Source organism: Chitinophagales bacterium (assembly GCA_017303835.1).
Classification (GTDB): Bacteria; Bacteroidota; Bacteroidia; order Chitinophagales; family Chitinophagaceae; genus JAFLBI01.
On sequence record JAFLBI010000001.1, the window covers coordinates 1,555,890 to 1,613,560 of the forward strand.

The 57,671-nt window shown below is 42.8% G+C and carries 55 protein-coding genes and 1 tRNA gene (2 of these 56 cut by a window edge); 18 read left to right on the forward strand and 38 right to left on the reverse strand.

Going from position 1 to position 57,671, the window contains the following annotated elements; all coding sequences use genetic code 11:
• The 6 genes from J0L83_07140 to porU all read right to left on the reverse strand — a co-directional run.
• A protein-coding gene (locus tag J0L83_07140) for a nucleotide sugar dehydrogenase (GenBank protein ID MBN8664327.1) crosses the window boundary here: on the reverse strand, positions 1–323 show its 5' portion. It extends 937 nt beyond the left edge of the window; only the first 323 of its 1,260 coding nucleotides appear in the window; it begins with the start codon at positions 321–323; the stop codon falls past the left edge of the window.
• Between the two features lie 151 nt (positions 324–474).
• Complete coding sequence (locus J0L83_07145) at positions 475–1,563, reverse strand: acyltransferase (GenBank protein MBN8664328.1); 1,089 nt, start codon at positions 1,561–1,563, stop codon at positions 475–477.
• A gap of 1,267 nt (positions 1,564–2,830) precedes the next feature.
• The gene (locus J0L83_07150) at positions 2,831–5,266 is read right to left on the reverse strand and encodes an SLBB domain-containing protein (protein MBN8664329.1); all 2,436 of its coding nucleotides are present in this window, start codon (positions 5,264–5,266) and stop codon (positions 2,831–2,833) included.
• A 716-nt stretch (positions 5,267–5,982) separates the two neighbouring features.
• Complete coding sequence (locus J0L83_07155; protein MBN8664330.1) at positions 5,983–6,462, reverse strand: 2-C-methyl-D-erythritol 2,4-cyclodiphosphate synthase; 480 nt, start codon at positions 6,460–6,462, stop codon at positions 5,983–5,985.
• An 821-nt stretch (positions 6,463–7,283) separates the two neighbouring features.
• Positions 7,284–8,420, reverse strand: coding sequence for a type IX secretion system outer membrane channel protein PorV (gene porV / locus J0L83_07160; GenBank protein ID MBN8664331.1), 1,137 nt, complete (start codon positions 8,418–8,420; stop codon positions 7,284–7,286).
• 83 nt (positions 8,421–8,503) lie between these two features.
• Positions 8,504–11,917, reverse strand: a complete 3,414-nt coding sequence (gene porU / locus J0L83_07165) for a type IX secretion system sortase PorU (protein ID MBN8664332.1) — start codon at positions 11,915–11,917, stop codon at positions 8,504–8,506.
• Between the two features lie 173 nt (positions 11,918–12,090).
• On the opposite strand from porU, the gene J0L83_07170 reads away from it, so the two are divergent.
• The 8 genes from J0L83_07170 to J0L83_07205 all read left to right on the forward strand — a co-directional run bounded on the left by J0L83_07170 (position 12,091) and on the right by J0L83_07205 (position 17,944).
• The gene (locus tag J0L83_07170; GenBank protein MBN8664333.1) at positions 12,091–13,662 is read left to right on the forward strand and encodes an SUMF1/EgtB/PvdO family nonheme iron enzyme; all 1,572 of its coding nucleotides are present in this window, start codon (positions 12,091–12,093) and stop codon (positions 13,660–13,662) included.
• A 215-nt stretch (positions 13,663–13,877) separates the two neighbouring features.
• Positions 13,878–14,459, forward strand: a complete 582-nt coding sequence (locus J0L83_07175) for a hypothetical protein (GenBank protein MBN8664334.1) — start codon at positions 13,878–13,880, stop codon at positions 14,457–14,459.
• 105 nt (positions 14,460–14,564) lie between these two features.
• A complete protein-coding gene (locus tag J0L83_07180) occupies positions 14,565–15,845 on the forward strand; it encodes a UDP-N-acetylmuramoyl-tripeptide--D-alanyl-D-alanine ligase (GenBank protein MBN8664335.1) in 1,281 nt (426 codons plus the stop codon).
• Positions 15,846–15,856: 11 nt separating this feature from the next.
• Positions 15,857–16,486: a Crp/Fnr family transcriptional regulator gene (locus J0L83_07185; GenBank protein MBN8664336.1), complete on the forward strand. Its 630-nt coding sequence runs from the start codon at positions 15,857–15,859 to the stop codon at positions 16,484–16,486.
• Positions 16,487–16,557: 71 nt separating this feature from the next.
• The gene (locus J0L83_07190; GenBank protein MBN8664337.1) at positions 16,558–16,875 is read left to right on the forward strand and encodes a rhodanese-like domain-containing protein; all 318 of its coding nucleotides are present in this window, start codon (positions 16,558–16,560) and stop codon (positions 16,873–16,875) included.
• Between the two features lie 2 nt (positions 16,876–16,877).
• On the forward strand, positions 16,878–17,135 hold the full coding sequence (locus tag J0L83_07195) for a hypothetical protein (GenBank protein MBN8664338.1): 258 nt from the start codon (positions 16,878–16,880) through the stop codon (positions 17,133–17,135).
• Between the two features lie 12 nt (positions 17,136–17,147).
• Positions 17,148–17,453, forward strand: coding sequence for a thioredoxin (trxA, locus tag J0L83_07200; protein MBN8664339.1), 306 nt, complete (start codon positions 17,148–17,150; stop codon positions 17,451–17,453).
• A 32-nt stretch (positions 17,454–17,485) separates the two neighbouring features.
• A complete protein-coding gene (locus J0L83_07205) occupies positions 17,486–17,944 on the forward strand; it encodes a DUF983 domain-containing protein (GenBank protein ID MBN8664340.1) in 459 nt (152 codons plus the stop codon).
• 62 nt (positions 17,945–18,006) lie between these two features.
• Here J0L83_07205 and J0L83_07210 read toward each other — a convergent pair whose 3' ends face one another.
• On the reverse strand, positions 18,007–19,071 hold the full coding sequence (locus J0L83_07210) for a 4-hydroxyproline epimerase (GenBank protein MBN8664341.1): 1,065 nt from the start codon (positions 19,069–19,071) through the stop codon (positions 18,007–18,009).
• A 40-nt stretch (positions 19,072–19,111) separates the two neighbouring features.
• Between J0L83_07210 and J0L83_07215 the strand changes: the two genes are divergently transcribed.
• Positions 19,112–20,386, forward strand: coding sequence for a sterol desaturase family protein (locus J0L83_07215; GenBank protein ID MBN8664342.1), 1,275 nt, complete (start codon positions 19,112–19,114; stop codon positions 20,384–20,386).
• On the opposite strand, the gene J0L83_07220 is transcribed toward J0L83_07215, so the two are convergent.
• The 11 genes from J0L83_07220 to rsmA form a co-directional block, all read right to left on the reverse strand.
• Positions 20,362–21,846, reverse strand: a complete 1,485-nt coding sequence (locus J0L83_07220) for an aldehyde dehydrogenase (NADP(+)) (GenBank protein ID MBN8664343.1) — start codon at positions 21,844–21,846, stop codon at positions 20,362–20,364. The two genes, J0L83_07215 and J0L83_07220, sit on opposite strands and share 25 nt — an antisense overlap.
• A gap of 2 nt (positions 21,847–21,848) precedes the next feature.
• A complete protein-coding gene (locus tag J0L83_07225; protein ID MBN8664344.1) occupies positions 21,849–22,745 on the reverse strand; it encodes a dihydrodipicolinate synthase family protein in 897 nt (298 codons plus the stop codon).
• 17 nt (positions 22,746–22,762) lie between these two features.
• Entirely contained in the window at positions 22,763–24,016 is a 1,254-nt protein-coding gene (locus tag J0L83_07230) for an FAD-dependent oxidoreductase (GenBank protein ID MBN8664345.1), read from the reverse strand.
• A gap of 448 nt (positions 24,017–24,464) precedes the next feature.
• Positions 24,465–24,551: transfer RNA gene (locus J0L83_07235), tRNA-Ser, on the reverse strand.
• 23 nt (positions 24,552–24,574) lie between these two features.
• Positions 24,575–25,348, reverse strand: coding sequence for a TatD family hydrolase (locus J0L83_07240; protein MBN8664346.1), 774 nt, complete (start codon positions 25,346–25,348; stop codon positions 24,575–24,577).
• 272 nt (positions 25,349–25,620) lie between these two features.
• Positions 25,621–26,238 carry a polysaccharide deacetylase family protein gene (locus J0L83_07245; GenBank protein ID MBN8664347.1) on the reverse strand — a complete coding sequence of 206 codons (618 nt, stop codon included), beginning with the start codon at positions 26,236–26,238 and terminating at the stop codon, positions 25,621–25,623.
• Between the two features lie 3 nt (positions 26,239–26,241).
• Entirely contained in the window at positions 26,242–26,634 is a 393-nt protein-coding gene (locus J0L83_07250; GenBank protein MBN8664348.1) for an HIT family protein, read from the reverse strand.
• Between the two features lie 9 nt (positions 26,635–26,643).
• Entirely contained in the window at positions 26,644–27,150 is a 507-nt protein-coding gene (locus J0L83_07255; GenBank protein ID MBN8664349.1) for a hypothetical protein, read from the reverse strand.
• 66 nt (positions 27,151–27,216) lie between these two features.
• Entirely contained in the window at positions 27,217–27,684 is a 468-nt protein-coding gene (greA, locus tag J0L83_07260; protein MBN8664350.1) for a transcription elongation factor GreA, read from the reverse strand.
• Positions 27,685–27,785: 101 nt separating this feature from the next.
• Positions 27,786–28,715: a hydroxyacid dehydrogenase gene (locus J0L83_07265; GenBank protein MBN8664351.1), complete on the reverse strand. Its 930-nt coding sequence runs from the start codon at positions 28,713–28,715 to the stop codon at positions 27,786–27,788.
• Positions 28,715–29,473 (reverse strand): ribosomal RNA small subunit methyltransferase A, encoded by a 759-nt coding sequence (gene rsmA / locus J0L83_07270; GenBank protein ID MBN8664352.1) that lies wholly within the window; start codon positions 29,471–29,473, stop codon positions 28,715–28,717. Before rsmA ends, J0L83_07265 begins: the two co-directional genes overlap by 1 nt.
• A 79-nt stretch (positions 29,474–29,552) precedes the next feature.
• On the opposite strand from rsmA, the gene pdxA reads away from it, so the two are divergent.
• Entirely contained in the window at positions 29,553–30,647 is a 1,095-nt protein-coding gene (gene pdxA, locus J0L83_07275; protein ID MBN8664353.1) for a 4-hydroxythreonine-4-phosphate dehydrogenase PdxA, read from the forward strand.
• 5 nt (positions 30,648–30,652) lie between these two features.
• The gene (locus J0L83_07280; protein MBN8664354.1) at positions 30,653–31,522 is read left to right on the forward strand and encodes an aldose 1-epimerase family protein; all 870 of its coding nucleotides are present in this window, start codon (positions 30,653–30,655) and stop codon (positions 31,520–31,522) included.
• A gap of 1 nt (position 31,523) precedes the next feature.
• On the opposite strand, the gene J0L83_07285 is transcribed toward J0L83_07280, so the two are convergent.
• The 15 genes from J0L83_07285 to J0L83_07355 form a co-directional block, all read right to left on the reverse strand.
• Positions 31,524–32,210: a hypothetical protein gene (locus J0L83_07285; GenBank protein MBN8664355.1), complete on the reverse strand. Its 687-nt coding sequence runs from the start codon at positions 32,208–32,210 to the stop codon at positions 31,524–31,526.
• The gene (locus tag J0L83_07290; protein MBN8664356.1) at positions 32,210–33,085 is read right to left on the reverse strand and encodes an ABC transporter permease subunit; all 876 of its coding nucleotides are present in this window, start codon (positions 33,083–33,085) and stop codon (positions 32,210–32,212) included. The genes J0L83_07285 and J0L83_07290 overlap by 1 nt, the downstream gene beginning before the upstream one ends.
• A complete protein-coding gene (locus J0L83_07295; protein ID MBN8664357.1) occupies positions 33,063–33,995 on the reverse strand; it encodes an ABC transporter ATP-binding protein in 933 nt (310 codons plus the stop codon). The genes J0L83_07290 and J0L83_07295 overlap by 23 nt, the downstream gene beginning before the upstream one ends.
• A 51-nt stretch (positions 33,996–34,046) precedes the next feature.
• The gene (locus tag J0L83_07300; protein MBN8664358.1) at positions 34,047–34,343 is read right to left on the reverse strand and encodes a transcriptional regulator; all 297 of its coding nucleotides are present in this window, start codon (positions 34,341–34,343) and stop codon (positions 34,047–34,049) included.
• Positions 34,336–35,022 (reverse strand): hypothetical protein, encoded by a 687-nt coding sequence (locus tag J0L83_07305; protein MBN8664359.1) that lies wholly within the window; start codon positions 35,020–35,022, stop codon positions 34,336–34,338. The genes J0L83_07300 and J0L83_07305 overlap by 8 nt, the downstream gene beginning before the upstream one ends.
• Positions 35,019–35,609, reverse strand: a complete 591-nt coding sequence (locus J0L83_07310; protein ID MBN8664360.1) for a hypothetical protein — start codon at positions 35,607–35,609, stop codon at positions 35,019–35,021. The genes J0L83_07305 and J0L83_07310 overlap by 4 nt, the downstream gene beginning before the upstream one ends.
• Before the next feature lie 65 nt (positions 35,610–35,674).
• Positions 35,675–36,301, reverse strand: coding sequence for a hypothetical protein (locus J0L83_07315; GenBank protein ID MBN8664361.1), 627 nt, complete (start codon positions 36,299–36,301; stop codon positions 35,675–35,677).
• 35 nt (positions 36,302–36,336) lie between these two features.
• The gene (locus J0L83_07320) at positions 36,337–36,603 is read right to left on the reverse strand and encodes a 2TM domain-containing protein (GenBank protein ID MBN8664362.1); all 267 of its coding nucleotides are present in this window, start codon (positions 36,601–36,603) and stop codon (positions 36,337–36,339) included.
• A 10-nt stretch (positions 36,604–36,613) separates the two neighbouring features.
• Complete coding sequence (locus J0L83_07325) at positions 36,614–38,857, reverse strand: TonB-dependent receptor (protein ID MBN8664363.1); 2,244 nt, start codon at positions 38,855–38,857, stop codon at positions 36,614–36,616.
• A 156-nt stretch (positions 38,858–39,013) separates the two neighbouring features.
• Positions 39,014–40,591 carry a F0F1 ATP synthase subunit alpha gene (locus tag J0L83_07330; protein ID MBN8664364.1) on the reverse strand — a complete coding sequence of 526 codons (1,578 nt, stop codon included), beginning with the start codon at positions 40,589–40,591 and terminating at the stop codon, positions 39,014–39,016.
• 24 nt (positions 40,592–40,615) lie between these two features.
• The gene (gene atpH, locus J0L83_07335) at positions 40,616–41,188 is read right to left on the reverse strand and encodes an ATP synthase F1 subunit delta (protein ID MBN8664365.1); all 573 of its coding nucleotides are present in this window, start codon (positions 41,186–41,188) and stop codon (positions 40,616–40,618) included.
• A gap of 23 nt (positions 41,189–41,211) precedes the next feature.
• Positions 41,212–41,706, reverse strand: a complete 495-nt coding sequence (gene atpF, locus J0L83_07340; protein ID MBN8664366.1) for a F0F1 ATP synthase subunit B — start codon at positions 41,704–41,706, stop codon at positions 41,212–41,214.
• Between the two features lie 77 nt (positions 41,707–41,783).
• The gene (atpE, locus tag J0L83_07345) at positions 41,784–42,032 is read right to left on the reverse strand and encodes an ATP synthase F0 subunit C (protein MBN8664367.1); all 249 of its coding nucleotides are present in this window, start codon (positions 42,030–42,032) and stop codon (positions 41,784–41,786) included.
• Positions 42,033–42,057: 25 nt separating this feature from the next.
• Positions 42,058–43,161 (reverse strand): F0F1 ATP synthase subunit A, encoded by a 1,104-nt coding sequence (atpB, locus tag J0L83_07350; GenBank protein ID MBN8664368.1) that lies wholly within the window; start codon positions 43,159–43,161, stop codon positions 42,058–42,060.
• Positions 43,162–43,277: 116 nt separating this feature from the next.
• The gene (locus J0L83_07355) at positions 43,278–45,107 is read right to left on the reverse strand and encodes an ABC transporter ATP-binding protein (protein MBN8664369.1); all 1,830 of its coding nucleotides are present in this window, start codon (positions 45,105–45,107) and stop codon (positions 43,278–43,280) included.
• Positions 45,108–45,201: 94 nt separating this feature from the next.
• On the opposite strand from J0L83_07355, the gene J0L83_07360 reads away from it, so the two are divergent.
• From J0L83_07360 to J0L83_07385, 6 genes are all read left to right on the forward strand, one after another.
• Positions 45,202–47,454, forward strand: coding sequence for a bifunctional (p)ppGpp synthetase/guanosine-3',5'-bis(diphosphate) 3'-pyrophosphohydrolase (locus J0L83_07360; GenBank protein ID MBN8664370.1), 2,253 nt, complete (start codon positions 45,202–45,204; stop codon positions 47,452–47,454).
• A 144-nt stretch (positions 47,455–47,598) separates the two neighbouring features.
• On the forward strand, positions 47,599–48,861 hold the full coding sequence (locus J0L83_07365) for an adenylosuccinate synthase (GenBank protein ID MBN8664371.1): 1,263 nt from the start codon (positions 47,599–47,601) through the stop codon (positions 48,859–48,861).
• A gap of 88 nt (positions 48,862–48,949) precedes the next feature.
• Complete coding sequence (locus tag J0L83_07370) at positions 48,950–49,348, forward strand: hypothetical protein (protein ID MBN8664372.1); 399 nt, start codon at positions 48,950–48,952, stop codon at positions 49,346–49,348.
• Between the two features lie 63 nt (positions 49,349–49,411).
• Positions 49,412–50,632: an anthranilate synthase component I family protein gene (locus J0L83_07375; GenBank protein ID MBN8664373.1), complete on the forward strand. Its 1,221-nt coding sequence runs from the start codon at positions 49,412–49,414 to the stop codon at positions 50,630–50,632.
• 44 nt (positions 50,633–50,676) lie between these two features.
• Complete coding sequence (locus tag J0L83_07380) at positions 50,677–51,750, forward strand: cobalamin-dependent protein (GenBank protein ID MBN8664374.1); 1,074 nt, start codon at positions 50,677–50,679, stop codon at positions 51,748–51,750.
• On the forward strand, positions 51,747–52,178 hold the full coding sequence (locus J0L83_07385; GenBank protein MBN8664375.1) for a hypothetical protein: 432 nt from the start codon (positions 51,747–51,749) through the stop codon (positions 52,176–52,178). Before J0L83_07380 ends, J0L83_07385 begins: the two co-directional genes overlap by 4 nt.
• Here the strand turns inward: J0L83_07385 and J0L83_07390 are convergent.
• The 5 genes from J0L83_07390 to rny form a co-directional block, all read right to left on the reverse strand.
• Positions 52,168–53,244 carry a lytic transglycosylase domain-containing protein gene (locus tag J0L83_07390; protein ID MBN8664376.1) on the reverse strand — a complete coding sequence of 359 codons (1,077 nt, stop codon included), beginning with the start codon at positions 53,242–53,244 and terminating at the stop codon, positions 52,168–52,170. The genes J0L83_07385 and J0L83_07390 overlap by 11 nt on opposite strands.
• Before the next feature lie 15 nt (positions 53,245–53,259).
• Positions 53,260–54,702, reverse strand: a complete 1,443-nt coding sequence (gatA, locus tag J0L83_07395; protein MBN8664377.1) for an Asp-tRNA(Asn)/Glu-tRNA(Gln) amidotransferase subunit GatA — start codon at positions 54,700–54,702, stop codon at positions 53,260–53,262.
• 28 nt (positions 54,703–54,730) lie between these two features.
• Complete coding sequence (locus J0L83_07400) at positions 54,731–54,913, reverse strand: twin-arginine translocase TatA/TatE family subunit (GenBank protein MBN8664378.1); 183 nt, start codon at positions 54,911–54,913, stop codon at positions 54,731–54,733.
• Positions 54,914–55,035: 122 nt separating this feature from the next.
• Positions 55,036–55,386: a 50S ribosomal protein L19 gene (gene rplS / locus J0L83_07405; protein ID MBN8664379.1), complete on the reverse strand. Its 351-nt coding sequence runs from the start codon at positions 55,384–55,386 to the stop codon at positions 55,036–55,038.
• 83 nt (positions 55,387–55,469) lie between these two features.
• A complete protein-coding gene (gene rny, locus J0L83_07410) occupies positions 55,470–57,035 on the reverse strand; it encodes a ribonuclease Y (protein ID MBN8664380.1) in 1,566 nt (521 codons plus the stop codon).
• 214 nt (positions 57,036–57,249) lie between these two features.
• Here rny and J0L83_07415 point away from each other — a divergent pair, with 214 nt between their 5' ends.
• A protein-coding gene (locus tag J0L83_07415; protein MBN8664381.1) for a hypothetical protein crosses the window boundary here: on the forward strand, positions 57,250–57,671 show its 5' portion. 388 nt of this gene lie beyond the right edge of the window; 422 of the gene's 810 nt are visible here — the first part of the coding sequence; the start codon lies at positions 57,250–57,252; the stop codon falls past the right edge of the window.

Here is a 57,671-nt window from a genome sequence, read left to right on the forward strand (position 1 = left end):
TTCTTTAAAAGCTGTGCTATTTGTTTTGTTGCAGCTTCTAATGCAGACAAATCGGGGGTTTTATCTGGATGTACAGGCGTTGGTACGGTGATTATATAGACAGTACAATCTTTCAGTTTGTTTGCATCACTCACGAAAACAACTGAGCTTGCTAGTAACTCTTCGGCTCTTATTTGTCCTGTATGATCTTTTCCTTGCTGAAGTTCACTCACCCGATTTACATCAATATCATACCCTACAACTCGATAATGCTCTCCAAATGCAAGGGCCAATGGGAGTCCCACATATCCTAAACCAATAACTCCAACACGACAATGTAACATTGAAAAACAATTAATCTAAAAAATAATTATACTAATATAATAATCCCCAATCACACATTACTGACTAAAAAAGAATTACTTAAAAAATTGGTATTGTATTCAGAAGTGGCATTGAAGTAGTAATGATGAAACCTCATAAAATATTACAATATCAAGTATACGTTTTATAAAATATACTTTTAAAATAATCTTTATTCTCACTAAACCTTGCAATTATTTTAGAAAGGACTGGGATTAAAACAAGCAAAACAAAACTCAGAAAAGCAAGCGTAGATATGTTATTCTCAAAATATTTTTTTGAAATAGAATAAAAGAACAGAAGTAAAGGAAAATGAATTATATACAGAGTGTAAGAATACTTTGCGACACTCTTAAAAAAAAACACTCCGGAATGTTTGTACGTAACCTTTAGAAAAAGTATTGAAATTAATATCTGCTGAATACCAAAAAACTTAAAAGTAGATTTATTAATATTAAAAGTATCAACTCCATTTAATAAAAACTGCAAAACCAAAATAGCTGAGGAAAGTATGATTAACGAATTAAAAAGTATCTTTTTATCCCATAAATATAAAGAGTAGACAAATCCAAAGTACCAAATTATGATGTAGATCATTGCCCTAGTACCGTACTCATAAAAAGCGAGAAACAAAACTAAAAGACTAATTAAAAAAAACAACAATCGCTTAATTAATCTATTAGAACTAAAACATAAAACAACAAATATTACACTTATATATAACCACCACTCAATAAATAAACTCCACAAAGCACCATTCAACTTGGAAATACCAGGATGAATCATAAAAAATGCCTTTAGAAAGTCTTTCCAATTAGCCCAAAAAAAATCTCGAGCTATATACTTATCATTACTTAATTTATAAATATAAATACTACCATTATTTAAAATTGGAAATATTAAAACCAGTATTACACTCAAAACTAACATAATAATAAATGTAGGATATATCCGTATGACTCGATTTAATATATACCGTTTCCAATCAAAAACAGAATTAGCATAAGAAAGCAATACACTCTGAGCGATAAGCATACCTGAGAGCGAAAAGAAAAAAGCAACAGATGTATTAGCAATTGTTGCAAAAAAATCCTGCAAAGGACCTCTCTCTCCAATAATTGGGAACCAAACTATTTGAAATAAGTGAACAAAGAAAACAATAAACGAAAGAAAACCACGCCACCAATCTATGTGATCACTTTCATTTTTACCTATAAGCATATTAGTAAATATATGTTATCAAGAGATTTATCTTAAATTAAAAACTTATTTATATGCATTTGAAATATCTCTAAAAAAAATTATTCCAAATAACCCTATTCCCTATCAGCGAAGTCTATTTGCACTATAGCATTGCCTTAATATTAAGTTCATCAAATGTTATGCCTACAATCACATTAATTAGATTCATTCATCTTTGATAAATAAAGATTGATTTAACGTCTTTCCATGTACAAATTAGTATCACAATAACCCATAAGTTAGCCTTCTGGTTGGTGATTTCATTGGTACGCTTCGACAACAACCTACTAAAAATACCTCTTTAAGCTAGATCTTTCTAAGCACATGCGCCAATAGTAACCAAGGCTAATGCTCCTTGTATCACAACATAAAAGGCATACAACAACTCATCGGCAAACTTTGGCCTTTTACACCTTTGACATACAGTACTTATACCCACTTTACTAAATTTATGTTTTTCTACTAAATGATCGAAGCCTTTTTATGAAACTACGCCGATTTTCATAGTATGAAAATAGCTTTAATATAAGGAAAACTAAAAAAGAAATAACAAGAAGTGAAAATGATTATTTGATGAAAGCCGTGGTCGAGGATAGAAAAACGAAAAGGCTTAGAACCGAAGAACAATAGAACAAGGAACAGAAGAACAGGGAACATAGGAAGGCTGAAGTCAAAAGGCAAAATTCAAAAGTAAAAAGAGTAAATACTCATTGCGAGCTACTCAATACCTAGAGCGCTTGGCGTGAAAAAAACCAACACTTAAAGCATAAAGCTGAAAGCAGCAGAAAAATAGAGAAACAAGGAAAGAAAAAAGAAAATGCTTAGAACAGAAGAACAAGGAACAGAGTAAGAGAGAAGTCAAAAGGTAAAATTCAAAAGTAAAAAGGGGACTTTCACTTGCAAGCAAATAAATGCCTCTGCGAAAACTCTTGCATCTCTTAAACTCTGCGGTGAAATTTATAGAACGTGAATCGTGAGTGATGACTCGTGAGGAAGAAGACAGCAATTATAAACTAGTAGATAGCTAATAAAATGCACCTCTGACGTTTGACGAATGACGATTTCAGCCTGACGCACAACTCCCAAGCAACCAAAGACCGTATACCATCAATTCCCCAGGGTCCGTTGCACGAGACCCCGCGGGGACGAGTAGCATGAAAATAGAGTCACGAGGAAAGAAAACGAAAAGACTATTGAATCTTATACTTAAAACCAGCAACCACTAATTACGAAAAAGGCTTTTACCCTATTTCGTAATATTAATAATCGCTAATATCATGGTTGTCATGCCCACTAAGCCAGATGTGATTCCAATGATTTCTCCTGTACTCATGCTTCTGCTTCGTTTCTTTTCAGGCACATAGATTTCTGCACCGGGACTCAATGATGGATAATTTCTAAAAAATAAAAACTGTTTTGTGGCTGCCACTTTTCCGTTTGCATAAACTACATACACTTCTTTCTTTTTTGCAGACTCCGTAAACCCACCTGCTTCTGCAATGGCATCACGCAGACTAAGACCAGAGGTATGGACCATTTTCTTGGACAAATGCACTGCTCCAAATACCTGCACCATTTTATTTCGTGCAGGCACCTCAATGATATCACCATCTTGTAAAGCAATATCTAATGTAGAGCCCGGCTGTGCAACAGCGCCGGCAATATCGGCAGCAACAATCTGCATGGCCGTATCAATAACGCGCATTAAGGTTGATTTGGCCAAGCTATCCCCTACTTCCTTTAACACGAGGCTTTTCCTCAGCGCTTTCAAATTGGGATCCATACTGTTAGCAAAAGTGTTGCGTAAGAGTATGGCAGATTCCATATCGGCAGTGGCCAGACTGCCCCCAGCTCTGGCTATCACTGCACTAATAGGTTCTTGTTGATTGGTTAAAGTGTATTGCCCTGGAAATAATACCTCGCCTTTAATTGTAACTGTACCAGCATAGCGATTTCTCGGCAAACGCTTTACCGTTACTTGATCAAAGGGTTCTAATAAAAAGTCATTATTCGTAGTAACTGAAAGACTATCTGACAAATCAATTCTCTTAATTACTGTCAATACACTTGTATCAGCCAATGTTGCGTCTTTCCTGATTCTTCTCGCTATCTCAATCTGACGGAGACTGCTATTGTCTTTCAATCCGCCTGCCAACAAAATAGCGTCTTTCAAAGCCATTTTATCCGTAAATGCAAATTGGCCCGGATTATTCACTTCACCAGCTACACTTATGGTATAGGCTTCCCTTAGCTCCGCTTTCAGGAAAATATGAATAGAATCATTTTTTTGTAAGGACATATTCCATTGACCTTTCAGCACATCTGCCACGCTGAAGTTTTCCAATATTGCTTCATGGTCTGGCAGTAACCTCCTCAAAAAAGCACGGTCCAGAAAGGCATTTTCTTTTAATTCAACACGTTTTAAAAGATCGCGAAGCGTTGGATATTTATCTACTGAATATTCACCCGGATAAAAAACAGCACCACTAATTTGTACTCTGTTTTGAAAACGCTGAGGTAAGGTTCTAACGTTTAACTCATCTGATGAACGCAGCTTAAAACTGAATAAACTGTCATTAGGCACATCAATAATTTCTCTGCCCTTTCTTCCGATTCTGCGAACAGTTACCGTTTCCAGATCTGCATCATCTGCAAAACCACCCGCAAATTCTCTGATGACGTCCAACATACACTCTCCACCGGAACATTCAAAGATGGCAGGACGTTTTACTGCCCCGCTAATAGACACCCTGGTTTGATAGGTATTCACTTTAATGATATCATCGTCCTGAAGCAGGATATTTTTCCGCAAATCACCTCTTAACAAAAAGTCGTACAAATCAAATTGTACAATCGTTTTTCCGTTTCTAATCAGTTGGATATTTCTAAAAGACCCATTTGCAGATGGACCACCAGATACATACAAAGCATTCGCTATTGTAGATAAAGAGGATAAGGAATAAGTTCCTGGTCTGCTTACTTCACCAATCAGAATTACCCGAATGGTTCTGATTTGTCCTAATGAAACCTGTACAGTAGTAGCCCCTGTCTTAATTGCCGGATAGAGTGTAGTCAATGCCGATCGAATCTTAGCCGTTGCTTCATCAATGGTTAAGCTGGATACTTTAACCGGGCCGATATTCGGAAAGCGAACCTCACCTTCTGCGTTGATTCGCATTTTATATGTACGCTCTGAGTAGCCAAATACATCTATTACTAATTCGTCATCAGGACCAAGAATATAATTGCGCGGCGTAGCCATGCGCATATTGGGTTCGAAGGTTAGATTGGTATTTGAAAAGAGTTCCTGACCAAATATTCGCAATCCCCCAACAGTAGCTGGAGCAGGCGAAGGCGCGACTGCTGATACGGCATCTCTTTTGGCATAGGTTTGGTCTACCGCTTTATTAACCGTTTGTTTATTCAACGTGGCATAACGTTGCCGAATTTTGGCAATCTGTATTGGGGACAATCCTCTTTCCGTTGCTTTCGCTTCCAAAGCTGCTTCTGATAAACCTGATAACTGAGCACGATTGATAAACTGCATGAACTGCTCATCAGAAAGCGCATCTATATCGATACTGGCTATTTCTATACCAGCTGGAATTTGTGCCTTTGTTTCTGGCAAATAAAAGATAAAGGCAAGCATCAGCAAGATGCTTCCAAAGAGCTGCTTTGGCATGTTTTGGTTCAGGTTTAGTCGCAATAAGCCCCCACGGCTTAGAGGACTAAATTAATATAACATTATCGTCACTTTGAAGTTTTTGTATCATTTCACATGAAAATCATACTAAAGTATGAACAGAATTTTCGCATCTAAATGGCCCGGCGAGAATGGAATTAAATCTATTTATTTGATAATCAATTAATTACACTCAATTGGATAATTAGAAAGGTTTAGGGAATAACATTGCTCGAATTGCATCAAATGATACATAGGGCTCTGACACGCGAAAGAAGCTATGAGATAATTTATTAAAAAATGAGTAAGGCTTAAGGCCTAAAGCTTTAAAAAAGAGAATCGAGGAAAGAAAGTCGAAAAGACTTAGAGAAGAAGAAAGAAGTTAGAAGATAGTAGCTAGATTTTTTTGCTGAAGATTAATCAAGCACAAAAATTATCCTAGCGAACCTTTGCGTCAATGTGACTTGGCGGTTAAACCAATCAAACACAAGAGCTATAGAACAGGGAACAGAGGAAGACAGAAGTCAAAAGTTAAAATTCAAAAGCAAAAAGGTGAAGAATTCTTGCGAGCAACTAAAACAACTCTGCGTAAACTCTTTTAGCTCTGCATCTCTGCGGTGAAATTTTAGAAGACAGCAGTTAGAAGTTAGTCGCCAGCTTATGTGCTACATGACACGACAAAACATTAACTATGGAGCATTATCCATAAACCACCATCACACCGCTTCTAACATTACCGTCGCATAAGCCACCAACCCTTCTTCTCTACCGGCGAAGCCCATTTGTTCTGTGGTAGTGGCTTTGATAGAAACTTCATCAGTTGTTACACCAACAATCGCCGCAATGGTTTCCTGCATTTGTGTAACGTAAGGCTTGATTTTGGGTTTTTCTAAACAAAGTGTAGAATCAATATTACCCACTCGCCAGCCTTTCGACTGGATGAGCTCATTCGTGCGCTTCAATAAAATCTTACTATCAATACCCTTATAGGCAGGATCTGTATCCGGAAAATGCTTGCCTATGTCGCCCAAAGCAAGCGCACCCAACATAGCATCACAAATGGCGTGCAATAATACATCGGCATCACTATGTCCTAATGCGCCCTTGGTGTGCGGCACCAATACCCCACCCAACCACAATTCACGACCTTCTACTAAACGATGGAAATCAATTCCTGAACCTATGCGGATTTTCATGGTACGAAATTAGCCCTAATAAAGGCAAAACTGAAAAGGGAAAAGCAAAAAGTATAAAATGACTTGAGATGAAAGCCGAGGGCCGAAAAAAGAAAAACGAAAAGGCTTAGAAGAGAGCAGTTAGAAGCTAGCAGTTAGCTTTTCTCGCAAGGGGCGCAAGGTTATTTAAGTGCGCAAAGCTTCCTTGCGAATCTTAGTGCCTTGGCGCTTGCCTTCCGAAGCTTTAGCGTAGGGAGGTCTTTGCGGTTAAACCAATCAAACAGAAGAACAATAGAACAGGGAACATAGGAATACTGAAGTCAAAAGGCAAAATTCAAAAGCAAAAAAGGTGAAGAATTCTTGCGAGCAAATAAATACTTGGCGCGCTTTGCGTGAAAATTTAACCATAAGTATTGAACCACGGAGACGCGGCGGCACAGCGAAACACTACGCTTGAAAAGAAAATAAAACAGAAGTTAGTAGCTTGTTTTTCTCGGTAAACGAGGAATGCTAAATGCTTAAAGGATAAAAATCTCTGCGTTAACTCTGGCAACTCCTTTTCTCTGCGGTTAAATAAATGAATTGTCCTTCAAGGCGGAGTAGTGCAAATACCCCTCAGTCCCCTGCGGGGCCAGCTCCCCTTGGCAGGTGAGCATATGTTGAAAAAAATTGACTATTTAACTATACGTCTACTAATACTATACTTAATAGTTCGACTCAAATTTCAAATCACAAATTAGAAACTGTCAATCTATATCAGAAAAGCACAGCACAAGCCAAAGATCCGCCTACGTCAAGACTTCGGCGGACAAGCCAGCCCCTAAAGACCAAAGACCTTTCCCTTACTTACTATCCTGCCCGATATCAAACATCACCCCGAAACGAAGGGTGTTGGATAATGGGTTACGCGTAACACCACTACCAGATGGAACGAGGTAAGATAAATTGATGGTCAAGAAACTTGTTTTGAAACCGGCACCCAGCGAGAAAAACTTTCTATTACCACGGGAATCATCTTCATAGAAATAACCACCACGCGCAAAGAATTGCTCATTGTAAGCATATTCCATACCGGCTGAAACTTGTAAAGAATTCAATCCACCACTGGTACCACCGAATGACTTGAACCAACTTGATAACACACTCTGCGAACGATAATCAGATAATGCAGCAGAATCTGCAGAAAAATTACCCGTAGCAACAGGTGGAGCTGGTACTAAGAGTTTATTGATATCTAATCCGAATGTAATCTTGTTGGAAGGATCCATCTCCGTGGTATAACTGAAACCTAAACCCAGATTGGCTGGGATGAAATCCTTATTTCTCGCATCGTTGGTATAACCAATCTTCGTACCCAGATTAGAAATGGTTAAACCAGCTGCAAAACCTCTTCCTCCTTCCGGCGCAGCTTGGTAATACAAGGCAATATCACCAGCTACTGCATTACCCGCTTTATACACCACACCACCTACATCACCTGTCACCAATCTTGAATTGATATAACGCATCGCTACAGAAATACCCAGATTACTATTGATCTGACGCGCATAACCTGCATCCAATGCAAATTCTGCAGGGCGCACGTTATTCAAAATATTACCAGAGAAATCCGTGAGCTGAATATTACCTAAACTGAAGAATCGGATAGAACCAAAAACTGCTTGCTCTACATCCAAATGCTTATAGCCTGATGCACTCATCAGGTACACATCATTCAAGCCAAGATCTTTCAACCATGGCGTATAGGTTAATGCCAATTGTCCTGATTTTTTGGCAAAGGGAATTTTTGCCTGATTCCAGAAAACAGCATTGGCATCGGGTGAGATGGCAATACCCAGATCGCCCATACCTCCCGCACGCGCATCAGGTGAAATACGCAGAAACGGCACTGCAGTAGTGACAATATTGATTGAGTTCTGTGCATAGGTATATGTTACACCTGCCAGTAATCCGGCAAAAGCCAGCATGATTTTTTTCATAACACGATTTAACGTTCAATAAACGTACAAGCAAAGTAACAGCTTGTGTTGGTCAGGTAGAAATTGTATCGATAGCGTGTCGATTAAAATAGGATTAATTGACCGGTTGTACCGGCTTGTTCATCATTCTCTTGTACAATAATACGATAAAAATAAGTTCCACTACCCAGTTTTTTGCCCTGATCATCCGTGCCATTCCACTGAATTTGCACGCTTCTGGTACCTGCCGAACGCACTTGCTGATTGATCTGCTTCACCAATCGGCCCTGCGTATTGTATACCGCTATCTGCACCTGCAAGTCTCTCTCAGGACGATTGTGCTCAAAACTGAACGTGGTGGTATACCTGAATGGATTGGGGAAATTCATCACTTTTGCTAATTGCAACTGTCCCGATTTGCCTACCCAACAAGTAATGGTTATCTCTGATGAATTATTCACCACATCCCAGGCTTTGATGCGCAAACTGTGCTTGCCTTCCGATAAAAGAGGCATAGGAAAGCGCACAAATCCACGCTGAAAACTATTGGGGGCAGCTGTATAAAATCCGTTCAGCACAATACTGTTTTTCTCATCGCCATCAATCACCAAAACCATATCATGGCCAATACCTGTACCGGAAGTATTGATACCCGATTGATCAAATAAATCAAGTAACAATACCGGGCTGTTATTGGTGAGTCCGCCTGATCGGAAGAGTGTATCATTCAGCCAGGCACGAATCATGGGACCAACATTATCCGGATTCACTGCTGCGGCAGTACCGCCGATGAAAAGGTCTGTATTCACGCCAGCTGCATCAGTAAGGTTGTTTTGCGCATACAAACTGATTCGCCCTTTACCAGATTGATAGCTGATGTCTTTGGGCACCACAAAACTGAACTGAAACTTACCATTCGTTACAGTACTATTACCCTTGAACAACACACTAGTTTGCGCTAAAAAACTGGTTACCGGACTGGCAGGATCATTACCTCTTGTTTTTACTTCTTGTGCTTTATCGTACACTACTGGTGCAAGCTGACCATTAAAATCGTTGATGATTTGTCCGGATGCATTCACAATCTCTCCTTCAAATGTATTGCGCTCCAATGCTTTGAGTGTATCATTATTCGTTAGCGAATTGCCATTCAATTTTGTTAATCGAATTTGGTATTGTGGAAAGCCAAGTCGCATAGCAGGATCACCTAATAAAGTAAATTTTCTGTTATTCAACACATCACCAAATCCTTGATAGGTCTGGTTTTTAGCGATGCGCACTGCATCACCTAAGGTTGGATAAACCCCATTTGCATCAGGCTTTAGCGCGATGCGTAAATAGTTTTCATTCATGATGCGATTGCTGTAAGCAAACACCACACGCGTGGTGGTCATCAAGGCAATAGCACCATTTTCGTTGCCCATCAAAACCTGATCGCCCAAAGACGATTTTGTTGGATCATCATGCGGTGCAAAATCACAGGTAGCTGTTAAGAACAAAGGGAGCTTATCTGCATTGCGTAATCTCCTCACTTCATCCTGACTAAACACGGCTTCTTCTGCTAATCGCTGATAGCTTCCATGACCGGTGTAATTGTAATACAAAGCCCCATTGAACAATTGATTCACGATGGCATCATTCACTGCAGGATAACGTGAACCACTGCTACCACTCACTTGCGGAAAAGCATCTAGATAAATTTTCTTTGGCTGGAATAATGGATTCGTATTGTTGCTGATGGTAGTCATTGACTCTGCATCATTCAAATGCAGGTTACCATCCTTATCATCTGCCACAAAAACAAGATTGGTACGCCAATCGCCCAAAGCATTTGCACTATGGTAGCGAATGATTTTATCGACCATCACTTTTGCCTCCGCAACATTGTGCGCTGGAATGCGACCAATACCAATATCTAATAAAGATGGTGGCGAAGTCAATGCCACATCATCTGCATCATCGAGTAAGCCAAAGAAATCATCTGACACATGGCTGATCAATGGATCCAATGCATTTGCACTTTGATAAACCGGCACCAGATTGATATTGTTGGGTATTCGGTTTTTGTAATCAAATGATCCAGAGCCGAAGAGCAGCAAATATTTTGGTCGGTCTGTTGGCAAGCGATCATAATACATTTTCACAAAATCGCGTATCGCGGCAGGATCGGCCATGCCGCCACCAAACTCATGATAAAGCTGATCAGTTTGCACCACATGCACACGATAGCGATATTTCTCCCGATGAAAAGCGGCTAAGCGATTGGCTTCTGCCAGCAAGCTGGGATGGGTGATGATGAGGTAATCTGCTGCAGTGATATTGTGCAGGTTCTGGTTATTGATTCGACCCAATGCAACAGGCGTCAACAAACCGGTTGGTTGAAAAGCGATGTATTCTCTCAACCGAGATGCATCGCGATTGAAACGAAGCTGTGTTCCGTTAACAGTTGAATTCATTCGAACAGGCTGGAATGGATCGGTGATTTCCCAGACCTGCGTAATAGCATTCGCTCCATTTAATGTAAAGCCCGTTATGGCGTTTGCACCAACCGATGACCAGTCGCGGAACGATAATTGAGTGGCACTACCCATCTGTAAACTAGCCGGACCTTGTATTTCAAACCAATTGAGCCAGCCCTGTGCATTGCTATTGCCTGCCTGAAATGCATAGCTCAAACTCAAGTTTGTACCCGGTACAGCGAATGTGTTTGTCTGCGTAGCGCTGGTGGCGAAAGCATCTAAAAATCCTCCAGAAATAGCTGCCAGATTGATCTGCTGTCGGGTTTGTCCGTTTACTTGCACAGTGAAATTAGGCACACTACCCACACTCCTGGCAGCCATGCTGCTAGTGATGAATGCGTTGCTATTGGCGAGCAGGTTAGGCAAGTTCACCGTGAAATTGCGGCTGGTTTGTCCGGCAACCGTGCTGAAACTCTCTCCAAACCATTCCCGACCGCTATTTAGAAAATTGGTTTGATCATTCTCATAGAAGTGGCGTTCCCAGTAAGTGTTCACGTTAACCGTTGGGTTTGCGTTAGCGGCAGTTTCCACTCTCCTGCCTTGTCCGCCCAAAGTCAAATACACAAATGTGGTATCCCCATAAGGGTTTTTCTGGTGATTGAATCGCTGATTCAGACTGTCTTTCAACCACTTATGCGGCGATTGTCCGTAAAAAAGGATATAGTCCTGTCCGTTGAGTACCCCATCGCCTCCGTCTACAATTTCTATAGCCAGCTCGGTTAGGTCATCTGGTCTTGGGGCCTGATTGGCTTCAGGAATCAGGAAGCCTTGCCGACTATACAGTCTGATGGTATTACTGCTGATACTGCTTCCGGATATACCAAGACTGGAGAGTTGAGCCAAGTCAATTTTGTACATCCCTTCCTGTAGAATGCCCAATTTATACCAGTTACCAGTAGCCAAAACCGACTGGCTAGCGTAGCTGCGCTGGGCATTGAGCGGACTAAACCCGCTAATGAGCAAAAAAAAGCACCAAAAAAGACTGAAAATCCGCATCATATCTGGAGATTCAAAAATAAGCCGGGGCGTTGCTACGTTATTAGGCAGCTGCGCGGCTCAAATTAGGATTTTCGTAACATTCGGGCGGCCATTTAACAAAAGACTAAGCATCAATTAGCTATATTCGCATCCACACATTTAAACACACAGGTATCTATTCAATATCTTAATCCATGTACATGCTGAAGCTGAGAAAAATCGGATTATTTGTGTTACTGGCAGCCCTTGCAGGCGCGGGTACATCATGTAAAATGATGAAAAAGAAAAAGCCGCAGTCTGATGTTACTGGCTGGAATTACAACGATAAAAACATGGGTAGCTTTTATGTACCCAAGCCCAAGGATGTAAAAGCTGCACCCGGTCTCGTGTTTGTTCAGGGCGGTACTTTTACCATGGGCGCTAATCAGGAAGACGTGATGGGCGACTGGAACAATGTTCCCCGCCGTATGACAGTGCCTTCTTTCTTTATCGACAGAACAGAAATTGCCAACGTACACTACCGTGAGTATATCTATTGGCTGGAAAACGTATTTGGTGGTGCCGGTATGGACTCCATCGTAGACGAAGCCAAACCGGATACCTTGGTATGGCGTAGTGAATTATCTTATAACGAGCCTTACGTAGAATTTTATTTCCGTCACCCGGCTTTCAACTACTACCCTGTGGTTGGTATTAGCTGGAGACAAGCAGATGATTTCTGTAAATGGCGTACTGACCGTGTGAATGAGCGCACTTTAATGGAAAAGCAGTTCCTCGATCCAAAATCGCAGGTAAAGCAAACCATGCAAGGTGCAGGCCAGAACAACTTCAATACCAAGTCTTATTTGATGGGTGAATATCAGGCAACGCCTGGTAAAGGTGCCCGTTCTAAAAGCAATCCGTTGAAAGATGTACAGGGCAGACCTAGAACCTATGTGAAGATGGAAGATGGTATTCTGTTTGGTGATTATCGTTTGCCAACAGAAGCTGAGTGGGAATATGCTGCTTATGGCTTGTTGATGGAAAACCCACAACGTAAGTTCAACAGAAAATCACGCGGTGAAGAAGTGATTTCTAACAAGCAGATTTATGCATGGAAGAATGAAGGCTTCGACAATATTCGTTATGTGAGAAAGAGCAATGTGCAGGGTGCATTTATGGCGAACTTTAAGCGTGGTGCCGGTGACTACATGGGTGTTGCAGGTGGCTTGAACGATAATGCTCCTTACACTTCTGAAGTATCTTCTTTCGCACCCAATGGATTTGGTTTGTATAATATGAGTGGTAACGTGAGTGAGTGGGTATATGATATTTACAGACCAATGTCTAACTTGGATAATGACGACCTGAATCCTTTCCGCGGTAACGTATTTAAGCAAGTTGATATGAGCGGTGGCCAGGGTAACTTACGTGATGCCAAAGGTCGTATTCAGATGAAAGTAGAAAAAGATTCTGCTCTGCGCGACAGACGTAACTACCAACGTTCCTATGCTGTTAACTACATGGATGGTGATACAGTAAGTAATGCATTCTACAACTATGGTATCACTACCTTGATTTCTGATAAATCACGCGTGTACAAGGGTGGTAGCTGGAATGATATGGCTTATTGGATGAGCCCCGGTACTCGCCGTTTCTTAGAAGAAGATCAGAGCAGCAGTACCATTGGTTTCCGTTGTGCCATGAGTCATTTAGGTGGATCTGAAGGCCTGTCCTCCAAGAACAGGGGTGGATATGATTTCCCTAAGCGCAATCAGAAGCGATAATCTTTGATGCTCAATATTCGAACCCCCGCAGCATTGCGGGGGTTTTTGTTTGTGTTGAGCGGGGTCTCACGAAGTGGACCCTGTTCAATTAATCATCGCACATTATCATAGTCCAGTGTCTCCGCTTCGCGGAAGACCCCCGCGGCGGGTTCTTGATAGAAGATAGTTATATGAGCCATTTTTTCATTCATGTCTAATGAAAGAAATTTAGAATAATGAGTGTAAAAACTACTATCGACGAAAGTAATGGTGTTTACTTTATCACTTTTACCTGTTATAAGTGGATCCCTTTATTCCAAATAACCAATGGATATGCTACTGTCTATAAATGGTTTGATACACTTAAGCAAAAAGGACATCGCATCGTATCTTATGTGATCATGCCCAATCACGTACATGTGATTATTGCATTTATTCAGACAGAAACATCCATCAACAAAATTATTGGAAATGGCAAGCGATTTATCGCATATCAATTGATTCAACTGCTTAAGCAACATCATCATACCGCCTTACTTGACCAATTAGCAAATGCTGTTTCTTCTCAGGATCAAAGAAAGGGACAGCTGCATAGGATATTTATGCGTTCGTTTGATATCAAAGAATGCAAAACACAACATTTTATAAGACAGAAAACCGAGTACATACATAATAATCCCTGCAGAAAAGCAAGCTTACAGTGTCTGTCGCCGGAGGAGTATATGCACAGTTCTGCCAAATATTATTTTACTGGACAGTCCGGCATCTATCCCGTAACCACATATATGGAACTCCAAGATATCTCTTTATCATCCTAAACAGCCCAGGGTCTCCACTGCGCGGAAGACCCTGCGGCGGCTTATTAATCCCCGCAGCATTGCGGGGGTTTTTGTTTACCGTTATCTTTGAATAAACCATCAGCTTTGGATATCTCAAGTTTATACCAAATCTTTCGTCAATACCCTTCTGTACAAACGGATACCAGAAAACTACAGCCCGGCGATTTGTATTTTGCCTTAAAGGGTGCAAATTTCAATGGCAACCAGTTTGCGCTACAGGCCTTGGAAAAAGGCGCTGCTTATGCAATCGTTGATGAGGCATTAGCCCTGCCCCACCCACAGGTTATTGTGGTAGCCGATGTGCTGAGCACTTTACAAGCATTGGCTTTATATCATCGTCAGCAATTGGGCATACCTGTTATTGCCATCACTGGTAGTAATGGCAAAACCACTACCAAAGAATTGGTGCATGCTGTGCTATCGAGCCATTTTAAAACATATACCACCAAAGGCAATCTCAATAATCATATTGGTGTGCCATTAACATTGCTATCGATTCAACCTGATGCTGCAATTGCCGTAGTGGAAATGGGTGCTAATCACCAGAAAGAAATTGAAAGCTATTGCAGTTACACTGCTCCCACACATGGCATTATTACCAATTGTGGCAAAGCGCATCTGGAAGGTTTTGGCGGTATTGAAGGTGTGCGAAAAGGAAAGGGTGAGTTGTATGATTTTCTGCGCAGCAATAACGGTACTGTTTTTCTCTTTGATGATTATGATTATCTGCAACAAATGAGTGCAGGCATTCCGCATGTTGTTCGCTATGGCACAGCCAGCGGATTGGTGCAAGGACAAGTAGCTATCAGCGAGCCTTTCCTGGAAGTCAGCATCACGGAGGGCTTATCAACCAACCTTGTGAAAACGCAATTGGTAGGCAGCTATAACCTACCAAATGTATTGTGTGCATTAACAGTAGGTAAACATCTTGGTGTACCCGAAGAAAAAATAATTGCTGCTATTGAAAGCTATACACCCTCTAACAGCAGATCGCAGCTGGTAGAGCGGGGCAGCAATAAAATCATTTTAGACGCATACAATGCCAACCCCAGTAGCGTGAAGCTGGCGATTGAAAATTTTGCCAAATTACATGCAGACAACAAGATTATCTTGTTAGGCGGCATGATGGAATTGGGTGAAGAAAGTGTGGCAGAGCATCAAGCTATCGCCGATTTGATTGCACAATATTCTTGGGATCATGTGGTTTTGGTTGGAGGTGATTTTAGTAAGGTGTTGCACAACTTTACCTATCTACACAATTCATTGGAAGCAAAAGCATGGCTGAAAGATTTATCGCCCGAGAATAGTTATCTGCTGATCAAAGGATCGCGCAGCATGCAAATGGAAAAAATACTGGAACCCTGAGCAAGAATATCATGAACAAATTACAACAACTCTTTCCGCAGTTTGAGCCTAACCTGATAGATGAATTAAGCGCTGAAGGCACTATTCGAGAAGCCAAGGCCGGTGAAGTTATCATGCGCACCGGACAGTATATGAAAAGCACCATGTTGGTGCTTGATGGAATCATTAAAGTGTTTCGCGAAAATGAAGAAGGGGGCGAATTCCTGATGTATTACATCAAACCCGGTGAAGCTTGTGCGCTCTCAATCATCTGTGCTGCAAAAATGGAAGCGAGTGAGATTACAGCCGTTGCAATGGAAGACACTATCCTATTGAGTATCCCATTGCAATACATGGATGAGTGGATGAGCAAGTACAAAACATGGTATTATTTTGTACTCGAAACCTATCGAAATCGTTTTGAAGAAATGCTTACGCTGGTGGATCAGGTAGCATTCCGCAACATGGATGAGCGTCTGGAGTTTTACCTTAAACGCCATGCAGAAGTAAACCAGGTTCGTATTGTGCAGCTCTCGCATCAGCAGATTGCTGATGAGCTCAATTCTTCGAGAGAAGTGATATCCAGACTACTCAAAAAAATGGAGCAAAGAGGCATGCTAAAGCTGCACAGAAACTTCATTGAACTGTTAACTATCCGCTAATTACTGGGTCTGTAACATTAGTCACCGGATAAGCCTATTTGAGACTGCATTTTTGTATCAAAATCAAACACATGGGCTTACTAGATATTTTATTCGGCGGAGGTGCCAAGGCAGCAGCACAGTTAAAAGCATTGTATGAGAATGGCGCAGTAATCGTAGATGTACGTACTGCTGAAGAATTCAGGTCTGGACATATCAAGGGTTCAATCAATATCCCACTGCAGGTCTTGACACAAAAAACTGCCGAACTCAAGAAGAAAAATAAACCAGTAATTACGGTGTGCCGAAGCGGCAACAGAAGTGGTATGGCCATTGGCGTACTGAAGCAAGCCGGTATTGAAGCTTATAATGGTGGACCATGGAATAGTCTGGAACGTCAAATTGCCTAATCATGGAAAGAATACTGCAAAAGATAGATTTCGTTTTGGTGATCCGATTAATAGCAGGTATCCTATTTGTGTGGACTGGTTGGGAGTTTAAGGACTGGACACCTGCTATCTTCGGTTTTGCCTGGATTGGTGTAGGTATTTATGCCTCCATCACGCAAAGTGGATGCGGCTACAATGGTAGTTGTGGTGTACCGATGACACCAAGACGTCCGGCCCGAAGCACAAGCGCTGCTGATGAAGTAGAATTCACTGAACTCTAAAATCTCCAACCTATGTCAACCCAAAAAGAAACCTTTGCCGATATTATCAAGGGGGATACACCTGTACTGGTAGACTTTTTTGCTACCTGGTGCGGTCCTTGTAAAATGATGCAACCGATTCTGGAAAATCTACGTGACAGAATTGGCGATAAAGCAAGAATCATAAAGATTGATGTGGACAAGAACCCACAAGTAGCTGCGAATTACCAAATCCAGGGTGTTCCTACTTTGATGGTCTTTCATAAAGGAGAAGTTAAGTGGAGGAAATCAGGTGTGGTTCAAGCCAATCAGCTTGAACAAGTGATCAATGGTATTTGATACGACCTTAACTTGCAGGCAACCCTTTGAACATGAGCACAAATAAACGACCATTATACCTTACTAGCGTTTTGCAGAACAAATGTCCGCGCTGCAGACAGGGGCATATTTTCAAATCACAAAATGCCTATGATCTTAAGCACAACACGGAAATGCATGCCAATTGCCCAGTCTGTGAGCAACCTACTGAAATTGAAGTAGGCTTCTACTATGGAACAGGCTATGTGAGTTATGCGCTATCAGTAGCATTTATGGTATCTACATTTGTTGCTTGGAAAGTATTAATCGGCATGACATTCGATATTGATGATAATCGAATTTTTTATTGGCTTGGCGCAAGTATTACCTTGTTGATTCTCATTCAACCCTTACTGATGCGCCTATCCAGAAGCCTTTGGCTGAGCTGGTTTGTTTCTTACGACCCTGAATGGAAAAACCGCAAACCAGAATTTGCTGAACGCGTAGTGCCTGAGCAGATGAATAATTGGTAATTCAACAATATATAAGGTTACTTACTTTCTCCGGGGACTGAAGTCCCCGGTAATGAAGACGCTTAAATTACCTGAAATCCATGCGCATAAGGATCATCCGTTGGATCTATGCTGATGGTATTATAGCCGTAAATCTTTGCCCAACCTTCTATTGCCGGTCTGATCGCAGGCTTACCTGCAATACTGGTTTCTTCCGCAATTGTTCCATTGAACTTACTACCAATAATGCTTTCATGCACAAACACATCGCCTGCTTTTAATTGTCCCTTCGTGTACCATTGTGCCATACGTGCTGATGTGCCTGTTCCGCAGGGACTTCTATCTATTGCTTTATCGCCATAAAACACGGCATTACGTGCAGTTGAGTTCGCATCAATCGTTTTGCCTGTCCACAAAATGTGTGAGCAGCCATTGATCGTAGGATCATCAGGATGCACAAAACTATAATGTGCATTGATATTCTTTCTCAATGCTCTAGCCCAAGCAACCAATTGATCAGCGCTATAATGTTCCAATCCTTTGAAGTGCGGTTGCACATCTACAATGGCATAGAAATTTCCCCCATACGCTACATCTAAGGTTAGCTCACCTAAATCCGGACAATGCGCAATAATCTTTTCTGCAGCCAGATAGGCCGGCACATTGGTTAATTGAACGGATACAACTTTTCCCGCTTCCTGCTTGTATCGAATCATCACCAAACCGGCTGGCGCTTCCATGCGCACAATGCCCGGTGTTTTCGGTTGTATCAATCCTTCTTCAATGGCAATAGTAATCGTACCAATGGTACCATGTCCACACATAGGCAAGCAGCCACTGGTTTCTATAAACAAGACTGCCACATCATTCTGGGGATCATGTGGCGGATAGAGTATACTGCCACTCATCATATCATGCCCGCGTGGTTCAAACATCAACCCTTTTCTGATCCAATCATACTCGCGCAAAAAATGCTGTCTTTTTTCGCTCATGGTATGCCCTTCGAGCGTTGGTCCGCCAGCAGCCACTACCCTCACCGGATTACCGCAAGTATGGGCATCAATGCAATAAAAGACATGACCACTCCTGGCTTTAGAACCAAATCTGCCCTGTGCATCAAAAGGAAGGGTCGCTGCTTGAAAAGGCATAAGCAAAATCCATTTACATTTGAGAAAATTTGCTTGCAGTATGGAAACCTATGGCCGCATACTACTAATTGCCATGCCCGCTTTTCTCGCACTGGTTTTGTTGGAGAAATGGTATGGCTGGTGGAAAGGTAAGGATACCGTTCGGAATATGGATATGATCTCTAGCTTGACTTCCGGCGTCACCAACGTAACCAAAGATGTGCTGGGTTTGAGTGTGGCTATCCTCTCTTATCAGTGGATGGTAGAGCATCTGCGCATTGTAACCATTGAATCCACTTGGCTTACTTACTTGATTGCCTTCATGGCCTTAGATTTTGCTGGTTACTGGACACACCGCATTGCCCATACCTATAATTTTTTCTGGAACAACCACATCATTCACCATAGCAGTGAAGAATTCAATCTTGCCTGTGCGTTGCGGCAGAGTATTTCTGTATTCGTGCGCATTTTTGCATTCCTTTTGCTGCCCGCAGCTTTGTTAGGTGTTGATGCGAAAGTAGTAGCGATTGTAGCACCGCTGCATCTATTTGCACAGTTCTGGTATCATACACAGCATATTGATCGAATGGGCTTTCTGGAACACATCATTGTAACACCTTCTCATCATCGTGTGCACCATGCTATCAATCCGGAGTACATTGATAAAAACTATGCACAGATTTTTATTTTTTGGGATAAGCTCTTTGGCACGTTTCAGGAAGAAAAACCAGATGTACCACCTGTCTATGGTATTACCCGACCAGCAAGAACTTGGAACCCAATCAAGATTAATTTTCAGCATTTATGGTTGCTGATTAGTGATGCATGGAGAACGAAAAGCTGGAAGGACAAGTTCCGCATCTGGTTAATGCCTACCGGCTGGAGACCTGCTGATGTTGCAGAAAAATATCCTGTGTACAAGATTGATGATGTTTATCACTTCGATAAATACGATACCAAAGGCTCTACAGCATTACACGCGTGGCTTTGGATACAACTAGTTGCCCTACTACTTTTCATCAGTTACCTGTTTGGTAATATTGCACAGATTGGTAGTCCGGGTATGTTCTTATATGGCGCTTTTATTTTTCTCAGTGTCTACAGCCTTACAGAACTGATGGATAGAAACCGCAATGCCATTTATTGGGAAATCATTAAAAATGGTTTTGCTGCATACTTGCTCATTGCGCAAGGTGATTGGTTTGGTATAAGCGCTTTTGCAGCATGGGCACTCTATGTTATTGCTGCTTATCTGATTGTTTCCACCATTGCGACTGCGTATTTCAGTTTTCAGAAAGACAGTACACCCAATCAAGCCGGTGCTTTGGTGAGTTGATCGTTCACCGTACGCCAGATGTTTAATGGATTAACTCGCTTCAAAGCATCGGGCAATAAAGCATCCGGCCAATTCTGAAATGCAATTGGACGTGAGAAACGTTTTATCCCATCAGCGCCCACAGAGCCAAAGCGACTATCAGTAGATGCAGGGAATGGTCCGCCATGCTGCATACTCAAACAGACTTCCACGCCTGTTGGTACACCGTTGAAAATGATGCGTCCGCACAATTGTTGTATTTGCTGAATTAGTTCAGTGCTATTTGCAGCTTCAGCTTCTGTTGCCATACAAGTGGCGGTTAATTGTCCGTGTATTTGGTTCGCAACAGCCAGCATTTCATTCATATCAGCACATTGTACTACCAGTGAATAAGGCCCAAAGACTTCTTCTTGCAATTGTGGTTGCGCCAGGAAATTGGTAGCACTTGTGGTGGCGATTGTTGGCATCGGCAATAAACCATCTTCGTTGGATACAGCAGCTGTTGCTACTGTTACACCTGTTACACCTAATGCAGTCAAGCGATTCTTTTCATAGTTGGCCGCAATCCCAGCATGCAACATTGGCGCTGGCGCTACTTGCTCAATAGCTTTACCTAAGGTTTGGATGAATTCATTCAAAGCGGGAGAAGCGATACCAATGATGAGTCCGGGATTCGTACAGAATTGTCCCATACCCAGCGTAATAGAGCCAGCATACATCTGCGCAATTGTAGCGGCTTCTGAAGCTAGCTTTTCAGGAAACAGAAAAACTGGATTGATACTACCCATTTCTGCGAATACAGGAATCGGTTCTTTGCGCTGATTGGCCATATCGAAAATGGCTTTACCACCTTGATAAGAACCAGTAAAGCCTACGGCTTTTGTATAATGATGTTGAATCAGCGCATGCGTAGTGGCTAAACCATCATCATGCACATGCGTGAATACTGCTGCGGGTAATTGCATTTTCTCCACTGCAGTGGCAATTGCTGCAGCAGCCATCGTAGATGTTCTTGGATGTGCAGGATGCGCTTTCACTATAACCGGACAACCAGCAGCCAATGCCGTTGCCGTATCACCACCTGCAGTAGAATAGGCGTAAGGAAAATTGCTGGCACCGAAGACCAAGACCGGACCAATGCCCACGCGCATCTTGCGCAGATCTGGTTTGGGTGGGGCTTTATCCGGGATGGCTGTATCAATACAAGCTTCCAACCAATCGCCACGCTCGCAAGCATCCGCATAACTATTCAATTGAAAGATGGTACGTGCACGCTCACCTCTTAGTCTTGCCTCAGGCAAGTGGGTTTCTTCCATCGCAGTATGAAGCCATGCATCACCGAGTGCTTCCAATTGAAGGGCAATCTCTCGCATCAATTCAGCACGGGTTTGCAAAGAAGTTTGTCGGTACACAGCAAATGCTTCCCACGCCGCTTCCATCAAACCATTTACCGATGCTGGCTTTGTATAAGTAATCTCCATGTTTACAATTTGGGGCGATTCGCCAATCCTGTATGAATGATGCGCAGAATTTGTTCGCGTTCTGTACCTGCTAAGGTTAAACGTGGTGCACGAACATGTTCACTGCCAATACCTGCTTCTTGTTCTGCTAATTTAATGTATTGCACCAACTTGGGATGAATATCCAATTCCAGTAAAGGCAGGAACCAACGATAAATGGCAGCAGCTTCTGCGATTTTACCTTGCTGTATCAACTCATATACAGCAACTGTTTCCTTTGGAAAAGCACAAACCAATCCGGCTACCCAACCATGGGCACCCATCACCAATTCTTCCATTGCTAAAGTATCTACACCACAAAGAATTTTATAGCGCTGTCCAAAACGATTGAGCATACGTGTAACATTCGACACATCGCGTGTTGATTCTTTTACTGCTTGGATATTGGTGCAGGATTGTAATTCATCAAACATATCCAGTGTAACTTCTGTCTTATAGTCGACTGGATTATTGTAAATCATGATAGGCAAAGATGTTGATGCAGCGATGGTCTTAAACCATTGCACAGTTTCGCGATGATCGGTTTTGTACCGCATAGGCGGCAACACCATCAAACCACGTGCACCCCAGCTGGCTGCATTTGCTGCTTGCACCAATGCTTCGCGTGTAGCACCTTCTGCGATATTCAACACAACAGGCACTTTACCTGCTGTTTTCTCTACTGCAAATTTCACCAATCGTTCTTTTTCATCATTCGTAAGTACACTTGATTCGCCCAATGTGCCGCCAAGAATGATGCCTTCTACACCTGCAGCCAATTGTGCTTGTAAGTTTTTTTCAAACAAAGGAAGATCGAGTTGATCATCTGTTGTGAACTTGGTTGTAAGTGCAGGGAAAACACCTTTCCATTCAAAAGACATTGTATTCTGTTTTAAGTTTAAGCAAATCTGTTTGGATCAAATGGCGTGATATCCATGCTCAATGGCTCGCCTGTAATCAGCTCCTGCACGAGTTTTCCGGTACCTGCACCCAAGCTCATACCCAGCATGGAATGTCCTGTTGCAACGACAAAATTTTTGTATTGACCAGCTTTACCAATGTATGGCAAACCATCTGCAGAGCAGGGACGAAATCCATACCACACTTTATCGGGCTCTGGCATGGGAATATCGAATTCAGGATAAAAACGCTTAACACCATCGATGATACCTTGTACCCGTTGCAAGCGTGGTGGTGTATTGGTAGCAGTGATTTCCATCGTACCACCGAAACGTGTTTTGTTACCATCCATCGGCGTGAGCGCAATGCGTGATTCTACAAACACCGCAGGATAGTTAATGCGAAACTTGGGATCTTCTGTTGTGATAGAATATCCCCTGCCACCTACCAAGGGCATACGCAACCGAATCTTTTCTGCCAACTCTCTGCTCCAACTACCAGCTGCCAATACCACATGATCAGCTGTATAAACAGAACGATCTGTTTTCACCGCTTTAATTGTGTGCTGACGAATATCAAAATCAATGACTGCTTCATTCAGTACAAAATGTACTCCTTGTGCTTTCAGTACAGCAATCAGTTGCTTCATTACTTTGGGTGGATACAAATGTGCATCGCACTTAAACCAGATAGCACCGGCAGCTTCCATGCGAATATGTGGCTCCAGTGCTTTTACTTCAGCTGCGCTTATCAAAGCAGTATCACTCAATCCCAATTCATGAGCACGCGCAACTGTTTCTGCTGCATGATGCGCCGCTTCCTCTGTTTGAAAAATCTCGAGTAACCCTTTCTGTTCATAAGCAAAATCAAAACCCGGCTGACCAATCCAACTCTCATACATTTTCTTACTCAGTATCGCAATATCGCGTAGCGGAATACCTGCATTGCGCACATGCTCCGGTGTTGCTGAACGCATGAATTGTAATCCCCAACTGATCAAACTTTTGCTGAGTCTGGGTTGGATATAAAATGGGCTGCGACTATTCCACATCCATTTCAACCCTTTTTTGACAATACCCGGTGTTGCCAGTGGAATAAAATGGCTGGGGCATACATAACCTGCATTGCCGTAAGAGCAGTTATCGGATAAATCATTTTTGTCGATAAGGGTTACTTCGTAGCCAGCCTGACGCAGGTAATAAGCGCTGCTTAAACCCACGATACCGCCGCCAATAACAATGACGTGTTGCATGGCTTTAAAGTTAGGGAAATGAGGTTGGAATCTGCTGAGACCTGAGCGAACAAAAGCGGCGAGTTATTGGCTAAAAAACAATACTGCGCATTGGTTTTTTCATGCCCTTCCCGGATGTAAGCAAACTTTGTGCGTTTACCAACCGAAGCCTTGGCGCAGGTTGGAGGTTAGCGCGCCTCCGGCGCGCTGATCAGGATGGCTTGTCAACCGAAGCTTTAGCGTAGGTTGAGGGGTATCAAAGCAAACCGAAATGCTGCGCATTGATTTTTTCATGCCCTTTCCGAACAAAATCACTTGCGAGGTTAGCGCGCCTGCGGCGCGCTGATCAGAGGGGGGTAGCTAAAGCAAACCTTAATGCTGCGCATTGGTTTTTTTATGCCCTTCGCAGGATCAAGCAAGCTTGACCTGCTTGTGCATAAAAAAACCGACTTTCAGTCGGTTTGCTTTGCGGAGACGGCGAGATTCGAACTCGCGATACAGTTTCCCGTATACACACTTTCCAGGCGTGCTCCTTCAACCACTCGGACACGTCTCCAAAAGGGCTGCAAAAATACAGGTTCAATCGGTCTTTTGGAAGATTTTTTGGGCGTTTGAAGTGGTAACAGCGGCTACTTCTTCCATGGAAACACCCTTTGTTTCAGCAAGTTTGGCAACAACATGTTCCAAATAAGCAGGCTCATTGCGCTTGCCTCTGAAAGGAACGGGCGTAAGATAGGGCGCATCCGTTTCCAATACCATCCACTCCAGGCCAATTTGTTCTAAAGCAGCAGGTAGTCCAGCATTCTTATACGTGAGTACACCACCGATGCCCAAATAAAAACCCATTCTGGTGATTTGCTGTGCAGATTCAAAGCTGCCACTGAAACAGTGAAAAATACCCCTCAGTCCTTTCTTGGCAAAAGGCTGTACGGCATTGATGGTTTCCTGCATGGCGTTGCGGGTATGAATCACAATGGGCAAGTTTTTATCTAATGCCCATTGCATTTGCTGTTCAAAAGCAAAATGCTGCTCTTGTACAAAGGTTTTATCCCAATAAAAATCCAAACCAATCTCTCCTATCGCCACGAAATCCCGTCGATTCATCCATTCTTCTACAATGCCCAACTCCTTTTGGTAATCTCCTTTCACAGAACAGGGGTGTAAACCCATCATTGGTATGCAACGGTCCGGATAAGCATCGCCCAGCTGAATCATGGCATCATGTGTGGCGCTATCTATTGCTGGCAAGTAAAAACGACTAATGCCCTGCTGGGCTGCACGTTCCAGCATTGCTGCCCTATCAGCATCAAAAGCATCCAAATAAATATGACAATGGGTGTCGATCAATTGCATCCTGCAAAATGCTGTTTTTTAGCGCATTAAGTTGAAAATCGCAGAATTTTTTCCTGCTGCTAAAAAATAATTTCCTCCCTTACCCGTTTATATACAGTACCACTTGCGAAAGCAAATATGGATGCAGCTTGCGTGAAAACCAGGCTAAGAAAATGTACTTACTAACCCATCTAGCATAATTGTAGACCGATAGCACGGATATGTGCTGAAAGATTGTTTTCATAGGGTACGGATTAAAAACGGGCTGGGGTTTCTACCCTGGCCAATTTTTTTTACACCAATCCAAACCGATAGCCTTTTTCCAGAAAATATTCGATGGTTTTGGGCAATGCAACTTGCAAGCGTGGCCATGCTTTTTCACTATCATGAAACACAATGATACTTCCAGGACGCGTAGCGCTTTTTACTTGTTGCCAGCATTGCTCAGGGGTTAGTGCTGTATCAAAATCTCCACTTAGCACATCCCACATAATGATGCGATATGCAAATTGCTGCTGTACCGCTTTAATCTGGGCGCGGGTGATTCTGCCATAAGGTGGACGGAACAGATTCGCATCAATCAATTGTGCTGCAGTAAAAATATTGTTGAGATAATCTTCCTTACTCGTTTTCCATCCATTGCGGTGGTCTTGTGTATGATTCCCTATCTGATGCCCCTCAGTCAAAATACGTTTATAGATCTCCGGATAACGTTGCACATTTTTACCAATGCAAAAGAAAGTTGCTTTTATCTGGTACTGCTTCAATAGATCTACAACAAAAGCTGTAGCAACAGGATGCGGCCCATCATCGAATGTTAGGTAAATGGTTTTATCCGCAGCATTGCCTATCCACTCCAGTGAAGGATAGATCCATCGAAATAAGGCAGGTGTGCGTACAGGATACCACATGACTTATTGCATTGCAGCCAGAATTTTCTCCTGTACCATTTTCAGGTGCTCAGGACTTGGCTTTGTTTTTCTGCTGAGTATCTGCATATCTTCCATTCCATTCATAGGCAAAAGATGAATATGGGCATGCGGCACTTCAAAACCCACTGTCATAATATTCACCCGCTGATAGCCGAATGCTTTTTCAATGGCCTTAGCAATAGGTTGCGCAAAAGTCAAAATCCCGTCTAAGTATTCAGCTGGCAGATCAAATAGCTTATCTGTTTCTTGCTTAGGCACAACCAGTACATGTCCGTCTGCGCAAGGAAATATATCCAGAAATGCATAGAAAAGATCGCTCTCTGCAATCTTATAAGAAGGAATTTCTCCTGCAATGATTTTGGTAAAAATGCTCATGCTACTGACTTATTGCAGCAAGTTATCTTTTATTGCTGAAGGAATCTCTAAAGGAATTTGCTTTTCTTGAGCGATTGTATAAATTATTTTTCTTAAAGACTGTTTTTGTGCAGTATCCAGCCTGGATGAATCAAATTCCTGATACTGATTACTATCTGTAAATAACCGTATTGCTGAAAAATTCATCTGTACTTTCACGACTTCCGACCAACTAAGGGTAAACCCTTTCTCAAACTGCTGATCCACTGTTATACTATTTGTGCTAACTAAAAACTTATTACGTACTTGTTTAGGATGAATTGCTTGCTGATAATAATTCACCAAAAGAACGAAGTAAAAAATATAGATTATCCATCGGTACTTTGCACCTGGAACGTTAGTATACAGTTCATAAAGATGATACAAAAACAAACTGCTCAATATCACCGCTGAAACAATATAAATCAACCTGCTCCAGAAGCGCGAACGTTTGAATTTTTTTTCAGGAATTAAGTCAATCAGCTCGAATGAATGCATAGTCTAAAATAAAACATCCCATACTTTAAAAAGCATGGGATGCGACAAACTTTATCACTAATCTGTTTAGATCGTAATGTCTTCAACTTTAAACTTGATCACACCGGTTGGCGCATTTACTTCTGCCACTTCACCCTTTGTCTTTCCCATCAGGCCCTTACCAATAGGTGATGATGCAGATATCTTACCAGCTTTCAAATCGGCTTCTTTTTCGCCTACAATCTGATAGGTCACCGTTTTCTTTGTTGCCAGATTCGTGATGGTTACACGAGTGAGGATGCTCACACGGCTGGTATCAATGGTGGTTGTATCCACAATCTTGGCATTGGCAATCACCCCTTCCAGCTGTTTGATCTTTGCCTCCAGCATACCCTGTGCTTCCTTGGCTGCATCGTATTCTGCATTCTCTTTCAGATCGCCTTTTTCTCTGGCTTCTGCAATAGCACGTGATGCCGCAGGGCGATCGATTGTTTTCATGCGCTGCAGCTCTTCCTTCATGCGTTCGAAGGTCTCTTTTGTTACGTATTCACTCATACAACTCGGTTTAAAAGAGATAAAAAAAATACAACGCCGCAGATTGAACTACAGCGTTGCAGGCGACAAATATAAGGAGGATTCGACTTGAAAGCCAAATTTCAGACCAGCCCTAATTTCTCTACAACCACCCGGCTCATGCGCTCAAAAGCTTGATGACTATACCCGGCAATATGGGGCGTAATTAACACATTTGGCTGATTAACAAGCCATTGCAATTGAGCTTGTTCTTCTGATGAATAGGTTTCTAATCGCTCATTTTCCAAAACATCCAGTGCCGCGCCTTTGATCTTTCCGCCCTCTAATGCACGAATTAATGCTGCAGTGTCTGTCACTTTTCCTCTGCAGGTAGTGATGAAAAATGGCTGTTGTTCCAGGCTATCGAAAAAAGCATCATTGGCATAATGCTTTGTCTCTGCAGTTAGCGGAAGATGCAGACTCACCACATCGGCATAGCGGGCAATTTGTTCTAATCCTGATTCTCTGATATAGTCCTTTGCAAAGTCAAACCGATAACGGTCATGTGCTAATACCGTTACCTGAAATGGTTGTAGTAGTTGCGCAAAAACACTGCCTGTATTGCCATAGCCAATAATACCCACGGTGCTACCTGATAACTCTAACCCACGATTGGCATCACGAATCCATTTACCCGCTTTCACTTCATCATAACTGCTGTGCAGCTTATTCATCAAAGAAAGCAACATACCCAATGCATGCTCAGCAACAGCGAGTCGGTTTCCTTCCGGACTGCTCACACAAAGAATGCCTTTGCTTTCGGCGTATGCCACATCAATCAATTCCATGCCACTACCCAATCGCCCAATCCATTTCAACTGAGCTGCTTTATCCAATAGCGCACGATCAATTTTCAATCTAGTTGTCACAATCAAACCTACCGTATCACCAATCTTTTCGATAAGTTCCTCATAAGTAATTGTCGGCGCATATTCCACCACAAAACCCTGCTGTATCAGTTTCTCTTCCAGCATTGGGTGGGCTTTGGCCGTTATGATCACTTTGCCTTGCATCAATAATTCATTTGAAAGGTGAGTGCCGCAAATTGCTCAATGCTCAATTGCTCTGCACGCAGATTAAACAAAGGATCTTCCAAAACAGTTGCATCAAACAATGTTTTTACCGCATTGCGTAAAGTCTTTCTACGTTGATTGAAAGCAGTCTTCACCAGATTTCGAAAATGCTTTTCTGATTTCACATCAAGCGCCACTTCCTTTCTGCGCAGTTTAATTACCCCACTCACTACTTTGGGTGGAGGATTGAATGCCTCAGCAGGCACATCAAACAAATATTCAGTTGCATAGAATGCTTGCACCAATACACTGATTACCCCATATACTTTTGAACCCGGCTTGGCTGCAATTCTTTGTGCTACTTCTTTCTGAAACATCCCAATCATCACAGGTACCTGGTCTTTCCAATCAAGCATCTTGAATACAATCTGCGAGGAGATATTGTAAGGGAAATTGCCCACGATGATGAAACTGTCTTGAAATGGAGGATCAATGTCCAGAAAGCTTTGATGAATGAGCTTACCAGTAATGGCTGGAAAATGGTGTTCGAGATAAGCTATTTTCTCTGCATCCAGTTCAACAGCCTTCAACTCTATATTCTCCAGCTGTAACAGGTGCTTGGTTAATGCTCCCCCACCCGGGCCTACTTCCAGTAATTGATGGTAGTTTTCTTGCTGTAAAGCCTCCACGATGCGCACACAAACACTATCGTCTTTCAGGAAATGTTGACCCAGTGATTTTTTGAGGGTGTATTGCATGGCGCAAAACTACTGTTTTGACCGGTATAGCCCTGCCAAACAGTTGATAATGCTTATTTTTACCCAATAATCAAGCAACATGAGTAACGATTTGCAAAGGCCGGTGATTGGATTTTCCTGTGGCGACCTGAACGGCATTGGTATTGAAATGATCATCAAAACCCTGTCTGATAACCGCATACTGGATATTTGCACGCCGGTGGTTTTTGCCAGCAATAAAAGCATCAATTTCTATCGCAAAAGTCTGGCCGATATCAACCTGAACTATGCCAGCTCAAAAGATGCGTCACGCATCAATCCCAAACAGATCAATATTGTGAACTGCTGGGAAGAAGAAGTGGCTATTACGCCGGGACAGCTAAATGAGCTTGGTGGTAAATATGCCATCATTTCTTTGCGTGCTGCTGCACAGGCTTTGAAAGACGGACAAATTCAAGGTTTGGTTACAGCCCCTATCCATAAAAAGAATGTACAATCAGCTGATTTCAGCTACAGTGGCCATACACCTTTCCTAAAAGATTTCTTTGGTGCAAATGATGTGGCCATGCTGATGACTGCACCTAATATGCGTGTAGGTTTGGTAACTGAGCATGTACCAGTTGCGGAATTGGGCAAGCATATTACCAAGGAAGCCATTATCAGTAAACTCAAAATCATCCACAGCAGTTTGCAGAAAGATTTTGGCATTGACAAACCAAGAATTGCTGTGCTGGGCATGAACCCACATTCAGGCGATGAAGGGTTGATTGGTAACGAAGAGGAATCAGTGATCAAACCAGCTATCAAAGAAAGCAAACAACATATCATGGTGTTTGGGCCATACAGCGCTGATGCATTCTTTGCACGTGGTCAGCATGAAAGATTTGATGCAGTGCTAGCCATGTACCATGATCAGGGATTGATTCCATTCAAATCGCTCGCAATCGGCGAAGGCGTGAATTATACTGCAGGCCTGCCTGTGGTACGCACTAGTCCTGATCACGGAACAGCATTTGACATTGCCGGAAAAGGAAAAGCAGATCACACATCATTCCTGGAAGCAACTTACACTTGTATTGATATCATTCGTCAGCGCATGGGTTATGCAGATGCCAGACAAAATCCGCTCAAGAAAATGAGTATGCGTTTGTTTGCCAACGCGGTGGATGAAAAAATTGAAGAATCTGAATCCTGATAACTATGATACAACTGGAGCATGATCTGCTGCGCATCTCCATTGCTGAAAAAGGTGCTGAGTTACAAAGTCTGTACAGAAAAGACCTGAATCTTGAATACCTCTGGAGCGGTGATCCTGCTTACTGGGGAAAGTTTAGTCCGGTTTTATTCCCCATTGTTGGCGGACTAAAAGACAATACCTATTTCTACAAGGGACAAGCGTATCAATTGGGTCGTCATGGCTTTGCACGCGATATGGAATTCAGCGTGCAATCTCAAAGCAATGAGGCAGTTGTCCTTGTATTAAACAGTAATGAAGCAACCAAGAAAGTATATCCATTTGATTTCTCTTTTGAATTGGGTTACTTGATTCAACATGACATGCTCACTGTTAGTTACACAATCATCAACACAGGTAAGGAAACATTGTACGCATCTATTGGTGCACATCCGGCTTTCAAGATTCCTTTGACTGATGTAACTAAGTATGAAGATTGGTATCTGGAATTTGCACAAACAGAACATACAGGCAAATGGCCACTCACCAAAGAAGGATTGATTGAAGCTGCACCCATACCCTGCTTAGAAAACACGAATGTCTTAGCCTTGAATAAGCCACTGTTTTATGGTGATGCTTTAGTATTTAAAGATTTACAATCAACAGCCATCAGCATCAAAAGCAAACAATCAACACATGGCTTAAGTATGCAATTTGAAGGATTTCCTTACTATGGTATCTGGGCTGCTAAAGATGCAGACTTTGTTTGTTTAGAACCCTGGTGTGGTATTGCGGATAATGCTACTACCAATCAAGAATTAACCAACAAGGAAGGCATTCATGCCATTGAACAAGGCAGTTCAATCATAAGAAGCTGGTCTGTGCAGGTTTTCTGATTTATTTGAAAGCTGAAGCCGGAACACCTTTATTGATACTGTAATTGGCGTAAGTAATTTCTACACGTCCCTTTTTACCCTTCATGCGGTTCTTGGTTTCCTGATCCACATCATCGAATTCAAGCGTAATTCCTTTGGGCAATTTGTAGTCCTTGGTATTGAAGCTGAAGATTACTTTATCCGGCAGGCCATAATCTGCAAATTTGCCATACTGCATTTCCATTTCATAAGTACCATTCTCTCTGGTGGTAGTAACTGCTTTTTTCACCAGCAAATTGGCTTCATCGATGTACATCGTCGTTAATACCACATCACTGTTCTCTGCAGTAGGCAATAATTTCACCACGCGTAATTTCTGCGCATTCAATACCTGCTCGCCTGCATCCAGCGCCATGAAATCATTGGTTGTGATAATGGAACGCATATTCACTGTAACACCTCCCTTAGGCAGGATAGAAATGCCGCCATCTTTCTGGAGCTTGAACAGATTGGGCTTTTTATAAAACACTTTCACACGGCCAATAGGTGCTTTGATGAAAGCTACATCAGTTTTCATCTTACCTTCTGCGGTATAATCGTTCACCTGATCCATTTTGGCTTTCACCTTATTGATCAGGGCAGTCATATCCTGTGCTTTGCTATCAAACACTGCACACACAACCAGCAATACAACCAATATCTTTTTCATCAGCTCAACACATCTTTACGTTTGAAAATAATCGCGGCAGCACCTACAAATACCACAATATGCGCCATCAACACCATCGCAGAGTTCCAGATTTTTTGCGGGTTCTGTATCGTTCCCGGTATGGCTTCATTCAAGTCATTCACCTTCAAGTCAAAAAACTCCTTCCAGGTAATCATATGAGAAGTAAACAGATAAGGCTTGATTGCATTGAATAAGGGAATACTCATCGTACTCAAAATCGTACTCACAATAATCACACTCATGGTAGCAACAATAGGGCCAATAGAATTATCCGCGAATAATGATAAGAGAAACCCGAGTGCAGCAACAGTTGTCATAGCTAAAGCAGCAAAGCAGAAAGCACCTGCATAGCGCCAGAACACATCATCTGCTTTAATCACTACTGCATAACTGCTTTTCATGATGAACATATCATCTGTACCAAAGACAAGCATACTTAGTAGTAATGCCTGAATCGCTACCCAGATCAATAATAAAATAGTGTAGACAGCAGAAGCCAGAAATTTTGCGAGTACAAATTCCAGTCGACTAACAGGCTTGGTCATCAACACACGAAGTGTACCCATATTGGCTTCGCCGGAAATCATATCAGCCGCAATCAATGCTATTAATAGCGGCACGTGCACCAATAACAATTGTAACACCACATAGCAGACGAAATAACCATTGAGGATATTTCCATCAACAGAAAAAGAACTGTTGAAGTCGGCCATTACAAACTCTGCATACTCTTTACCATCCACTTTCAAACCAAGCTGTACCACACCAATGAGTGCTGTGATGGCTGCGAAAGCGATATATGTCCGCGGTCTGCGGAATATTTTATACAACTCAATTTGAAAAAGCGTCCACATGTTGTTTTCCCGCGGTTACCTGTAAAAAATAATCTTCCAGTGAGTGTTTCGGCTGCATGGATAATACACCAATCTGCATTTGAACCAATGCTTTGTGCAGTTCCGGAATATCGTTGCGATGCAATTGCAGCAAGATCTGCCCACCTCTTTGTTCTTTCAGCACACCAGCCCATTGGCTTTGCAGCAAACTTGTCCAGGCAAATGCTGGATCTGTTGTCGTAAGCTCAACCAAGGTTTGTGCCGGATCAAATAAAGCAGCAGCACTACCTTCCACAATCTTTCTGCCTTTATCAATAATCAGCACCCTTGTGGCAATCTGTTCAATCTCGCTCAACAAGTGTGATGATACGATAATCGTTTTCTTCCACTCCCTACTCAAGTGCAGAATCAGGTTACGAATATCTGCGATACCCTGAGGATCGAGTCCGTTTGTTGGTTCATCCAACACAATCAATTGCGGATTATGCACTAGTGCAATCGCAATACCCAGCCTTTGTTTCATACCCTGTGAGAAAGTGCGTACTTTATCAGCAGCTCTTTCTGCCAAACCCACCATTTCCAATTGATCCATCAGCTGTTTCCTGCCAACCTGCACCCCACTCAATCGAGCAAACAAACGCAGGTTATCATAGGCGGAGAGGTATTTGTATACGTCCGGCTTTTCGATTACTGCACCAATTTGTTGCAGGATTTCTTTTCGATGGGTAGCCAATGGCATGTCGAAAATATTGATGGAACCTGCGGTGGGGGCAATCAAAGTCATCAACATACGGATCGTGGTGCTTTTTCCGGCACCATTCTGGCCCAGAAATCCATAGACATCTCCTGCTTCTACTGTGAAAGAGAGGTCATTTACAGCTGCGAAACTGCCGAATTGTTTGGAAAGATGTTGAACGGAGACGATTGCCATGGCACTATAACAATGCGGGGCAAAGGTAGTTGAATGAACAGCGAAAAAACCTTAATTATTCTTCCCAACCTGAAGATAAGCCTGAAGCGCTTTAACATATGCTTCAAAGGCTTTGACGCCTTCGGGTGTGACTTTACAGGTTGTTTGCGGGTAATTGTCTACAAATTGCTTGGTAACTTCAATATACCCGGCTTCTTTCAGTTTTTGTACCTGCACACTGAGGTTACCGGCGGTTGCATTGGTCTTCTCTTTAATGAAGGTGAACTCAGCCTCCTTCACACTAATGAGCAGACTCATGATGGCCAGTCTTAACTGAGAATGTAATATGGGATCCAGTTCTTTAAACATTCGCCTTTTGTTGTGCCAGGTACTTTCTTCTTAAGATAACGCCGGGAATGAACCAGCAGATCAATGCTGCTACTCCTCCCAATAAAAAGTCATATTCAGTAATGGTAAAGCAAGAGCCAATAAAAAGTCCGTATGTGATCACTGCGCCGTACAACATGGGCTTGAATTTTTTAACAATACCTGTAACCAATGTTGGAAATGCATAGATGAGGATGAATAATGAATAAATACTTGGTGTGAAGGCGCTGATGGATTCATCTGCTTTGCTGCTATTGAGATAATGCTTAGTCAATTGCCAACCTTCCTGTTTGATAAATTCGTTAGTTACACCAGGAACGATCATTTGATAGATGTTTAAACCAAAAATAGTTATACCAAATACCAGCCAAACGGCATTCAAAGCATCGTCTTCGTATTGCTTTACTTTATTGGATTTTTTCTCTTGTACCGAAATAAATACCTGAGGAATAATTGCTGCCAATACAATTAACCAGATATCAAATCCAAAGGAGAAATCATATGTACGTTGAAAGTAAGTAACTACAGAAGCGACAGTTACCACTGTGCCCCACAGCAGAGAACCTATACCGGTATCATGATAGCTACTCTTGGCCTTTTGAATCATGTTGGTAATCAGATCAAGGCTTTCCTTTTCAGTCATGGGTGTTTCCTTATTCATGATTGTGCTGCTTTGTATTTAGCTTTCAAAATATACCCTGGTACAATCCATGCTGTGATCACTGCTAATGCGAGCAATAGCAAGGTATTGAGTGGATCAACAAAAGTAGCCACCACAGCAAGCACCCAACAAACCACTGCACCAAACATCAATGCCTTAAACCGCATAATTGCGCCAGAAAGGAATGTAGGCATACCATATAGCATCAAAATGATGGGATACATGGATACCCATGAATTGGATCTGCCTAAAATAAACGTAGCAATGCCTCCACTGATACCGAAGACAATCCAGACATAAGAAATAATCTCATCAGTATAGGTGCGAACAGTCTGCTTTTTACTCTGTCGGGCGAGATAAATGATTTGATAGGCCACTGCAATCCAGGTTGCAAACCAGACCATTTCCGGATTCTGAATGCTGGACCATCGGATCATGCCGTAATGCAATAAGGAACAGGCTAGAATCACCCATCCCCATAATAAATACAAAGTACCATTCTCACCAAAGCGGTTTTGTGCTTTGTTGATCATGGACTCAATCAGTTGCAGGGTTTCCTGCGGTGAACGTTCAGGATGATTTTCCATAAACTAATTGTATACGTGTAAAGATAGCAGAGGCACTGAGGCCTCTGCATTTGTTGATACACATCTTACTGACATTGGGCCAGCATCTTTTCGGCATCGGCCTTGCCCCAATTGGGATGAAATGCAGATGCGGGCTGATAGGTCTTGAATAATTCCACAGATTTAGCGAACAAAGGTTTGGCTACCGATTTACCACCACCAAAAGCTTCCGGCGTATTCATTAAAGTCATGGCTTCGAGGTAATAGATACGCGGATTCTTGGGATCTGCCTGCTTAGCTGCTGCTAAAGCTTGTTGGCCTTCCTGACCATAAGTTTGCCAGCGACTCATAGGATCTACCATCATTTGCAATACAGCAATCTGTTGCTTTAAACAGTACAAGTCGGCATTTTTTTCAATGGCTTCTGCTTTACTTATCAGTTCCTTGCATTTTTCACCGGTCTTGTCTTTATCTGATTTCTGATCCATCCAGGCTGCGTTGTACAAAGAGAATGCAGCGTAGTAATAAGGCAACCACTGTGTTTTTTCTGCTTCTGCAACGCGCTCAAAAAAAGCAGCAGCTTCTTGCATTTCAGTAGCCGACTTCGCTTCTTTCATCATACCCAATCCGCGCTGCATAGCAGATTCGAATTTAGATTGTGCATTTACTGCAACTGCTGCGAACATAGCAGCAATAACTACTAACTGTTTCATAACAATGTGATTTTGTGAGGATGTTTGTGATGTATTTATGATTTGTTCTTAAGCTTATCATACTCCTTTTCAGCAGAGAAAAAACTGTCGGCATGAAATGCACCAAAATAATGCATCAGCAAACCGATACCCCAGCCAAGCATTGGCCAGATGGGCCAGAAATAACTGGTATAAGGTCTGGAAGAGATATACCAAATGGCTACCAGAAAAAGATTGACCACTACGTAAGAAAAAAGATGCTTTTTAAATGATGCACGTGCCTGGGCCAGTTCCCAAAGTGCTCTGTTTTTCTCGTTTTGCATACAGTAGGTTTTAGAGGTTATTGTTGATGTTTTGTTGCGTACGATCTACTCCCCAACTCAGGAACACACCCAAAAAGAAACTGCGGGGAGCCGGTGGTGTTACAGCTTCGCGAATGAACTGACCAGCTGCGTCTTTCAAGCGATTGCTATAATTGTAACCGAAGATTTGTTTTTCATTGAACACGTTATTGATACCTGCTACAACTACACCGTTTGATTTGAAGATTTTGGTCAACCAGTTCAAACTGAAATTATTGGTACTGTAGAAAATAGTTCTGTCGCTCAGGAATTGATCTGCTGGTTTATTGGGGTTCAGGTAAGGTCTGCCCGTACTCCAGTTCCAACTCCAGTTTACACCGAACATTTGTTTCACCCAGAACTTCTTTAATACCACACTACCGCTTTGTGTTGCTGCGAATGTTGGCTGGGCGCTCATGGGATAATTCAAATACAATCTTCTGGTATCGAGATAAGAGTAGCTGATCCAATAGTCCATACCCTTAATGGTCTTTCTGTCGCGCCAGAATAGTTCCAATCCTTTGGCAAATCCATTTCCGTTTACACTCACCGCTTCAAGTGCATTGGCGTCTGTGCGTAATAGCTTTGCATAATCCTTGTAATACACTTGCGTACGGAAAGTATAATCGCGGGATAAATGTTGATAGGTTAAGATATAATGATCTGCACGCTGGAAATTCAGTTCAGGCGTCCATGGGCGGAAATACCTACGTTCCGGTGTTTGATAGAAAATACCATAATCGAAGCTGAACTGACTATTGGCATTGAGTTTATACGATAATGATGCTCTTGGTGCGATATTGGTTTTATTCAACAAATCGCTGCGCTCCATACGTAGTCCGGGACGGAAAGCCAATTCATTCGTGATATAGAGATCAGACTCAGCAAATGCTGCAACATAAGTTTCGTTAGTAGTACCACCAAAACGACTGCTGAATACGCGCATTGAATTGCTGTCTGTATGCTTCCACAACTCACCACCAAAACGAACAGCGTTAATGGCACCAAATTTTTTCTCCAATACACCTCTCACCTGCCACATGGTATTCGTAACACGGATGTTGAAGTTTTGCGCATCCAGCACAGGAATACCTGTGTTATTGACTACCGCATTCTGCTGATTTTGCAACTGAGAGTTGATGAGGTCATTGTTGAAACTAATGGCAGCAGATGCGTTTAATTTCCATCCCTTACCTAGTGGCTGACGCCATTGTACATTAGAAAAACTATTGAAGTTGGTCAAGGCAAATGCATTCTTCATGCCTATGCTATCTAAAGAAGGTCTGCGTAATGCAAGATCACTGGCGTTATAATAGGTATAGAATTTCAGCATACCACCGCGCTTTGTCTTAATACGGAAATTCGCGTCAATATTGTGAAACACCGGTCTGCGATAGAAATCTGGCGCCTGTGGCACCACAGCTTGATAGAGTGCCAGATCTGTGTAAGAATAGCTTGCGCCATAACTGGTCTTTTTGTTCTTACCCAATTGCTGAAAACCAACACTGGCAAAAAGCGGAGATATACCCACTTGCACTTCACTGCGTTCTGGCAGATCAATACTTTCTAAGCTGAGTACAGCACTCAATGCTTGTCCGTACAAGGCTGAATAACCACCACTGGTAAACTGTGTACCACTAAACAAGAAGGGAGAAAAACGACCGCGTTGTGCAATACCCGGTACAGAGCTGAAAAAGAAATTATTCACTACACTACCATCAATGATGATTTTACTTTCTTCGGCACTACCACCACGAATGAATAAACCTTCCTGCTCACCTACTTTTTGTGCGCCTGGCAGGGTCTGAATGGTAGCAGAAATATCTGCATTGGCACCAGCAGTAGTAGCAATATCCAAAGGACGTAAAACAGTTGATTTTTTCTTATCGCTTGCTTCAAATGAATTGACTGTAATCACCACTGCTTTTAGTTCACTGATTTCTTCTTTCATGATGAAATCCACCACGATGCTATCCTTCTCTACTACAATGGGATATTCCTGTGTTTTATAACCAATGCTCTTAGCGATGAGTACTTGATTGCCTTTTTCAAAAGTTTTGAATCTGAACTTTCCCGTTGAGTCGGTAAGGCCACCATCGTAAGCGTCTTTGATGGATACTGATGAACCGGCGAGGATTCTTCCCTTGGTGTCTTTCAGACTGCCCATCACTTTCACCTGCGACCAACCCAATGTTGCAGCCATCACACCTATACCCAGCAGCAGTAAACGTTTCATGTTTTGTTTGTTTGCAAGACAAACGTAGATTAGTTTATATTATAAACCAAATTATTTTTCAGATTACTTTTATGATATTGATTTTCAATAACTTGATTTAAAATAAAAAACCCCGACGATACCGTCGGGGCTATTATTCACTCAGAACTAAGCTGATTATTTGTACTGTGGCATGATGGATTTAGCCAGATCTGTCATCTTCTTGATATTACCTTCATCCAGGTTACCCTTTTTGAAGTCGGCCAATACATCAGGCAGTTTGTTTTCCATTTCAGTTAAGAAATGTGCTTCAAACTCCTTCACCTTGCTTACAGCTACTTCGCGCAGCAGACCCTGCGTACCTAAGTAGATGATCGCAACCTGCTTTTCAACAGGGAATGGTGTATACTGCGGCTGCTTCAGGATTTCTACGTTACGAGCACCTTTATCCAGTACCAGTTTTGTAGCGGCATCCAGATCACCACCAAATTTAGAGAAGGCTTCCATTTCGCGGTAGAGGGCCTGATCGAGTTTCAGGGTACCTGCTACTTTCTTCATGGATTTGATCTGTGCGTTACCACCCACACGGCTTACAGAGATACCTACGTTGATCGCTGGACGGATACCTGCGTTGAACAAGTTACCTTCCAAGAAGATCTGACCATCAGTGATAGAGATTACGTTGGTAGGGATGTATGCAGATACGTCACCAGCCTGTGTTTCGATGATTGGCAGGGCAGTTAAAGAACCACCACCTTTTACCAGGTGCTTGATAGACTCTGGTAAGTCGTTCATGTTCTTAGCAACATCATCGTTACCGATCACTTTCGCAGCACGCTCTAACAAACGGCTATGCAAGTAGAATACGTCACCGGGATATGCTTCACGACCAGGAGGACGACGCAGCAACAATGATACTTCACGGTAAGCTACGGCCTGCTTAGACAGATCATCATAGATGATCAATGCAGGACGTCCAGTATCGCGGAAGAATTCACCAATCGCAGCACCGGCAAATGGCGCGTAGAACTGCTGAGGAGCAGGGTCAGCGGCAGAAGCTGCTACGATAGTGGTGTATTGCATGGCACCATTGTCTTCCAGGGTCTTCATCACACCGGCGATGGTAGATGCTTTCTGGCCAATGGCAACATAAATACAGTATACTGGTTTACCAGCGTCAAAGAATTCTTTCTGGTTAATGATGGTATCAATACAGATGGCAGTTTTACCAGTCTGACGGTCGCCGATTACCAGCTCACGCTGACCACGACCGATGGGAATCATGGCATCGATGGCCTTGATACCAGTCTGCAGTGGTTCCTTAACTGGTTCGCGGTAGATAACACCAGGGGCTTTACGCTCCAGTGGCATTTCATAGAGTTCGCCAGTGATAGGACCTTTACCATCGATGGGTTCACCGAGGGTATTGATCACACGACCAACCAGACCTTCCCCTACTTTGATAGAAGCGATCTGACCAGTACGACGTGCTTTATCACCTTCTTTGATCTCGGTAGACTCACCCATCAATACCACACCCACGTTGTCTTCTTCGAGGTTCAAAGCGATGGCTTTAACGCCATTCTCAAACTCAACCAGTTCACCGGCCTTTACATTGTTCAGACCGTAAACACGGGCGATACCGTCGCCCACCTGCAGCACCGTACCCACTTCCTCTAATTCAGCAGCAACATTGTAGTTGCTTAACTGCTGACGCAGTATCGCTGAAATTTCATCTGGTTTGATTTCCACCATATTGCAAAATTTGAAGTTGTTAGATTATCTGATGTTAGACACGAAAATGTTTTTCGTGAATTGTTTTTTGATATCGCGAAGGTCGCGCTGAATACTCAGGTCAACCACATTGTTATTGAATTCAAGTACAAAACCACCAATCAGCTCTTCATCCACTGCTGCTTCCAACTGGATCTTATCGAAACCACCATTACTTTCCTTCTTCAGGCGGTTGATGATTTCTTCCTGTGCGGATGCATCTACAGGTGTAGCCGTAGTAATCTTCACTTTACGGATACCCTTGATGGCATTGTATTGGTCCTCGAAAGCTTCAATAATATCTGGCAGGTTGGCTTCTCTGCTTTTGTTCAGCAACAATCTGCTGAAAGCACTAGTCAGTTCACTCTTCACACCATTCTTAAACACTTCGCCGAGAATGGCCGTTTTCTGGTCTGCACGAATTACCGGGCTGCGCAGTACGCTCACAAACTCACGGCTTGCTTTGCATACAGCCCGCAGATATTGCATATCGCTATTCACCTGCTCCAGCTCGTTTTTTTCAACGGCCAGGTCAATCAGGCTTTTGGCGTATCGTGCTGCTAAACGTGGGTTCTGCATAATTACTCTGGTTCAGTTAGGTCTTAGTTCAGCTTTACTTCTTCAGCCAGTTTCTTGATATACACTTCCTGTGCTGATTTATCAGCCAGTTCTTTGCGCAGTACTTTTTCTGCTACTTCAATGACCAGGCTACCTACCTGATTCTTCACATCAGTAAGCGCAGCGTTTTTCTGCTGTGTGATGGCCACTTGCGCATCTGCAACGATACGGTCATATTCGTTCTTTGCTTTTTCCTTGGCTTCACTCACCATTTTATCAGCTTGCTCTTTTGCTTCCTTGATCATGCGTGCACGCTCTTCACGCGCCTGCTGCAACAACACTTCATTTTCATTCTTCAACTGTGCCATTTCAGCCTTGGCCTTATCAGCACTGGCAATTGCATCAGCAATACCTGTTTCACGCTCTTGCAAGCTTTTCAGGATTGGCTTCCATGCAAAAGCTTTCAGGATGAAGAACACCACGATGAAAGCGATAAAGTTCCAAACCAATAAACCTAAACCCGGTTGTAATAATTCCATGATATATCAGTTTCTGATGTTTGAGATAAATACTGCATCCTTTGCCCTGTGCATTGGATGCAGTAATGTGTTGGGCATTACGCCTTGAATACAGCCAGCAGACCAGCTACAGCGGCCAGCAGGGCAACACCTTCTACGAAGGCGGCAGTCAAGATCATAGCGCCACGGATGTCGTTAGCAGCTTCAGGCTGGCGAGCGATGCTTTCTGTAGCACCCTTACCAATCTGACCGATACCGATACCAGCACCAATCGCAGCCAGACCAGCACCAATCGCACCACCGAGGTGAGACATGCTAACATCCAGCAAGTTGTTCAACATTGACATACTATTTGTGTTTAATGGTTCCTAATTAATGGTGCCCATGCTCATCATGGTGATCGCCATGTTCAAATGCCTGACTGATAAACACCGCCGTTAAGTTGGTGAAGATGTAAGCCTGGATGAATGCAACCAGTACTTCGATCAGGTAGATAAACACTGCCAACGCAATGAAGATTGGTGAAGAGCCAAAGCCCAACGCCGCATTCATTGCACCAAAGATGAATATGAGGATGATGAAACTTAAAATGATCACGTGACCTGCAACCATGTTCGCAAAAAGACGAATCATCAAGGCAAAAGGCTTGGTGATGATACCCATCAATTCAACAGGCAACATCAACAATTTCACAGGTACAGGTACACCGGGGAACCAGAAGATATGGCCCCAGAAATGCTTATTGGTACTGAAGATGATCACTACGAAAGAGATCAGGGCCAATACACCAGTTAAAGCAATATTACCAGTTACGTTGGCTGATCCGGGAATCAAACCAAACAAGTTATTGATCAGAATAAAGAAGAAAACAGTGAGCAAGTAAGGCATGTATTTTTCATACTTATGACCCAGGTTAGTCTTACCAACATCATCACGTACAAACAGAATCACTGGCTCAACCATATTCTGGAAGCCACTTGGGGCCTGCTTACCACCCTGTGCTTTATACTTGCCGGCAACCTTTGTCATCAACACCACCAGAATAACCAGTGCCAGAATCATCTGTACCACGTTACGCGTCATAGAGAAATCGTACACATGAACAGAAGTATCGGGTGTGCCGTCTTCTTTTACAGCTACAATATGACCATGTTCCAGTTTGTAGCCATTGTGGGCTTCATGACCATGATGAAAAGCAGAAGACATGAATACAGATAAACCACGCTCAGGTGAATAGAGAATCACAGGCAAGGGAATGGTTGCGTGAAAATCACCCATTGTAAAGAAGTGAAACTCATGGCCATCGGTGATGTGCTCCATGATCACCTCGCTTGGGTTAATGGCTTTAGGAGCACCAGCTTCATGTGCACCGGTTTCATGACCGGGTGCATCAGACGCCAATGCAGGCATAGAAATTGTCAATAAAAAAAGGCCGAAAGCCGCTACCAGCAAAGATTTCACATGTTTCAGCACCATAGCCGTTCCGAAATTTGGCGCAAAGATAGGGGTATGGGGGTGAAAAGGCAGCTTTTAAGAATTGGATTTTGGAAGAAATTTTGCCCCAGACGTGCAGCCCAATACAGACACGGTTATCAGGATAAAGCGGCTTTTTTCGCAAACTGCATTTCGTGCAAACGGGCATAGAATCCGCCCTTGGCCAACAACTCATCATGTGTACCTATTTCCTTCAGTTCGCCTTTGTCTAACACAATGATTCTGTTCGCTTTGCGAATGGTAGATAATCTATGGGCAATGATGATGGAAGTTCTGCCCTTGATTAAAGTATCTGTTGCCTGTTGAATGAGCTGCTCACTTTCTGTATCGATAGAGGAAGTAGCTTCATCCAGAATCAGGACTGAAGGATTGTAGAGCAAGGCCCGTACAAAAGAAATCAGCTGGCGCTGCCCCAGACTCAGGGTACTGCCTCTTTCCATCACATGGTAATCGTAGCCGCCCGGCAATTGCATGATGAAATCGTGCATATCAATCATTCTGGCAGCAGCTTCCACTTGTTCGCGACTGATATCGGGGTTACGTAAGGTGATATTATCTAATATAGACCCGGAGAAAAGGAATACATCCTGCAGTACTACTCCAAACTGACTGCGTAATACATCCAACTGGTAAGATTCGATGGGTGTATCATCCAAGCGAATCTGTCCTTTCTGAATCGTATAAAGCCTGTTCAATAAGCTGATAATCGAAGTTTTGCCGCTACCCGTATGCCCTACTAAGGCGATGGTTTCTCCCGGATTGGCCTCAAAGCTGATGTCTTTTAATACATACTGCTCATCGGTGTAAGCAAACCAAACATGATCAAAACTTATTTTCCCTTTAATATTTGTTGGCGCATGTGTACCCTCGTCTGCAGTGATATCTTCATTCTCCAACACTTTCACTACCCGCTCTGCAGCTACCATACCCATTTGCAACACATTGAATTTATCGGCAATCACGCGTAGCGGCCGGAATATCTGGTTCATGTACAAAATGAAAGCCACCAATTTACCGGAGAAATCAATTTCTTGTCCGCTTACCCCAACTGCCTGATTGGCCACCCACCAAACAATGAGACCGGTACTTACCGCCAAGACCACTTCCACAATAGGGAAGAAAACTGAGTAAGCGAAAATGGCGTGGATATTGGCATTGCGGTGCTCAGCATTGATTTTTTTGAACTTGCGAAACTCCCTTTCTTCTGCAGCAAATGCCTGTACAATCTGCATACCTGTAATATGCTCCTGTACAAATGCATTTAAAGCAGCCACTGCATTGCGCACGCGAATAAAACTCTTATTGACACTTTCTTTAAAATAGTAAGTGGCAATGATCATGAAAGGAAAAGGAATCAGGGCAATCAGGGTCAACTTCCAATCAATCCACAACATGGTGCCCAGTGTGATGATGATGGTGAGCAGATCCGCAAGAATGGGAATCAATCCATCAGAAAAAATATCATTGATGCTTTCAATATCATTAATGGTTCTGGTAGTGAGCGTACCTATGGGTGTTTTATCGAACTGACTCAGGTTAAGCGAGAGAATTTTCTTATAGACCGCATTGCGCATATCGCGCACCACATGTTGCCCCAACCAGGCTGTGGTAAAGGTGAAAGCAAATCTTACTGTGGTTTCTACGAAAATGAAACAAACCTGAAAGATGGTTACTGCAATAATGAAACGGGTAGCATCGGCCCAAACAGCATCTTCAAACAACCAACGTAACCAAACTGGTACCTGAACAGCTTTCGCTGTAGCTTTATCAATGGTGAGCTGAATGAGGTAAGGGCGAATGGGTGCAAAAACAGCCATCAGTATCGCCAGCAGAATGCTGGCCCCAAATTGCAGGCGGTATGGTCTTGCAAATCGAAAGACTTCTTTCAACAATCCGGTATCAAATCCTTTCTTTGGGGCTGCGGGCATGGTGCGCAAAAATAGCTGAATTGCACGCATGCGAAAAGCCGCTGGTACAATTCAACCAAATCAAGGCTTCATTCCTTATATTAGCAGACCTATGATGCAGCAACCAGATTTTGTGCAGGAAGCTCCTAAACAGAAATATAATTTAACCGAAGAGCAGGAAAAACGAGAGATTCTCCGGCAGTACCGCGCTTTGCTCAGAAGTCTGCGACCCAAACTCAAGAAAGGTGATAAGGAATTGTTGCGCCAGTCGTTTGAAATGGCTGCTGATGCGCATAAAACCATGCGCAGAAAAAGTGGCGAGCCCTATATCCTTCACCCCATTGCTGTAGCGATGATTTGTGTGGAAGAAATTGGACTGGGTGTGCGTAGTACCATTTGCTCATTACTACACGATACCGTAGAAGATACCGATGTTACTTTAGAAGATATTGAGCGAGAATTTGGTAGTGAGATTGCGCGCATTGTTGACGGATTGACCAAGATTGCTAATGTCATTGATACCAACTCATCGCAACAGGCAGAGAACTTCAAGAAGATTCTGTTAACACTTACAGATGATCCGAGAGTTATTCTCATCAAGCTGGCCGATCGCTTGCACAACATGCGTACACTCGACAGCATGAAGCGGGAAAAACAATTGAAGATTGCCTCTGAAACGGTTTGGGTGTATGCACCACTTGCACACCGCATGGGCTTGTACAATATCAAGACAGAAATGGAAGATCTGGCCATGAAATACATGGAGCCGGAAGCATACAAAGAAATTGCCCGTAAACTTTCTGAAACCAAACGCGAAAGAACCAGGTACATCAATGAATTCATTCGCCCAATTAAGGAAAAGCTGAATGCAGCTGGTTTCTCTTATGAAATTTATGGCCGACCAAAAAGCATCCACTCCATCTGGAACAAGATCAAGAAAAAAGGGGTGGCTTTTGAAGAAGTGTATGATCTCTTTGCCATTCGTGTGATTTTAAATTCAGCGCAGGAAAAAGAAAAAGAGGAATGCTGGAAAGTGTATTCCATGATTACTGATGAATACCTACCCTCTCCTGAACGCTTGCGCGACTGGCTGAGTAATCCTAAGAGCAATGGTTATGAAGCCTTGCACACCACCGTGATGGGCCCACAGGGTAAATGGGTGGAAGTACAGATTCGCTCAAAAAGAATGAATGAGATTGCAGAGAAGGGTCTTGCAGCACACTTTAAATATAAGGAAGGCAACAACGAGGAAGATCGCTTCGATAAATGGTTCATGCAGATTCGGGAAGTACTAAGCACAGATACGGATAGTGTAGATTTTCTGCAGGACTTCAAAACATCTTTTCTTGCTGAAGAAATTTATGTGTACACACCCAAGGGCGATGTGAAAATGTTACCTGTTGGTAGTACTGCACTGGATTTTGCTTTTTCTATTCACTCTGCCGTAGGTTGCAAATGTATTGGCGCAAAAGTGCACCACAAGCTGGTGCCTATTAGTCACAAATTGCGCAGTGGCGATCAGGTGGAAATTATCACCAGCAACAAACAAAAGCCCAGCGAAGATTGGCTGAATATTGTTGTTACCGCGAAAGCGAAAGCCAAGATTAAGGATGCTTTACGCGAAGAAAAAAGAAAAGTAGCAGAGGACGGAAAGTATACTTTACAGCGAAAGCTGGAATCAGCAGGTGCAGCGTTCAATCAGCACAATATTGATGAACTCGTTCACTTCTATAAGCTGCCTTCACAATTGGATTTGTTCTATGAAGTAGCTGTGAAGAAAATTGAATTGAAAGAGTTGAAGGATTTCCATGTGATTGGCGACAGGCTGGAAATTCCCAAACCCAAACCGATTATTCAGGAACCACATCATGAGCCTGCACAAAAAGCTGGTGGTAAAAAAGATTCTGAACTCATCATTTTCGGCGAAAGCAGTGATAAAATCATGTATTCACTGGCCAAATGCTGTAACCCCATTCCGGGTGATGATGTGTTTGGTTTTGTGAGCAGTGGTAAAGGTTTGATCATCCATAGAACCAATTGCCCCAATGCGGCACAACTATTGGCCAATTATGGTCACAGGGTAGTGAAAACCAAATGGGCGAAGAACAAAGAAATCTCCTTCCTTACAGGACTCAAGATTATTGGCCTGGATGATGTGGGTGTTGTACATAAAATCACCAACGTCATCAGTGGTGAACTGAGAATCAACATTGCCGGTTTAACCATTGAATCCAGAGAGGGTATTTTTGAGGGCACCATTAAAGTGTTTGTGCATGATAAAGAGGAGCTGGAAGAACTGGTGCAAAGACTCAAATCACTGGATGGTATTCAGACCGTTGACCGCTTTGATACAGACCAGCCTAAATAGCCATACAAAAGATTCCCGGATTTGACAAGAAAGACCGCAAAATTTGCGGTAAAATCTCTTCACAGCATTGCTGTATAATTAATTTTTACACAGGGGTATTTGGTTACCTGCAAGGTGTATTTTTGCCGCGTTCAAACTAAACTTATGGTAGACGTAATTCTCGGCTTGCAGTGGGGTGATGAGGGCAAGGGCAAGATAGTTGACTATTTTGCACCACAGTATGATATCATCGCTCGTTTTCAGGGCGGTCCCAACGCAGGACACACTTTATATGTGCAAGACAAGAAAATTGTATTGCACCAGATTCCTTCCGGTATTTTTCACCAGAACACCATCAACCTCATTGGTAACGGTGTAGTACTTGACCCGGTTACACTGAAAAGAGAATGCGAAGCAGTTGCTGCTTTCGGCATAGATGTAAAAAAGAATCTTTTCATTTCTGAACGTACCAATATCATTGTGCCTACGCACCGTGCTTTGGATAAAGCTTCTGAAATGTCAAAAGGTGAAAGCAAGATTGGTTCCACTTTAAAAGGTATCGGACCATCTTATATGGATAAAACCGGCAGAAACGCTTTGCGAGTTGGTGATCTGCTGGATCGCCATTTCACTACACAGTACATCAAGCTGCGTATGAAACACCAGAAATTGCTGGACAATTTCCATTTCATAGAAGATATCTCAGCTTGGGAAGAAGAGTTCTTCGATGCACTCGAGTTCCTGAGAACTTTGAATGTGGTGAATGGTGAATACTTTATCAATAACCACATCAGCAATGGAAAGAAAGTGTTGGCTGAAGGCGCTCAAGGCAGTATGCTGGATATCGACTTCGGTACTTTCCCATTTGTAACCTCATCGAATACGATTTCTGCTGGTGTTTGTACCGGTTTAGGTGTAGCTCCACAAAAGATCAATGAAGTAATGGGTGTTACCAAAGCCTATTGTACCAGAGTAGGTAGTGGTCCCTTCCCTACTGAATTGCACGATGCAACAGGTGAAGAGCTAAGAAAAATTGGTAATGAGTTTGGTGCAACAACCGGCAGACCACGCCGTTGCGGTTGGATTGATCTGGTAGCACTGAAATACACCTGTATGATCAATGGTGTAACAAAAGTGATCATGACGAAAGCAGATGTACTGGATAGTTTTGCAGATTTGCAGGTATGTACTGCTTATCAGGTAAATGGAAAAGAAACGAAAGAAGTACCATTCCAGATGGCAAAGACATTACCAGAGCCAGTTTACCAGCAATTCCAGGGTTGGAACACAGATACAACAAAAATGAGAACAGCAACTGAGTTGCCTGCTACCATGCATACATATATTGATTTCATCAATGCATCTATCGGTGCTCCAGTGAAATATGTATCCAATGGACCGGGCAGAGATCAGATTGTTACATTGTAACAGAACTGGCACTGCATTTGATGAACAAAAATTTTTTTGGTTCGTAATGGTTTCATTTGAAATTTTACACCGCTAATCTTATTAGAATATGGCAGCGAAATCTAGTAAGGGATCAAAATCCACTACCCCGAAGCAGACAGAAGAGAAAGAAGTGAAAGCATCCAGCAAGAAAAAGCATCAGGAAGATGATGAGCTGGAAGATGATGAGGATATGGAGGAAACTCCTGTTCGCAAGTCTTCTAAAAAATCTGATGATGATGAGGAAGAAGAGCTGGATGATGTAGACGATGATTGGGAAAAAGTTGACGAAGAAGACAACTGGGATCCCGACTTCGATGAATTCGATATACCCAAGAGCCGTACCAAAAAAGCAACTGGCGGCAAGAAGAAAGAAGATGACGATGATTTAGGTCTTGATGAGGACTTTAAGGAATTCGACTTGTTCAATGACAAGGGTGGATTCGATGATGATGATGATGACTTCTAAATTAGAACCATGAAATACTCAGCCGGTTTTGCACCGGATGAACATCGTATTGAAAAATCGCAAATGTTGAATTGGGCCTCCCGGTTCAACATTTGTGTTTTACTGGATAACCATGGCTATGCATCACCACACCAATCCAAAGAATGGTTATTGGCAGTAGGCGCAACAGCGCGTTGTTTACCAGACAGTCATCAGTCACTTGACACCTTCATACAAGCACATCAAGGCAAATGGATATTTGGTCATATCAGTTATGAATATGGCCACGTATTAATGGGCAAGACACCAAGGCCTGAAACCTTTATTGGTTTTCCACTGGCTGAATTCTTTTGTCCTGAGATACTTATTGAATGTAGCGATGATGGTCTCAACATTTTCAGTGATTCACTGCCTATTGATGAGATCCTACATTCGATACAAACCAGCACTCCTACAGCATCTACCAAAAGTACTCCTGTACAACTAACGCCGGCTTTATCAAAGCAAGCCTATATTGATGCCATTCAGGCATTAAAAGCGCATATCAGCAGAGGTGATTGCTATGAGATCAATTATTGTCAGCAGTTTTCTGCAACAGGCACATCCATTGATCCCATTCAAGTATACCACCAACTCAGTTTGGTTTCACCAACGCCCTTTGCAGCATTCTATCGCAATGATGCTAAATACCTGCTTTGCGCCAGCCCGGAAAGGTTTATTAAGAAGGATGGAAGCACGTTAATCTCTCAGCCTATTAAAGGCACATTTAAAAGAAACCTGGTAGATGCTGAGCAGGATGAACAATTGAAAAAAACATTGCAAGAGGATCCTAAGGAACGCAGTGAAAATGTTATGGTTGTTGATCTGGTGCGGAACGACTTAAGCCGAGTATGCCAACCGGGATCTGTGCAGGTAACTGAACTCTTTGGCATTTATAGTTTCCCGCAGGTGCACCAAATGATTTCTACCATTGAGGGCCGCATAAAACCTTCACTAGTTTTTTCGGATATCCTGAAAGCCCTATTTCCCATGGGCAGCATGACAGGTGCACCAAAGGAAAGTGTGATCAACCTCATTGATCGATATGAGCCTGTTCCGAGAGGATTGTATTCCGGCACCATCGGCTATATTTCGCCCAATGGCGATTTTGACTTCAATGTAGTGATCAGAAGTATCGTCTATAATGCCACCAAACAGCATATCAGCTACCATGTTGGGAGTGGCATTACCTACTATTGCAATCCAGAAAATGAATTTCAAGAATGCTTGTTAAAGGCTGAAGCCATGTCCGTTGCACTAAGCTGAATAACAAAGGAAAAAATCGTAAATTACTTGTTGTAGAATAAGTAATGCCCTTAGACAGTCCAACGCATATCAGTAAAACCATCCTAAACCGGCAACAAGAAATTGCCAATAACGCTTGGCAATTACAATGTCTGCTTTATCCTGAACTTGAGCTGAAGTACACAGGTACATTGAGGGAAAAATATCTGGAGGATATTCATTATCACCTGCAATACTTGTATGAAGCTTTACAAGCATACGATAAAAACCTGTTCACCCATTATGTCCATTGGATAAATAGCGTCTTAACCAGCAGGCATATTCCGACCAAAGAACTCATAGATAATTTAAGCTGCATCAAGAATGTGCTTAGACAATTCCTGAACGATGAAGAATATAGTTTAGCCAGTCTGTATCTGGAAGAAGCGGTTGATATCTTAAAAAGACAGATAAAACAGGATACACCAGACATACTCCAACATTCGGCAATGCAGCATGAACGTAAACATTATCTGCATTTATTGCTGAATCAGGAACGCCATGCCGCTTATTCATACATACATGCATTAGTAAACAAAAAGTATAGCCTTCAGGATATTTACTTGCATGTTTTCCAGGCTGCCCAGTATGAAATTGGCCAACGATGGCAGGAAAACAAACTGTCGGTTGCACAGGAACATTATTGTACGGCAGTAACACAACAAATCATGTGCAGTTTATTGCCACAAATCTTCAGTACTCCCAAAAAGCAGATGCACATGCTTGCTTGCTGTACTTCTGGCGAACTGCATGAACTTGGTTTGCGTATGGTAGCAGATTTTTTTGAACTGGATGGATGGGACACTTGCTTCTTAGGTGCCAATACACCAGAACAGGCAGTAGTAGATATGATAGAACAACAACACTTCGACATCATTGCTATTTCCACTACCATGACTTTTCATCTGGATCGTGTAAGATCAACAATCAAAAAAATACGGTCATTTGAGTCAAGTAAAAACACCAAAATCATCGTCGGGGGAAACCCTTTTAATATTGGAACAGGGCTCTGGAAAAACGTGGGCGCAGATGCCTATGCAGGCAATGCACAAGAAGCTGTAGCTGTTGCCAATTTAATTTGTACAACTGCGCTTGCATGAAACATACTGTACCATATGTAGACTTTTGTCTGGAATGTGAACATGATGGCAAGGTTTTATCTGTGCTGAAAACATCTATCACGATGGATTTTGATCAGCAGTCTCCAGTATATCTTCAAGATCTGATTGCTGAAGCCAGTGTATCAAAAGCTGCAGAGCTATTACAACAAGTAGATACTGATGGGGTAAGTATCGACTGGGAATTGCAGGTAAAAAATGGCAAAGCTATTGTTTGGATGGTTTTATCGGGCTTCCGTGTATTCAACAAAATCATCATCATAGGCTCGTCTAGAAAAATGCATTACGACCTTGCCTTGTTTGATGAAATGATGCAGATCAATAATGATCAATCGAATCAGATCAGGGAATTGGTGAAAGAGAATACACAGTTAAAAGCTCAGCTGGCGAAACAACAAATCAGCCATTGATTCGGCCTTCTAATAAAGCACGTACAGATTCAATCAGTATCTGTCCTTTTCTTGCTTCAAATACCACAGCACGTTCTTTGCTTAAACGCATGGGGTATTTTTTACCTTCTGCTAAAGTTTTATCAAAGCCGGGATTCCATTTATTGAATTGCTGAATATCCATGAGCAATTGATTGGAAACAACTACAGAATGATAACGACCGCTTACTTCCACCACGGCTGTATTGGCCATTTCTTCTGCAGTCAATTGTTCCGCAGCATCCATTTTAGCCAAACTAGCTTTGTGTAATTCCGTTTCTTCAGCCGTCATTGTCGTCCAGCCACCACTACCCTCAAAGATGAAATGCGTAGCGATAAATTTCTTTACGTGGGTTCTGGTTTCTTCAGGTAAATAGTATTGCAAATCCCAGAAATCACGACTACCCGTTTTCTTGATGGCATTCTTTACGCGTCCGGCACCGCCATTATACGCGGCAACCACCAGTAACCAATCGCCAAACTCTGTATACAATTCCTTGATTAGTCTTGCTGCAGCATGGGTGCTCTTGTAATAATCGGTACGTTCATCCAGCATACCGCCTGTTCTTAAACCAAAGCGTCTCGCCTCATAAGGCATTAACTGCCAGGGACCAGCTGCTCCGGCCCATGACACCAAGCCAGGCTTGAGATGGCTTTCAATCACACTCAAGTACTTCATTTCCTTGGGCAGACCATATTGTGAGAGGATATTATCGTATAAGTCGAAATAAGGCTTACCCCAGGTTTTCATGCGCTCCATTTCCTTACCTTGCTTTCGAATATAATCCTGTACAAATCCGATAGCTCTTGGATTGAGTTGTGCGCTGTACGGACTACTTGGATCAAAACGATTATTTGTAAAGAGGCTTTTGAACGCCGTTTTATCGTTGCTTAGATCAGATGTATCTTTCCCAATACGTCCAAATAAAGGATCCATGCCTTCACGAAAGGACATAGTACCTACAGCTCCGGCCACAAAGGCAAAAGCCACCAGAGAAACCCTGGCCACGCTTACAGAACTATTGATACTGATACCAAACCAACGCATAGATAACTTGACCTTTTACTTTCCGGCGAGCTCAAGAAGCTTTTTGGAAAGGCGGAGCAAAGATACCTCGCTGAAAGGAGAAGTCATGAGTTGGAGCCCATAGGGCAGCCCATTGGGGTGTTGGAACAATGGCAGGGAAACAGCAGGGCAACCCACCAGGTTGGCCAGCACTGTATAAATGTCAGCCAGGTACATTTCTACCGGGTCTTGGCTCTTTTCGCCAAAAGCCCAGGCAGTAGATGGAACAGTGGGGCTGATGAAGCCATCATATTGGGTAAATACCTGCTGTATTTGATCGGTCAGCAATCTTCTAACTTGCTGAGCCTTAGTAAAATAAGCATCGAAATAGCCCTCACTCAGCACAAAGGTACCAAGCAGGATACGCTTCTTCACCTCTTTGCCAAAACCTTCAGATCTGGAACGCTTATACAGGTCTGTCAAATCATCAGTTGAAACATCCGAACGATGCCCAAACCTAACCCCATCATAGCGCGAAAGATTGCTGGAAGCCTCCGCAGTTGTTAAAATATAGTAAGTAGGAACAATGTACTCAAGTAGTTCAAAATCAACAGGTTCTACGATATGACCTTGGGCTGTTAAATTTTTGATAAACGCCTCCATTCCTTCCCGAATTACTGGGTCTAAACCGGGGTGTTGCAGCATTTGCGGACTGTAGGCCAGCCGCATGGGTTGGTCTGATTTGGACTCAATTTCTACTGAATAAGCAGGTACCGGCTGTGCGGAAACTGTACTATCAAATGCATCTTCGCCTGCTATTACTTCTAAGGCAAGCGCTACATCTTCAATCTGCTTAGCGAAAATGCCAATCTGGTCAAAAGAAGATGCATAAGCAATGAGTCCGTAGCGAGAAATACGTCCATAGCTGGGTTTCATACCAATGATGCCACAGAAATCTGCTGGCTGGCGAACAGACCCACCGGTATCACTGCCCAAACTCAGCATACACATATCCGCTTGAACCGCTACTGCAGAGCCTCCTGAAGAACCTCCAGGCACACGATTGGTATCCAGCGCATTCCTGACCGCACCAAAAGCAGAGTGTTCATTGCTGCTGCCCATGGCAAATTCATCGCAGTTTTGTCGGCCAAGAATAATGGCACCGGCTTCAAGCAGCCTTACTACTGCAGTAGCGTTGTACACAGCAGTATATTGCTTCAAAATCTTGGATGCAGCAGACATTGAATGTCCCTGATATGCCAATACATCTTTAATGCCAATAACTACGCCATGTAAGGGCTTCAATGGCTTGCCTGCAATCCGTTCTGCATCTAATACTGCAGCACTGGCCAGTGCTTCCTCAGGAAACAATTCCAGCCAAGCATTGAGTGATGCTTGATTACTACAGGTATGCAGATAATGCTGAACGGCCTCCACGCAAGTGGTGAGGCCGTTCAATAAGTCTGAATGATAGTCTTTGATGGTTGTAAAACGGAACAAAGGCTAAGGGGGTTGATCAATCGCTCAATTACTGCTTGTCTTTCTCTTTCATGCCTTCTTCGATCTCGCGCTTCACGTTGTTTTTTGCATCGTTGAATTCGCGGATACCCTTACCCAAACCTTTCATGAATTCAGGAATCTTTCTTCCACCGAAAAGAATAAGAACGGCCAGTACAATGATAATGATCTCAGTAGTGCCTAAACTGCCCATAGAAATATTTTAAGAGCTACAAAGTAAGTGTTTTTCAAGCTAATAATACGCATTCCGAATATAGAGAACATAAAAAAAGGCAGAACATGGTTCTGCCTTCAATATGATACATCCATTGCGGATTACATACGCTTTTCCTTGATACGTGCGCTCTTACCGCTACGCTCGCGGAGGTAGTACAGCTTAGCGCGACGAACCTTACCAACTTTGTTCAGCTGGATAGACTCGATATTAGGAGACAGGAAGGGGAACAAACGCTCAACACCCACACCATCAGAAATCTTACGCACTGTGAAAGAAGCGGTAGCACCGTTGCCCTGGAGCTTAATTACATCGCCGCGGAAGCTCTGGATACGCTCTTTACCACCTTCTACAATCTTGTAGTTTACAGTAATATTATCACCAGCCTTGAACTTTGGAAAGTCTCTCTTAGCTGTTAACTGCTCGTGTACAAATTGAACTGCTGCGTTCATAACTCAAGTTTTTAGCCCGATTTTTTCGGGACGGCAAAAGTAGGTTAAAAATCGGAATTACACAATCTCCAATAGAATTTTTTCTATCGGGCCACGTTCACCGCACGCTTCTCGCGAATCACGGTTACTTTGATCTGTCCCGGATAAGTCATTTCTGTCTGGATTTTCTGGGCAATATCAAAGCTCAGCTTATCGCTATCTCCATCCGTTACTTTCTCTGCTTCCACGATTACACGTAATTCACGACCAGCCTGGATGGCATATGCCTTTTCAACACCTTGATAACCAAGGGCTAAGTTCTCCAGATCCTTGATACGCTGGATATATTGCTGCATGATTTCGCGACGAGCACCCGGTCTGGCACCACTGATGGCGTCACAGGCCTGAATGATGGGTGAAATCACATATTGCATTTCCATTTCATCGTGGTGGGCGCCGATGGCATTCACCACTGCAGGGTTTTCCCCGTATTTCTCAGCCAGTTTAGCACCCAACAAAGCATGGCTCAGCTCGGTTTCTTCATCAGGCACTTTACCAATATCGTGTAAGAGACCTGCACGTTTGGCCAATTTAGGATTGAGGCCTAATTCAGCTGCCATGATACCGCACAAATTGGCTACTTCACGGCTATGCATCAGCAGGTTTTGTCCGTAAGAAGAACGGAAACGCATTTTACCAACCACACGCACCAGCTCCTTATGCAGACCATGAATACCCAGTTCGATTACGGTTCTTTCACCGATTTCCATCACCTGCTCTTCTAATTGCTTACGGGTCTTTTCTACCACTTCCTCAATACGGGCAGGGTGGATACGACCATCGGCAACCAGTCTTTGCAAGCTCAAGCGAGCAATTTCACGACGCAATGGATCGAATGAAGACAATACAATCGCTTCAGGAGTATCATCCACAATCAAGTCAACACCGGTTGCTGCTTCGATGGCGCGGATATTACGGCCTTCTCGACCGATGATCTGGCCTTTGATTTCATCTGTTTCCAGATGGAATACAGTCACTGTATTTTCAATCGTCTGCTCTGCAGCAGTACGCTGAATGGTTTGAATCACAATCTTACGCGCTTCCTTATTGGCTTTCTGGCGGGCGTCTTCAATGATTTCCTGCTGTAAAGCCAAGGCACGGGTAGCCGCTTCCTGCTTCAAGCTTTCAATCAGCTGAGCACGCGCATCTTCAGCACTTAGGTTGGCAATCTTTTCCAGTCGGCGAATATGCTCTTCCTGATGCTTTTCCAGCTCAGTGCGTTTGTGTGCCACAACTTCCAGCTGGCGGTTCAGGTTTTCTTTGATGGCTTCGTTTTCCTTGATTTGCTTGTCCAGAGAAGCTTCTTTCTGATTGATGGAAACTTCTTTTTGCTTGATACGATTTTCGGCTTCGTTGATCTTTCTATTGCGATCATTTACCTCGCGGTCGTGCTCGGCCTTCAACTGCACAAAACGCTCTTTGGCTTCCAGTTGCTTCTCCTTTTTGATGGTTTCAGCACGGATGCCTGCCTCTTTGATGATTGTTTGAGCCTGTAATTCAGCCTCTTCTATCCTTTTTTTGGTGTCTTTGGCAAAGAGAAATTTACCCGCTACAACACCTGCGATGAGTGCGACAACGCCGCTGATCACGGCTATAATGATGGGATCCATTGATTTGCTGGTTTTTAGAAAAATTCACAATATCTACTCGTGCACATTCCATATGGCATGAACAGTAATGGGCAAATATAATTAATTTGACCATCCCCTCCGGCCGGCCCTCCCACTAAAAAGCAAGAATGCTTGCTTTGACAGGATACATAACCTGTTTATTCTTGTTTTGGATGACATGCTTTTACCCTTGATATTTGGCAAAACGAATCTTATGCGAAAAGCCTTTTTACTGTTACTAGCAGGTGCATTCTTCACCAATATCCAGGCCCAAGAGCTGAAATTGGCAAAGGGACAGAAATTCCAAACAACAACCATTACAAAGACTGCCATGAATCAACAGATGATGGGCCAGTCTTTAGAAATGAATACAGATATTACCGCTGTTGATGAAATTGAGGTGGTAGATGTTAACGACAAGAACATTACCCTGAGTAAAACTGCCAAACAGTTAAAGTCATCTTTTTCTGGCATGGGACAAAGCATGGATTTTGACTCCAACAAGCCAGAAGATCTGAATGGCCCTGTCGGCAGCCAGATGAAGGGAATCATCAACACTCCACTCAACTTTGTGCTGAACCCTTCCGGAACAATTGCTGAAGCACCGAAAATGACAGGAAACGCCATGATGAATAT

Coding starts and splice junctions, on each gene's coding strand:
- J0L83_07145 (MBN8664328.1), bottom strand. CDS start 1,563: ATGCTTATAGGTAAAAATGAAAGTGATCACATAGATTGGTGGCGTGGT.
- J0L83_07150 (MBN8664329.1), bottom strand. CDS start 5,266: ATGCCAAAGCAGCTCTTTGGAAGCATCTTGCTGATGCTTGCCTTTATC.
- J0L83_07155 (MBN8664330.1), bottom strand. CDS start 6,462: ATGAAAATCCGCATAGGTTCAGGAATTGATTTCCATCGTTTAGTAGAA.
- porV (MBN8664331.1), bottom strand. CDS start 8,420: ATGAAAAAAATCATGCTGGCTTTTGCCGGATTACTGGCAGGTGTAACA.
- porU (MBN8664332.1), bottom strand. CDS start 11,917: ATGATGCGGATTTTCAGTCTTTTTTGGTGCTTTTTTTTGCTCATTAGC.
- J0L83_07170 (MBN8664333.1), top strand. CDS start 12,091: ATGTACATGCTGAAGCTGAGAAAAATCGGATTATTTGTGTTACTGGCA.
- J0L83_07175 (MBN8664334.1), top strand. CDS start 13,878: ATGAGTGTAAAAACTACTATCGACGAAAGTAATGGTGTTTACTTTATC.
- J0L83_07185 (MBN8664336.1), top strand. CDS start 15,857: ATGAACAAATTACAACAACTCTTTCCGCAGTTTGAGCCTAACCTGATA.
- J0L83_07190 (MBN8664337.1), top strand. CDS start 16,558: ATGGGCTTACTAGATATTTTATTCGGCGGAGGTGCCAAGGCAGCAGCA.
- J0L83_07195 (MBN8664338.1), top strand. CDS start 16,878: ATGGAAAGAATACTGCAAAAGATAGATTTCGTTTTGGTGATCCGATTA.
- trxA (MBN8664339.1), top strand. CDS start 17,148: ATGTCAACCCAAAAAGAAACCTTTGCCGATATTATCAAGGGGGATACA.
- J0L83_07205 (MBN8664340.1), top strand. CDS start 17,486: ATGAGCACAAATAAACGACCATTATACCTTACTAGCGTTTTGCAGAAC.
- J0L83_07210 (MBN8664341.1), bottom strand. CDS start 19,071: ATGCCTTTTCAAGCAGCGACCCTTCCTTTTGATGCACAGGGCAGATTT.
- J0L83_07215 (MBN8664342.1), top strand. CDS start 19,112: ATGGAAACCTATGGCCGCATACTACTAATTGCCATGCCCGCTTTTCTC.
- J0L83_07220 (MBN8664343.1), bottom strand. CDS start 21,846: ATGGAGATTACTTATACAAAGCCAGCATCGGTAAATGGTTTGATGGAA.
- J0L83_07225 (MBN8664344.1), bottom strand. CDS start 22,745: ATGTCTTTTGAATGGAAAGGTGTTTTCCCTGCACTTACAACCAAGTTC.
- J0L83_07230 (MBN8664345.1), bottom strand. CDS start 24,016: ATGCAACACGTCATTGTTATTGGCGGCGGTATCGTGGGTTTAAGCAGC.
- J0L83_07240 (MBN8664346.1), bottom strand. CDS start 25,348: ATGCAATTGATCGACACCCATTGTCATATTTATTTGGATGCTTTTGAT.
- J0L83_07245 (MBN8664347.1), bottom strand. CDS start 26,238: ATGTGGTATCCTGTACGCACACCTGCCTTATTTCGATGGATCTATCCT.
- J0L83_07250 (MBN8664348.1), bottom strand. CDS start 26,634: ATGAGCATTTTTACCAAAATCATTGCAGGAGAAATTCCTTCTTATAAG.
- J0L83_07255 (MBN8664349.1), bottom strand. CDS start 27,150: ATGCATTCATTCGAGCTGATTGACTTAATTCCTGAAAAAAAATTCAAA.
- greA (MBN8664350.1), bottom strand. CDS start 27,684: ATGAGTGAATACGTAACAAAAGAGACCTTCGAACGCATGAAGGAAGAG.
- J0L83_07265 (MBN8664351.1), bottom strand. CDS start 28,715: ATGCAAGGCAAAGTGATCATAACGGCCAAAGCCCACCCAATGCTGGAA.
- rsmA (MBN8664352.1), bottom strand. CDS start 29,473: ATGCAATACACCCTCAAAAAATCACTGGGTCAACATTTCCTGAAAGAC.
- pdxA (MBN8664353.1), top strand. CDS start 29,553: ATGAGTAACGATTTGCAAAGGCCGGTGATTGGATTTTCCTGTGGCGAC.
- J0L83_07280 (MBN8664354.1), top strand. CDS start 30,653: ATGATACAACTGGAGCATGATCTGCTGCGCATCTCCATTGCTGAAAAA.
- J0L83_07285 (MBN8664355.1), bottom strand. CDS start 32,210: ATGAAAAAGATATTGGTTGTATTGCTGGTTGTGTGTGCAGTGTTTGAT.
- J0L83_07290 (MBN8664356.1), bottom strand. CDS start 33,085: ATGTGGACGCTTTTTCAAATTGAGTTGTATAAAATATTCCGCAGACCG.
- J0L83_07295 (MBN8664357.1), bottom strand. CDS start 33,995: ATGGCAATCGTCTCCGTTCAACATCTTTCCAAACAATTCGGCAGTTTC.
- J0L83_07300 (MBN8664358.1), bottom strand. CDS start 34,343: ATGTTTAAAGAACTGGATCCCATATTACATTCTCAGTTAAGACTGGCC.
- J0L83_07305 (MBN8664359.1), bottom strand. CDS start 35,022: ATGAATAAGGAAACACCCATGACTGAAAAGGAAAGCCTTGATCTGATT.
- J0L83_07310 (MBN8664360.1), bottom strand. CDS start 35,609: ATGGAAAATCATCCTGAACGTTCACCGCAGGAAACCCTGCAACTGATT.
- J0L83_07315 (MBN8664361.1), bottom strand. CDS start 36,301: ATGAAACAGTTAGTAGTTATTGCTGCTATGTTCGCAGCAGTTGCAGTA.
- J0L83_07320 (MBN8664362.1), bottom strand. CDS start 36,603: ATGCAAAACGAGAAAAACAGAGCACTTTGGGAACTGGCCCAGGCACGT.
- J0L83_07325 (MBN8664363.1), bottom strand. CDS start 38,857: ATGAAACGTTTACTGCTGCTGGGTATAGGTGTGATGGCTGCAACATTG.
- J0L83_07330 (MBN8664364.1), bottom strand. CDS start 40,591: ATGGTGGAAATCAAACCAGATGAAATTTCAGCGATACTGCGTCAGCAG.
- atpH (MBN8664365.1), bottom strand. CDS start 41,188: ATGCAGAACCCACGTTTAGCAGCACGATACGCCAAAAGCCTGATTGAC.
- atpF (MBN8664366.1), bottom strand. CDS start 41,706: ATGGAATTATTACAACCGGGTTTAGGTTTATTGGTTTGGAACTTTATC.
- atpE (MBN8664367.1), bottom strand. CDS start 42,032: ATGTCAATGTTGAACAACTTGCTGGATGTTAGCATGTCTCACCTCGGT.
- atpB (MBN8664368.1), bottom strand. CDS start 43,161: ATGGTGCTGAAACATGTGAAATCTTTGCTGGTAGCGGCTTTCGGCCTT.
- J0L83_07355 (MBN8664369.1), bottom strand. CDS start 45,107: ATGCCCGCAGCCCCAAAGAAAGGATTTGATACCGGATTGTTGAAAGAA.
- J0L83_07360 (MBN8664370.1), top strand. CDS start 45,202: ATGCAGCAACCAGATTTTGTGCAGGAAGCTCCTAAACAGAAATATAAT.
- J0L83_07365 (MBN8664371.1), top strand. CDS start 47,599: ATGGTAGACGTAATTCTCGGCTTGCAGTGGGGTGATGAGGGCAAGGGC.
- J0L83_07370 (MBN8664372.1), top strand. CDS start 48,950: ATGGCAGCGAAATCTAGTAAGGGATCAAAATCCACTACCCCGAAGCAG.
- J0L83_07375 (MBN8664373.1), top strand. CDS start 49,412: ATGTTGAATTGGGCCTCCCGGTTCAACATTTGTGTTTTACTGGATAAC.
- J0L83_07380 (MBN8664374.1), top strand. CDS start 50,677: ATGCCCTTAGACAGTCCAACGCATATCAGTAAAACCATCCTAAACCGG.
- J0L83_07385 (MBN8664375.1), top strand. CDS start 51,747: ATGAAACATACTGTACCATATGTAGACTTTTGTCTGGAATGTGAACAT.
- J0L83_07390 (MBN8664376.1), bottom strand. CDS start 53,244: ATGCGTTGGTTTGGTATCAGTATCAATAGTTCTGTAAGCGTGGCCAGG.
- J0L83_07400 (MBN8664378.1), bottom strand. CDS start 54,913: ATGGGCAGTTTAGGCACTACTGAGATCATTATCATTGTACTGGCCGTT.
- rplS (MBN8664379.1), bottom strand. CDS start 55,386: ATGAACGCAGCAGTTCAATTTGTACACGAGCAGTTAACAGCTAAGAGA.
- rny (MBN8664380.1), bottom strand. CDS start 57,035: ATGGATCCCATCATTATAGCCGTGATCAGCGGCGTTGTCGCACTCATC.